Genomic DNA, 57671 nt, shown 5'->3' on the forward strand with positions numbered 1-57671 from the left:
AGATGCCCGGAGGGCAGGACCCGGACCAGGTCGCCGGTGCGGTAGTAGCCGTCGGCGGTGAAGGCGCGGAGGTTGTGCTCGGCGGCGCGGTAGTAGCCGCGCAGTGTGTAGGGGCCGCGGGTGAGCAACTCGCCGCTCTCGCCCGGCCGTACGTCGTGATCGTCCTCGTCGACCACGCGCACCTCGTCGGCGGGGGACAGCGGGCGGCCCTGGGTGCCGACCACCAGCTCGGGCGGGTCGTCGAGCCGGGTGTAGTTGAGCAGTCCCTCGGCCATGCCGAACACCTGCTGGAGGGTGCAGCCCAGGGCCGGTGCGACCCGGGCGGCGGGCTCGGCGCCCAGCTTGGAGCCGCCGACCTGGAGCAGGGCGAGCGAGGAGAGGTCGGCCTCCTCCCACTCCACCGCGTCCAGCCACAGCAGCGCGATCGGCGGGACCACGGCGGTGGCGGTGACCTTCTCCCGCTCGATCAGCGCGAAGGCGTCCTCGGGGCTCGGCGTGGGGGAGAGCACCACGGTGCCGCCCGCCATCAGCGTGCCGAGCAGGCCGGGGCAGGCCAGCGCGAAGTTGTGCGCGGTCGGCAGCACCACCAGATAGACGGTGTCCCCGCCGAAGCCGCAGACCTCGGCGCTCGCGCGGACGTTGTAGGCGTAGTCGTCGTGGGTGCGCGGGATGAGCTTCGGCTTGCCGGTCGTGCCGCCGGACAGCAGCAGGACGGCCACGTCCCGGGGGTCGGGCACGGGCAGCGGGACCGGTTCGGCGTCGAGGCCGGCGAGCGCGGTGAACTCGGCGGCGTCGCCCGCCACCAGGACGTGCTCGACTCCGGGAACGGTCTTGCGCAGGGTGCGGGCCAGCACCCGGTGGTCGAAGCCGTCGTGCACGTCCGGGATCGCGTAAGCCGTCGCGCCGGACACCTCGGCGACATGCACGATCTCGCTCTCGCGATGCGCGGGCAGCGTGAGCACCGGTACCGCGCCCGCCCTCAGCAACGCGAAGAACAGCACCACGAACGCGTCGGTGTTGGGGAGTTGGACGACCACCCGGTCGCCGCCCCCGATGCCGAGCCTCCGCAGCCCCGCCGCCGTCCGGTCGGCGCGCAGATCGAGTTCGGCGTACGTCCACCGGTTGCCGTCGGCGTCGACGAGTGCGGTACGCCCCGGCGCCCGCTCGGCGCTGTCCCTCAGCAGCCGGTCCAGCGGCCGGCCCTGCCAGTAGCCCTCTGCGCGGTACTTCTCGGCCAACGGCTCCGGCCAGGGCACCCACCCGTCGAGCATCCTCAACTCCCGCCTGCTGTTTAGGAAAGGCTTGCCTAATCATTCATCGGGGTCAAGCCTGGCGGGGTGATCTGGACGGCAACGCGCTGTGGAAGCTAGGGTCTTGGTGAATTAGGTTAGGTTAACCTAAGTCCAGGGAGGTAGGTCCTTGCTGCGTTATCGGAGCGCGGAGACGGAACTGCCGGGAGACCCCGTCCAGTTGGCGGCAGAGCTGGCGGAGTCGGGCTTGTTCGACCAGTACGTGATCTACGAACAGAACGGCGACTTCTGGTTCGCCGGCGGGGCGCTCGGCGAGATCCGGGTCGACCGCTCCGAGATCCGCCGCCGATGGCTCGACGAGGAGACCGCCGCCCCGCTCGGGCCGCACCCGCTGCGCCAGGTCCACGAGGAACTGGACCGGACGGCCGCCGAGGGCTGGAACGCCTACGGCTGGATGGCCTTCGAGTTCTCCCATCTCCACACCGCCCGCCCCGACCGGGCCGGCGACGACGAACTGCTCCATCTGATCGTCCCGCACAGCGAGGTGAGGCTCGGCCGGCACGGTGTCCTCGTCCGCAGCGCGGACCAGGAGACGCTGGAGGCGCTGACCGGGTTACTCCAGCGCGCCCCCGCCGAACGCGCGGCCCTGTCCCGCCCCGTCGAGGTCGCGGACGGCGAGGGCCGCTACCCCGAGATGGTGGCCCAGGCCATCGAGGAGATACGGACGACCGAGCTGCAGAAGGTCATCCTCTCGCGGACCGTGGACGTGCCCTTCCCGGTCGACTTCGTCGCCACCTACGTCCACGGCCGCTCGCACAACACCCCCGCCCGGTCCTTCCTGCTGGACCTCGGCGGGCGCCGGGTCGCCGGCTTCAGCCCCGAGACCGTGGCCGAGGTCGGCGCGGACGGCGAGGTCGTCACCCAGCCCCTCGCCGGCACCCGCGCCCATGGCTTCGGCGACCAGGAGGACGAGCGCCTGCGCGCCGAACTCCTCGCCGACCCCAAGGAGATCTCCGAACACGTGCTGTCGGTCAAACTCGCCGAGGAGGAGATGGCCACCGTCTGCCGGCCGGGCACGGTCTCCGTGCGCGACCTGATGACCGTCCGCCGGCGCGGCAGCGTGCAGCACCTCGGCTCCAGCGTGCACGGCCTGCTGGCCGAGTCCGCCACCGCCTGGGACGTGCTGCGCGCCGTGTTCCCCGCCGTGACCGCCTCCGGCATCCCCAAGGCGCCCGCCTACGACTGCATCGCCCGGCTGGAGAAGGAGCCACGCGGCATCTACAGCGGCGCGGTGCTCCGGGCCGGCAGTGACGGCGCCCTCGACGCGGCACTCGTCCTGCGCAGCGTCTTCGAGGAGGGCGGCCGCACCTGGCTGCGGGCCGGCGCCGGCATCCTCGCCGGATCCACCCCGGCCCGCGAACTGGAGGAGACCTGCGAGAAGCTCCGCAGCGTCGCCCCGTACATCATCCCGGCACCAGGGCAGGGGCGCGCGTGAAGCTGGGAGAAGTCGTCGTCGACGTAGCGCCGTTGCGCTCCAGCAGGAACTTCAGACTGGTCTTCGCCACCCAGGCGATCTCCATGGTCGGCACCCATCTCACCTCGGTGGCGGCCAGCCTCCAGATCTACCACCTCACCGGATCATCGGTCCAAGTCGGCCTGATGAGCCTGGTGTTGGGCCTGTCCCTGCTGGTCGGCCTGATCACGGGCGGCCTGCTCGCCGACCGGGTCGACCGGCGCGGGGTCATGCTCGTCACCCGCGCCGCGACCGCGGTGGTGATCGCGGGACTCGCGGTGAACGCCGCGCTGCCCGACCCGCGGGTGTGGTTCGTCTTCGTGGCGGCCGTCCTCGCGGGCTTCACCGCCGGACTGGGTGGTCCGGCCCTGATGGCGGCCACGCCCGCCCTGGTCACCCCCGGGCAACTGGCCGCCGCCGGCGCGCTGACCACCCTCACCGCCCAGCTGGGCGGCATGATCGGACCGTCCCTCGCGGGCGTGATCGCGGCCGGCCCCGGCGTCGCCTGGTGCTTCGCGATCGACGCGGCCATCTACGTCGTGGGACTCGCCCTCCTCGCCCCCCTGCCCAGGCTCGCCCCCGAGGGCACGGCCGAGGCGCAGCACCCGCTGAAGGCGATGGGGGAGGGACTGCGGTTCCTGCGCGGCAACCAGGTCGTGGCCGGACTGCTGCTGATCGACGTCTGCGCGGTGGTCTTCGCGATGCCGTACGCCCTGTTCCCCGAACTCGGCACCGAGCACTTCGGCGGCGGCCCGTCCACCGTCGGACTGCTCTACACCGCCCCCGCCGTCGGCTCCTTCTTCGGCGCGCTGACCAGCGGCTGGACGGGCAGGGTGCACCACACGGGGCGGGCGCTGATCGGCGCGGTCGCGGTGTGGGGCGTGGCGATCACCTGCTTCGGGCTCAGTCCGAACCTGTGGCTCGCGCTGGCCTTCCTCGCCCTGGCCGGACTCGGGGACACCGCCTCGGAGATCCTGCGCCGGGCCCTGCTCCAGCACTACACGCCGGACCGGCTCCAGGGCCGGGTCGGCAGCCTGTGGCTGGCCCAGGCCACCGCCGGCCCCTCGGTCGGCAACGTCGAGGCGGGTCTGGTGGCCAGGGCGCTCGGTTCGTCGAGCGGAGCGGTCGTGGTCGGCGGAGTGGTCTGTCTGGCGGGCGTGGGCGCCCTGGCCCTGGCCATGCCGGCCCTGCGCAGGGCCACGCTCAGCCGGCCTCCGGATGCCGACGCGAACGACCGGGAGGCGCCCGCCGAGTCCTCCCCGGCTGCCGACTGACGCGAGACCTCCCCACGACAGGGCGGAGAACCATGCCGAGCGCGCGCATCAACGGAATCCGGCTCCACTACGAGGACACCGGCGACGGGGAGCCGGTGGTCCTGGTGATGGGCCAGGGCGCCGCGGGCCGGGCCTGGCACCTCCACCAGGTGCCGACCCTGGTCGACGCCGGGTACCGGGTCGTCACCTTCGACAACCGCGGCATTCCTCCGACCGACGAGTGCCCCGAGGGCTTCACCGTCGGGGACCTGGTCGCCGACACGGCGGGCCTGGCCGAGCACCTCGACCTCGCGCCGTGCCGGTTCGTCGGCGTCTCCATGGGCGCGTACGTCGTCCAGGAGCTGATGCTCGCCCGGCCCCGGCTCGTCCGGCAGGGCGTGCTGATGGCCACCCGGGGCCGTACGGACGCGCTGCGGGCCGCGATGACCCGCGCCGAACGGGCCCTGTACGACAGCGAGTCGAAGCTCCCGCCCGCCTACTCCGCCTGGATCCGCGCCCTTCAGAACCTGTCCCCGGCCACCCTGGACGACGACCGGCGGATCCAGGACTGGCTGGCGCTCTTCGAGTTCTCACCGGAGCCCGCCGGGCCCGGCGTCCGGGCCCAGTTGGACCTGGAGGTCCCGGAGGACCGGCTGACGGCGTACCGGGCGATCGACGTGCCCTGCCTGGTCGTGGGCTTCGCGGACGACGTCATGCTGCCGCCGCACCTCGGGCGCGAGGTCGCCGCCGCCATCCCCGGCGCCGTCTACCAGGAGATCAAGGGCTGCGGGCACTACGGCTACCTGGAGCGGCCCGACGAAGTGAACCGGGTGCTCCTGGAGTTCTTCCGTGACGGCTCTTCCGCGACCGTTCTTCCCCACCCGGCCATGTTGAATTAGGTTAGCCTCGCCTAAGTAATCTCCTCAGGGGGTCATGGTGCACCGCACCTTGCTGAACGGCAAGATCCACCGAGCCACCGTCACCCAAGCCGATCTCCACTACGTCGGGTCCCTGACGATCGATCAGGACCTCATGGAGGCCGCCGACATCGTCGAAAGCGAGGCCGTCCAGGTCGTCGACATCGACAACGGCGCCCGACTCACCACCTACGCCATCACCGGCGAACGCGGCAGCGGCGTCATCGGGATCAACGGCGCCGCCGCCCATCTCGTCCACCCCGGCCACCTGGTCATCATCATGTCCTTCGCCGCGCTCGACGACTCCGAGCGCGCCACCCACCGGCCCCGGGTCGTCCACGTCGACAAGGCCAACCGGATCGTCGCGCTCGGCGCCGACCCCGCCGAACCGGTACCGGGCGCCCCCGACCAGTTCACCGGAGCCTTCACCAGCACCGCGCCACGCCCGTCCGGCGAGCAGGAGAGGAACTGAGCCATGGCCAACCCCTTCGACGACGACAGCGGCGTCTTCCGTGTCCTGGTCAACGACGAGGGCCAGCACTCCCTGTGGCCGGACTTCGCGCCGATACCCGCCGGCTGGTCGTCCGTGCACGGCCCCGCCGCCCGGGAAGCCTGCCTCGAGTACGTCGAGCGGCACTGGACGGACATGCGCCCGCGCAGCCTCGCCGAGGCCATGCGCCGGGCCGAGGGCTGATGGCCGGCCGCGCGGCCGTGGAGGACGTTCTCCCCCTGTCGCCGATGCAGGAGGGGATGGTCTTCCACGCGCTGTACGACGCACAGGGCCACGACGTCTACACCGGACAGATGACCCTCCGCCTGGAAGGGCCGGTCGACGAGCTGTTCATGAGCGTGGCGGTCGCCAAACTGCTCGCCCGCCACGCCAACCTGCGGGCCGCGTTCCGCACCCAGCGCTCCGGGCGACCCGTCCAGGTGATCAGGAGGGCGGTGCGGACCCCATGGCAGGTCACCGACCTCTCCGCGCTGACGCCGCCGGAGCGCGACGCGGCCTTCGAGCGACTGCTCGCCGACGACCGCGCCGAACCGTTCGACCTGGCCCGGCCGCCCCTCGTCCGCTTCCGACTGGTCACCTTCGACGAACGCGACCACCGCCTGGTGATCTCCTCCCACCACCTGCTCTGGGACGGCTGGTCCGCACCCGTCCTGGTGCGCGAACTGTTCCAGCTCTACGCCAGGGGCGGCCACGACCTCGACACCCTGCCCCGCGTCCGGCCCTACCGCGACTACCTCGCCTGGCTGGCCCGACAGGACCGCGCCGCCGCCGAACGCGCATGGCAGGCCGCCCTGACCGGACTTGACGAGCCGTCACTCATCGCACCGGAGGCCCGCGACCTGCCCGCCGAGGAGCCCGAGCGGCATGCATGGGAGGTCCCCGAGCAGGACACCGAGGCCCTCACCGCCAACGCACGCGCCCACGGAGTGACCGTCAGCACCGTGCTCCAGGGCCTGTGGGCCGTCCTGCTGAGCCGCCTGACCGGTCGCACGGACGTCGTCCTCGGCGCCACCGTCTCCGGCCGCGACGCCGACGTCCCCGGCATCGAGTCCATGGTCGGCCTCTTCATCAACACCCTGCCGGTCCGCGTCCGGCTCCGCCCCGCCGAACCCCTCACCGACCTGCTCACCCGACTCCAGTCCGAGCAGTCCGCCCTCCTCGACCACCGCCACCTCGGCCTCGCGGACATCCAGCGCGCCACCGGCCACACCGTCCTCTTCGACACGCTCCTGGTCTTCGAGAGCTACCCCGTCGACGACGAGGGCATCGCCCAGGCCCTCGGCTCCGAAGGCCTCCGCATGACCGACGTCTCGGTCCACGACGCCACCCACTACCCCCTGACCCTCACCGCCCTGCCCGGCCCCCGGCTGACCCTGACCCTCAGCCACCGCCCCTCCGTGCTGGACAGCGAGGCGGTGAGCGCCCTCGCCGCCCAACTCAACCGTCTGATAAGGGAGTTCGCCCAGGTCCCGGCGACCCCCGTCGCGCGACTGGCCGGCACTCCGGCCGACGGACTCCCCACCCCGGACGAGGCCCCCCTCGCACACCCCACGGTCCGCGCCCTCTTCGAGGACCAGGCGACCCGCACCCCCGATGCCCCCGCCGTCCTCCACGGCGACATCACCCTGACCTTCGCCGAACTCGACACCCGAGCCGACAGGCTGGCGGCCGCCCTCACCGCACGAGGCGCCGGACCGGAAGCCGTGGTCGCCGTCGCCCTGCCCCGCGGCCCCGACCTTGTCACCGCACTCCTCGCGGTACTGAAGGCGGGCGCCGCGTGCATGCCGGTCGACCCGGGCTACCCGCCGGACCGCATAGCGCTGATGCTCGACGAGGCCCGGCCCCGGCTGGTGATCTCCGATACGTCGACGGCACAACGGCTCCGTATCCAGATGGAGTTGGTGTGCCCGCCGAACGCGGAGGCAGCCGTACCGCAGCGCCGGCGCCCACCCCTGTCGCCCGACCATCCGGCCTACGTCATCTTCACCTCGGGCTCCACCGGCCGCCCCAAGGGCGTCATCGGAACCCAGCGGGCCCTCGCCAACCGTCTGCACTGGGGCCGGGAGCTCGGGTCCCCCGGAGGCGTCCGCGTCTCCAAGAGCCCGCTGAGCTTCATCGACGGTCTGACCGAGCTGCTCGGCGCCCTCGTCGCGGGCGAGGCCGTGGCGCTCGCCGACGACCAGGCGACCGGCGATCCGAAGGCTCTCGCCGCACTGGCCGACCGACACGGCGCCACCCTCCTCACGGCGGTCCCCAGCCTCTACACCACCCTCGTCGAATCCGCCCCGCCGGACGCCTTCGCCACCGTCCGCACCTGGATCTCCAGCGGCGAGACCCTCCCCGGCGAACTCGCCCGCGCCCTCACCCGCCGCTGGCCACAGGCCCGCCTGGTCAACCTCTACGGCTGCTCGGAGGCGGCCGGCGACAGCCTGGTCCACGTCCACGCCCCCGACGGAGACGAGGGCGCGGTGCCGCTCGGACGGCCGATCGCGCACACACGCGTCCACGTACTCGACCCGTTCCTGCGCCCGTCCCCCGTCGGCGCGGTAGGCGAGCTGTACCTGGCCGGAGCCGGACTGGCCCGCGGCTACCTCGGCCAGCCCGGCCGCACCGCCGAACGCTTCGTCGCCGACCCCCTCGGCCCACCGGGCGGCCGCCTCTACCGCACCGGTGACCTGGCCAGGATGCGGCGCGACGGCACGGTGGAGTTCCTCGGCCGGGCCGACGACCAGGTGAAGATCCGCGGCTTCCGGATCGAACCCGGCGAGATCGAGGCGGCCATCCGCGCCCTGCCGGATGTCAGCCGGGCCGCGGTCGTGGCCACGCCGGGCGGCCCCGGACAGGACCGCTCGGCACCACGACGCCTGGTCGCCTACGTCGTGGCCGTCCCCGGCGCCGCCCTCGACGCCCTCGCCCTGCGCCGTGCCCTCGCCGAACGGCTCCCCGCCCACCTCGTCCCCTGGGCGGTGGTGATCCTCAAGGAACTGCCACTCACCCCCAGCGGCAAACTCGACCGACGCGCCCTGCCCGCCCCGGACTTCACGCAGACGTCCACCTACGAACCTCCCCGCACCGAACCGGAGAAGGTGCTGTGCGGACTGTTCGCCGAGGTGCTCGGGCTGGAACGGGTCGGCATCCACGACGACTTCTTCGAACACGGCGGCGACAGCATCGTCTCGGTACGCCTGGCCGACCGAGCCCGCAGAGCCGGCCTCACCGTGTCCCTCCGGGACGTCTTCACCCACCGCACCCCGGCCGGACTCGCCGACGCCCTGCCCGACGAAACCGCCGCAGCGCCCGAGGAGTTCACCCCGACCGGCGCCCCGCTCGTGTCACTCAGCCAGTCGCAGCTGGACAACGTCAAGGCGAGGTGGAGGACTCGATGAGCAAGGCACCCGGGGACGACGGTTCCCTGGTCGAGGACGTTCTGCCGCTCTCCCCGCTCCAGCAGGGGCTGCTGTTCCACGCCCTGTTCGACGAGAGCGCCCAGGACGTCTACACCATGCAGTCCCTGGTGGAGATCGAGGGCCCGCTGCGTCCCGCCCTGCTGCGCACCGCAGCCGAGGAACTCTTCGCCCGCCACGCCAACCTCCGCAGCGCCTTCCTCCACGAAGACCTGGACGAACCGGTTCAGGTGGTGCTCAAGCAGGTCCCGGTCCACTGGTCCGAGGCGGACGCCACGGACGAGAACGAGGCGGCCCGGCTGATCGCCGAGGACGCCACCGCCCGCTTCGACCTCACCGACCCACCCCTGCTCCGCCTGACCCTGCTCCGCCGCGCCACCGACCGCTGGCTGCTGATCCTCACCAACCACCACCTCCTGCTGGACGGCTGGTCCATCCCCCTCCTCGTCCGCGAACTCCTCCAGCTCTACGCCGCCCAGCTCGCCCCCGGCGCCACACCCCCGCTGCCCGCCGTACGCCCCTACCGCGACTTCCTGGCCTGGCTCGCCTCCCGGGACCGCGAGACCTCCGCCGACGCATGGCGCAAGGCCCTGGCCGGGGCGACACCGACGGTGCTGTCCCCGTCGGCCGCCGGCCTGGTCCCGGTACTCCCCGAGCTGCACACCCTGCGGTTCACGGAGGAACTCACGGACCGGACACAGGAGTTCGCGAGGCGCCGTGGCGTCACGGTCAACACGGTCGTGCAGGGCTTGTGGGCCCTGCTGCTGGCCCGCCTGACCGGCCGGAACGACGTGGTCTTCGGCGCCACGGTGGCCGGTAGGCCCGCGGAACTCGCCGGTGTGGAGTCCATGATCGGCCTGTTCATCAACACCGTGCCGGTCCGGGTGACCGTGGCGCCGGGGGAGCGGCCGGGAGCCTTCCTGCGCCGCGTCCAGGACGAACAGTCCCGCCTGATGGACCACCAGCACCTCGGTCTCACCGAGATCCAGCGCCTGGTGGGCACCGGTGACCTCTTCGACACCCTCCTGGTCTTCGAGAACTACCCCGTCGACGAGGCGTCGGTCGCACAGGCGGAGTCATCGGCCGGGCTGCGCATCGCCGACGTCAAGGGCTCGGGCGCCACCCACTACCCCCTGACCCTGGCCGTGCTGGACGAGCAACGGCTCGGCGTCGTCTTCGAGTTCCGCCCCGACTGCTACGAACGTACGGCGGTGGAGGAACTGGCCGCACGCTTCGAGCGCCTGCTGCACTCGGTACTGGCCGCCCCGGACGCCCCCGTGGCCACCCTGGACGTCCTCGCTCCCGGCGAGCGGGCCGCCCTGCTGGCGCGAGGCCTCGGCAAGAGGCTCCCGACCCCGTCGTACCGCACGATGCCGGAGGTGTTCGAGGCCCAGGCGGCCCGAACCCCGGACGCCGTGGCGGTGGTGGGGGAGGGTCGGCATCTGACCTTCGCCCAGCTGAACGCCGCCGCGAACCAACTGGCCCGACTCCTGGTCGAGTTGGGTGCGGGCCCGGAACAGATCGTGGCGTTCGCACTGCCACCCACCCCGGACACCATGACTGCGATCCTGGCCATCCAGAAGGCGGGCGCGGCCTACCTGCCCTTGGACCCGGAATGGCCAAAGGAGCGCATCGCCGGGATGCTGACGGACGCACGCCCGGTAGCCCTCGTGACAACGTCGCCCGCAACGCCGTCAAAGGGGCGCGGGGCTGTGACATGTGCGGTTCCGCCGCGTGAGCGCGACCAGCCACGGACAACCCGCAGCCGCCAACCATCGTTTCCACCCGAGCGCTCCGTCTTCCTGAACGCCCCCGACACTCAGCGGCGCCTCGCGAACACCCCCGTCTCCAACCTCACCGACACCGACCGCCCGGAACCCCTCCTCCCCGAACACCCCGCCTACGTCATCTACACCTCCGGCTCCACCGGCCGCCCCAAGGCCGTAGTCGTCCCCCACCGAGCCATCACCAACCTCTTCACCGCCCACAACAACGCCCTGCACCAACCGGCCTCCACCGCAACCGGCGGAGCCCTCCGCGTAGGCCACGCCTGGCCCACCGCCTTCGACGCCTCCTGGCAACCCATGCTGTGGATGTTCGCCGGTCACGAACTCCACCTGGTCCCGGACGACATCCGCCGTGACCCCACCGCCCTGCGTGACTTCCTCGCCCGGCACCGCATCGAGTTCATCGAACTCTCCCCGTCGCTGCTGGGCGAACTCGTCGCCCAGGGCGGCGACTGGCAGGCCGAGCTGAAGGTGCTCGGCGTCGGTGGCGAGGCCGTGCCCCCGGACCTGTGGCGCACCCTGCGGGACACCCCCGGCCTCGCCGCGCACAACCTCTACGGCCCCACCGAATGCACCGTCGACTCGGCCGACTGCGACCTCGCCCTCACCGAGCGACCGGCGATCGGCCGCCCCGTGGCCGGCGGCACCCTCTACGTCCTGGACGGCCACCTCAACCCCGTGCCCGTCGGCGTCGAGGGTGAGCTTTACGTGGCCGGCGCGGGCCTGGCGCGGGGCTACCTCGGCCGGCCCGGGGCAACCGCGAACCGCTTCGTCGCCGACCCCTTCGCCGACAGCCCAGGCGCCCGCATGTACCGCACGGGCGACATGGCCCGCTGGACCGCCGAGGGCCTGGTGGAGTGCCTGGGCCGGGTCGACGACCAGGTCAAGATCAGGGGCTACCGGATCGAACCCGGTGAGATCGAGGCGGTCCTGCTGGAACATGAGCTGGTCGAGCGCGCGGCGGTCGTCGTCCGCGAGGACACGCCCGGCGTACGGCGTCTGGTGGCTTACGTCATCCTCTGCGAACCCACGCCCTCATCCCCGCCTTCACAGCCGTCCGCACCCCCGGCCGAGGACACGACCGAGGACACGGCCGAACTACTGCGCCGCGCCGTCGCCGCCGTCCTCCCCGACTACATGGTCCCGTCGGCCTTCGTCCCGGTCGACGGCTTCCCGCTCACCCTCAACGGCAAGCTGGACACCGCCGCCCTCCCGGCACCCTCCCGCACCGCAGGGCCGGCCGCGCAGCCGCCCCGGAACCCGGTCGAGGAACGACTCGCCACGCTGTTCGCCGAGGTGCTCGGGCTGGACGCGGTCGGCGTGCACGACAGTTTCTTCACGCTCGGCGGCGACAGCATCGTGTCGATGCGGCTGGTCAGCCAGGCGCGGGCGGCCGGGCTCGCGATCTCACCCCGCGACGTCTTCGAGCGGCCCACGATCGCGGAACTGGCGGAACTCGCCGACCACGCGGCCACCACCGGGCGCCTCGCGGGCAGCGCTCAGCACCGCACGACCGACCCCGACGCGGGAACCGGCGACATCCCCCTCACCCCCGTCCTGACCTGGCTCACCGAACAGAACGGTCCCTTCCGCGCCCTCAGCCAGGCCCGCTTCCTGCGCACCCCGCCCGACATGGACCTCGACGGCCTGCACCGCACCGTCCAGTCCGTCCTGGACCGGCACGATTTGTTGCGCTCCACCTTCGCCCGGGCGGCCGACGGTTCCTGGCACTTCCACGCCGCACCCCGGGGCACGGCCGGCGCCGCCGACTGCCTACGCCGGATCGACGCCGAGCGTCTGGACCACACGGCGGTCGGCACCCTCGTGCCGGAGGCGATGGACGAGCTGGTCGCCGAACTCGACCCGGCCGCCGGGGCGATGGCGCGGTTCCTGTGGTTCGACGCCGGAGGCGGTCGCGAGGGTCGGCTCCTGGTCGTGCTGCACCACCTGGTGACCGACGCCGCGTCCTGGGGTGTGCTCGGCGCCGACCTGGCCGCCGCCTGGGAGCGCCGGGACCTGTCGCCCGTCGGCACCTCCTTCCGTGAGTGGGCGCAGGCGCTCCAGGAGCTGGCGCCGACCCGGTCCAACGAACTCGCCTTCTGGAAGGGCGTGCTGGACCGACCCGAACCACCTCTCGGAGCCGGCCCGCTGGACCCCGCCCACGACACCCGGGCCACCGTCCGCAGGCACTGGACCACCCTGGGACCCGACATCACCGAGCCCCTGACGGCCACCGCCTCCGTCCAGGACGTACTGCTCACCGCGCTGGCACTGGCCGTACCGGCTTGGCGTGACGCATCCGGACCCGCTTCCGTATCCGCACCCGACCCCTCCGTGCTGATCGCCCTGGAGGGCCACGGCCGCGAGGAGCACCTCCTCCCCGGCGCCGATCTCTCCAGCACCCTCGGCTGGTTCACCAGCGTCTTCCCGGTCCGCCTGGATCCCGGGCCGCCGCCCGCCGCGGACCAGGTGCGCCGCGTCCGCGACCAGCTCGCCGCCCTGCCCGACAAGGGTGTCGGCTACGGCCTGCTCCGCCACCTCGACCCGGAGGCGAACCGGCAGCTCGCTCAACTCCCCGAGCCCCAGATCCAGTTCAACTACCTGGGCCGCATGACCATGGGCGAACGGCGCGACAACGCCGTGTTCACCAGCGCACCCGAGACCGGAGCCATGGGCGGCCGCGCCGACCCCGAGATGCCCGCCCCCTACGCCCTCGTCGTCGGCGCGGTGATCACCGGAACCGAACTCTCGGTGTACTGGCACTGGCCGCAACGGCTCTTCCCCGAGCCGGAGATCCAACGGCTCGCCGCGCTGTGGACCACGTCCCTCGAACTGCTCCTGAAAGGCGGCGACCAGTGACGCGGACCCCCACCGCCGACCTCGCGGCACGCAAGCGCGAACTCCTGCGCCGCAGGCTGGAGAGCGCGGGTCTGACCGACACCAAGGACCGCTCCGAGCGGATCCCCCGGCGCCCGGCGGACACGGACCGGCTGCCGTTGTCGTACGCCCAGTCCCGGATGTGGCTCCTCCAGCAACTCGACCCGGCCAGCCCCGCCTACAACGTCTGCCTCGCCATCCGCCTGCGCGGCCCCCTCGACGCGCCCGCACTGCGCACGGCCCTGCAGGGTCTGGTCGATCGCCACGAGGTGCTGCGCACCCGCTACCCGGCCGCCGAGGACGGAACCCCGGAACAGATCGTGGACGCGGGCGCGGAGCTGGAGTACGCCACGGCCGACCTGCGGGGCCTGCCCGAGGAGGAGCAGGACCGGCAGGCGTCGGACCTGGCCCGGACCGCCTCGGCCACCCCCTTCGACCTCGCCGCCCACCACCCCCTGCGCACCCTGCTGATCCAGCGGGCGGAGCAGGACCACACCCTCGTCCTGACCGTGCACCACATCGCCTGGGACGGCGGCACGTTCAACGTCCTCTCCCGCGACCTGACCGCCCTCTACCGCGCCGCCACCGGCGGGTCCGCCACGCTGGAACAACCACCCCTCCAGTACGGCGACTTCGCGCACTGGCAGCACACCACCTGGACCGACGAACGCCTGGCCGGGCACCTCGACCACTGGCGCACCGCCCTGACGCCCGCGCCCCGCCCTCTCGCCCTGCCCACCGACGCCCCGCGCCCCATCCGCCCCACCGCGCACGGCGACCGCCGCTTCCACGCCTTCGCCCCCGACGTCACCGAACGCCTCACCACCTTCGCGCGCAACGCGGGCGTCACCCCCTTCATGGTGCTGTTCGCCGGCCTCGCAGCCCTGCTGCACCGCACCACCGGCGCGACCGACATCCCCATCGGTTCCGCCGTCATGAACCGCGACCTCCCCGGCCTCGAAGAGCTGATCGGCAACTTCGGCAACACCCTCGCCCTGCGCGCCGACCTCGAAGGCGACCCGGGCTTCGCCGAACTGGTCGAGCGAGTTCGGCAGTTGTGCACGGACGGATACGCCCACCAGGACATGCCCTTCGACAGGCTGGTCGAGCGGCTGATGCCGGAGCGGCAGCCGGGACGCGCCGTCTACTTCGACGTCATGCTCCTCTTCCTCACCCAGGGACTCGAAGGGCCGCAGCTCCCGGGAGTGATTGCCGAATGGGAGACCGTCCACAACGACACCACCCAGTTCGACCTGTCCCTGGAGGCGTTCCTCACCGGTGGCCGTCTGCGGATCGAGGCCACCTACCGCAGCGCCCTGTTCACCCCGGACACCGTCGACCGGCAACTCCGGCACCTGGAGACACTCCTCGCGGCAGCCCTGGCCGAGCCCGAACTCCCCGTCTCACGACTGCCGTTGATGACGGTGATCGAACAGCGCCAGGTCCTGGAGGAGTGGAACGCCACCGACCACCCGGTCCCGGCCGCCCCCCACCTCACCGACCTCCTGGCCCAGCAGGCCGCCCGCACCCCCGACGCCCCCGCCGTCATCGCCGACGACGGCCGGCCCGCCCTCGACTACGCCGAACTGCACGCCCGCGCCAACCGGTTCGCCCGGCTGCTGGTCTCCCATGGCGTGGGCCCCGAGGACCGCGTCGCCGTTGCCCTCGACCGCGGAACCGACCTGGTGGTGGCGCTGCTCGCGGTGCTCAAGGCCGGCGCCGCCTACGTGCCGCTCGACACCGGATATCCGGCCGAGCGGCTGGCGTTCATGGTGGAGGAGGCCGAGCCGTCACTCGTCCTCACCGCCCCGGACACGGTACGGATCCTGCCGCCCGGCGTGCCCCTCCTCCTGCTCGACACGGACACCACCGCCTTCGACCCCACCGAACTCACCGACGACGACCGCCTCCAACCCCTGTGCCCCGAGCACCCCGCCTACGTCATCTACACCTCCGGCTCCACCGGCCGACCCAAGGGAGCAGTCGTCCCGCACGCCGGGATCGTCAACCGGCTGGTGTGGATGCAGGACACGTACCGCCTCGGCCCGGACGACAGGGTGTTGCAGAAGACGCCGGCCGGCTTCGACGTCTCCGTGTGGGAGTTCTTCTGGCCGCTGACCTCCGGGGCCGTCCTCGTGCTCGCCCGCCCCGGCGGCCACCGCGACCCCGGCTACCTCGCCGAGCTGATCCACGACCGACGCGTCACGACCGCGCACTTCGTCCCCTCGATGCTGCGCGTCTTCCTCGACGACCCGGCCGCCGCGCGGGCACGCGGAGCGCTCCGCCGACTGGTGTGCAGCGGCGAGGCCCTGCCCACCGAACTCGCCGACCGCTGCGCCGAGTTGCTGCCCGGCACCGAGCTGCACAACCTGTACGGCCCCACCGAGGCAGCCGTGGACGTCACCGCCTGGCCGTGCGCCGCCGGGACGAGGTCCGCCGCCGGATCCGTACCGATCGGCCGCCCGGTGTGGAACACCCGCACCCTCGTCCTGGACGGACACCTGCGCCCGGTACCGCCCGGCGTCTCCGGCGAGCTCTACCTGGGCGGCGCCCAGCTCGCCCGCGGCTACCTCGGCCGACCCGGCCTGACCGCCGACCGCTTCGTCGCCGACCCCTACGGCCCACCCGGCGCCCGCCTCTACCGCACCGGTGACCTGGTGCGCTGGAGCGCGCGGGGGGTGCTGGAGTTCCTCGGCCGGTCCGACGACCAGGTGAAGATCCGTGGCTTCCGCGTCGAGCCCGGCGAGACCGAGGCCGCCCTGGCCGCACTGCCCGGCGTGTCCCAGGCCGCCGTGACGGTACGTCAGGACCGGCCTGGCGAACCGAGGCTGGTCGCCTACGCCGTACACCGACCCGGGGCCCAGCTGGAGCCGTTGCGGGTCAGGCAGGACCTCAAGGCGAAGCTCCCGGAGCACCTGGTGCCCGCCGCCGTCGTCCTCCTCGCCGACCTGCCCCTCACTCCCAACGGCAAACTCGACCGCGCGGCGCTGCCCGCCCCCGACCTCTCCGAGCTCGCCACCGCCACGGCTCCCCGCGACGAAGCGGAGGCGACCCTCTGCGCCCTCTTCGCCGACCTGCTCGGACTGCCCTCGGTCGGCATCCACGACGAGTTCTTCGCCCTCGGCGGCCACTCGGTCCTGGCCACCCGACTGGTCGCCCGCGTCCGGGCCGAGCTGGGGGCCGTCGTCCCCCTGCGGGCGGTCTTCGACACCCCGACCGTCGCCGCGCTCGCCCCGCTCCTGAAGGTCCCGGCCGCCGAACAGCGCCCCGCGCCACGGCCGGCCCGCCGCCCGGACCCGGTGCCGCTGTCCTCCGCGCAGGCGAGGCTGTGGTTCCTGTACCGGCTGGAGGGACCGAGCCCCACGTACAACATCCATACCGCCGTACGTCTGACGGGACCGCTCGACGCGGCCGCCCTGCGCACGGCCCTGAACGACGTCGTCGCCCGCCACGAGGCGCTGCGCACGATCTACCCGGACGACGACGGCACGCCCCACCAGCGGATCCTGCCTGAGGCCACCGTGCCCTTCGAGGTCGTACAGACCCGGGCCGGGGAAGTCGACGCCCTGCTGCGCGAGGCCGCCGCGCACTCCTTCGCCCTGGACGCCGAGATCCCCGTACGGGCCACGCTGTACGCCCTCGCCCCCGACGAGCACATCCTGCTCCTGCTCGTGCACCACATCGCCACCGACGGCTGGTCGACCGAGCCCCTGCTGCGCGACCTGGAGACGGCCTACGCGGCCAGGCGGCGTGGCACCCGCCCCGAATGGCCGCCGCTCGCCGTGCAGTACGCCGACTACACGTTGTGGCAGCGGCAGGTGATCGACGAAAGTGACCTCACCTACGCCGAACTGGACTACTGGACACGGCAGTTGGAGGGCATACCCGAAGAACTCCAGCTCCCGGTCGACCGCCCTCGTCCGGCCGTCGCCGGCCACCGGGCCGCAGCCGTGGACTTCGCCCTCGACGCCGAGGCCCACCGCACACTGCGCGACCTCGCCGCCGAGGCCGGCGGCACCGTCTTCATGGCGCTCCAGGCCACCCTGGCGGTCCTGCTCCGCCGCCTGGGCGCCGGGGACGACATCCCCCTCGGCACCCCGGTCGCCGGACGGGGCGACGCGGTCCTCGACGAGCTGGTCGGCCTGTTCGTCAACACCCTGGTCCTGCGCACCGACGTCTCCGGCGACCCGACGTTCCGGACCCTGCTGGCCCGGGTGCGCGAGACGGACGTGGACGCCTATGCCCACCAGGACCTGCCGTTCGAGCGGCTGGTGGACGCGCTCGCCCCGACCCGTTCCATGGGCCGGCATCCGCTGTTCCAGGTGATGCTCGCCCATCAGCAAGCCCCGCCGGAGACAAGGAACTTCGCGGGGCTGACGCTGAGCGAACGGCGCGTCGACTTCTACACGGCGAAGACCGACCTCGCCTTCCACGTCTTCGAACAGCCGGGCAGCGACGGCGTCACCGGTGCGCTCGTCTACAACCGCGACCTGTACGATCACGAAACCGCCCAGGACATGGTCGAACGGTTCGTGCTGCTGGCCCGCGACCTGGCCCGGCGCCCGGATCTGCCCGTGTCCCTCGCCGACGTCCTCACCCCACGTGAGCGAGCCCTGATGCTGGGGGAGTGGAACGACACCGCGCACCCGGTGCCGGCCACCACCCTCACCGCACTCTTCGAGGAACAGGCGGCGAGGACTCCGCGCGTCACGGCCGTGGAGTACGGCATCGAGGGCGGGACGCGACTGACGTACGCCGAGCTCAACGCTCGCGCCAACGGCCTCGCGCAGCAGCTGACTTCGCTCGGTGTCGGTCCCGAGCGCCGCGTCGGGATCCATCTGGACCGCTCGGTGGAGATGGTCGTAGGACTGCTCGCCGTGCTGAAGGCGGGCGGCGCATTTGTGCCGCTGGAGCCGTCGTGGCCGGCGCGTCGGGTCACCGAGGTGTGCCGGAGCGCGGCGTTGACGGCGGTCCTGGGGAAGCAGGGCGACGGCGCAGTGCTCGGCGAGGACGTCCCGCCGTTCGTGGAGGTGGGCCTGGACGGCGAGGAGCAGCCGGAGAACCCGGACATCCCCGTCGACCCCGAGGGACTCGCCTACGTCATCTACACCTCCGGCTCCACCGGCGTTCCCAAGGGCGCCATGATCCGGCACCGGGCCATCGCGCACCGCCTGTTGTGGCAGCGCGCGCTGCTCGGCTTCGGGACCGACGACGCCGCCCTGTTCAAGGCGCCGCTCGGCTTCGACATCTCCATCAACGAGATCTTCCTGCCGCTGGTGAACGGCGGCCGCGTGGTGATCGCCGAACCGGGCGGCGAACGCGATGTCGACTACCTCCTCGACACCGTCGAACGCCACCGGGTCACCTTCACCTACCTCGTCTCCTCGATGCTCGATCTGCTCCTGGAGCTGGACGGCTTCGCCCGCCGGGCCGGCTCGCTGAGGCATGTGTGGTGCGGCGGCGAGGTGCTCACCCCCGAGCTGTTCGCCCGCTTCCGCGCCGCGAGCCCGGCCGTGATGTACCACGGGTACGGGCCGGCCGAGGCCACCATCGGCGTCAGCCACGTCGTCTACCGCACCGGCGCCATCCGCAGCGCCGTCTCCATCGGCCGGCCCAACGGCAACACGCGGCTGTACGTCCTCGACGACCGTCTGCAGCCGGTGCCGGTCGGGGTGCCCGGCGAGCTGTACGCCGGGGGCGTCTACCTCGGCCGCGGTTATGTGAACGACCCGCGCCGTACCGCCGACCACTGGGTGGCCGACCCGTTCGGCCCGCCCGGGGAGCGGCTCTACCGCACCGGCGACCTGGTGCGGTGGCAGCGCGACGGCACCCTGGAGTTCCTCGGCCGGGCGGACAACCAGGTGAAGATCCGCGGCATGCGGGTCGAGCTGGAGGAGATCGAGGCGATCCTCGAACAGCATCCCGGCGTCCGGCGCGCGGTGGTGGTCATCCGCGAGGACGCTCCCGGCGTCAAGCAGCTCGCCGGGTACCACCTGGCCGCCGACGACCTCGGCGACCTGCATGGCTGGCTTCGCGAACGGCTCCCCGAACACATGGTGCCGCGCACCCTCACCGCCCTGGACGCCTTCCCCCTCCTGCCCTCCGGCAAGGTCGACCGGGCCTCCCTGCCCGCGCCCCGAACCCCGGCCCTGGGCGCACCGACCCGAGCACCCGCCGATGAACGCGAGCGCCTGCTCTGCGAGTTGTTCGCCTCCGTGCTCGGGTTGAGCGGAGTCGACGTCGACGACAACTTCTTCGAGCTCGGCGGCGACAGCATCGTCTCCATCCGGCTGGTCACCCTGGCCCGCAAGGCCGGCCTGGCCCTGAGCCCCCGGCAGGTCTTCCAGACCCCGACCCCGGCCGGCCTGGCGGCGGCAGCCTCAGCGGATCGCACCGACACCACCCTTGCCGACGAGCCGATCGGCGAGGCGGACCTGACCCCGATCATGCACGGGACGGCAGGCCCCGACGGCACGTACACCGGGCTCGCCCAGGCGGTACTGCTGGTGACCCCGCCGGATCTGACGTACGACACCGCCGTCGACGTACTCCAAGCGGTACTGGACCGCCACGACATGCTCAGGGCCCGGCTGACGGACAAGCTGGTCGTGCCGGCCGAAGGGGCGGTCCGTGCGGGCGATCTGCTCAGCCAGGTGCGGGACGCGGCACTCGACGACGAGCCGGCGGCCGCGGTGGCCCGGCTCGACCCGGCGGCCGGGCGCATGCTCCAGGCCGTCTGGTTCACCGACTCGCGACGGCTCCTGCTCGTCGCCCACCACCTGGTCGTCGACGGTGTGTCCTGGCGGATCATCCTGGCCGACCTGGCGGAGGCCTGGCAGTCCGGCCGCCCTCTGCCTCGCGGTGGCACCTCCTTCCGCACCTGGAGCAGGCTCCTCGGCGAGGAGGCCCGCCAGCCCCACCGGGTACGCGAACTCGCCTGGTGGACGCGGGCGTTGGACGGCGTACGTCCGCTGATCGACCGCGACCATGACGCCGGGGCCGCGTCACAGGAGCGCAGCCTGGTGCTGCCGCCCGCCCTCACCAAGCCCCTGCTGACCGTCGTGCCCGCCGCCTATCACGCCGCCGTCCCCGACGTCCTGCTCACCGCCCTCGCCCTCGCCGCGTCGGCCTGGCGGGAGCGGCGTGGTGATCTGACCGGCCGTGCGCTGCTGGTCGGCCTGGAGGGGCACGGGCGCGAGGACGGCATCGCCGAGGGCGTGGATCTGTCGTCCACCGTCGGCTGGTTCACCACCTTCCACCCCGTCGGCATCGACCCCGGCCCGCTGGACGTGGACGAAGCGCTGTCCGGAGGGCCGGCCGCGGGCATCGCGCTCAAGCGGATCAAGGAGCAGTTGCGTGCCGTACCCGACCACGGGATCGGCTACGGCCTCCTGCGCCACCTCAACCCCGACACCGCGCCCGCCCTGGAGAAACTGCCGCAGCCGCAGATCCTCTTCAACTACCTGGGCCGCTTCACCGTCTCCGGCCCGGAGGGGGAGCCGTGGGAACTCGCTCCCGAAGTCCCCGTGCTCCGGGTGCCGACTTCGACCACCGTCTTCGGCCTGGAGATCAACGCCGTCGCCGTCGAGGAGGAGACGGACGGTGCCCGGCTGCACATCTCCGCCTCCTGGCCGGACTCCTTCCTGACCGGGGCCGAGGCACGAGACCTGCTTGACCTGTGGGAACTCGCCCTGCACGGCCTGGCCCGGCACACCCCGGCCGGCGGCCTCACCCCGTCGGACCTCCCCATGGTCGAACTGACCCAGGAGGACATCGACGACTTCGAGCACGATTTCGACGACTTCGAGCAGGACCTCGACGAATTCTGAGCCATCACGGACGACTTCGGAGGAACCGGTGACGCAGCACCACCCGACCGCGGACGAGCTGCTCCGTTCGGTCACCGACACATTCGGCTCGGAGGCGGCGCCGAGCGACGACGACAGCCTCATCGCCTGGGGCCTGGACTCGATCACCCTGATGAAGATCGCGGGCGGCTGGCGCAAGCGCGGCGTCCGGGTCAGCTTCGCCGAACTGGCCAAGGAACCGACCCTGCGCGCCTGGCGGGAGCTGCTCGCGGCCCACGTCCCGGCCGCCGAACGGACCCCGCCCCCGGCGCTCCCCACGCCCGAACCCCGCGAGCCGTTCCCGCTGGCCGTGATGCAGCACGCGTACTGGGTCGGCCGCGGCGACGAGACCACCCTCGGCTCGGTCGCCGCCCACCTTTACGTCGAGTTCGACGGCACCGGCGTCGACCCCGACCGCCTCGACACGGCCGTACGGGCCCTCGCGGCTCGCCACGGCATGCTGCGCGCCCGCTTCACCGACGACGGCCGCCAGCAGATCCTGCCCGACCTCACCGGCCCCGCGACCGTCCTGCACGACCTGCGCACGCTGGACGCCGACGCGGCCGCGGCCGCGCTGGAGGACGTCCGCCACGCCTCCTCGCACGCCCGCCTGGACATCGCGGCCGGTGAGGTCTTCTCCGTGCGGCTGTCGCTGCTGCCGGACGGCACGACCCGACTGCACGTCGACGTCGACATGCTCGCCGCCGACGCGCTCAGCTACCGGGTGCTGCTCTCCGACCTCGCCAAACTCTACGAAGACCCCGGCACACCGCTCCCGACGATCCGCACCAGCTATCCCGAGTACCTCGCCGAGCGCGCGGACGTACGGCGGCTGAGCCGCGACCAGGCACAGCGGTGGTGGCAGCAGCGGATACCCGAACTGCCCAGCGCGCCCGAACTGCCGCTCGTCCCCGAGGCCGAGCGCACCGACCCGACGCGGGTGACCCGCCGGCACCACTGGCTGCCGCCGGACGAGAAGCGGAGGCTGACCGCCCGCGCCCACCAGCACGGGCTGACCCCGGCCATGGCGGTCGCGACCGCCTTCTCGGAGGTGCTGGCGGCCTGGAGCGGTCAGCCGCGCTTCCTGTTGAACGTCCCGATGTTCGACCGCAGGGGCTCCCACCCCGACGTCGACCTGCTCGTCGGCGACTTCACCAGCTCGGTGCTGCTCGACGTCGACCTGACCGAACCGGGTTCGTTCACCGCGCACGCACGGCGCCTCCAGGACCGTATGCACACGGATGCGGCGCACTCCGACTACTCCGGTGTGGAGGTGCTGCGCGATCTGTCCCGGCACAGCGGCGAACAGATCCTGGCGCCCGTGGTGTTCACCAGTGCCCTCAACCTCGGTGAGCTCTTCGACGCGGGCGTACGGAAGTCCTTCGGCAGGCCCGTCTGGATCATCTCCCAGGGGCCGCAGGTGCTCCTCGACGCCCAGGTGACCGAGGTCGACGGCGGACTGCTGGTCAACTGGGACGTCCGCGAGGACGCCTTCCCGGCCGGCCTGGTCGACGCGATGTTCGCCGCCTTCCACGGGCTCGTCACCCGGCTCGGCACCGACGACACCGTCTGGGAGCGGCCGCTCCCCGCCTTGCTGCCCGTCGAGCAGTCCGCCGTCCGCGCCAAGGTGAACTCCACCGAGGGCCCGCGCAGCCACCGGCTGCTCCACCAGGGCTTCTTCGAACGCGCCGCCGAGCAGCCGGATGCCCCAGCGCTGCTGTGGGCCACCGGAGAAGCCCTGCCCTACGGCGAGTTGGCGGACCGCGCCCTGCGTACGGCAGCCGCCCTCGTGGCGCATGGCGTGCGGCCCGGCGACACGGTCGCGGTCAGTCTCCCCAAGGGGCCCGACCAGATCACCGCGGTCCTCGGCGTGCTGGCCGCGGGCGCCGCGTACGTGCCGATCGGCGTGGAGCAGCCGCCCGCCCGCCGCGACCGCATCCGCACCACCGCCGGGTTCCGCGTCGCGCTGACCGACGGACGCCCGTTCGAGGACGTCGGTGTCGACGCGCTGCCGGTCACCGATGCCCTGCGCACCGCCGCACCTCTCGCGCAGCCGGTCGCGGTGGACGAGGAGCAGCCCGCGTACGTGCTGTTCACCTCGGGCTCCACCGGCGAACCCAAAGGCGTCGAAGTCCCGCACCGGGCCGCCATGAACACCGTCGACGACCTCAACGACCGTTACGGCGTGGGCACGTCCGACCGCTGTCTCGCCCTGTCCGCCCTGGACTTCGACCTCTCCGTCTACGACGTCTTCGGGCTGCTGAGCGCGGGCGGCGCCGTCGTGCTGGTCGACGAGGACGACCGGCGCGAGGCGAGCCAGTGGGCCGACCTCGTCCGCACCCACGGAGTGACGGTCGTCAACTGCGTACCCTCGCTTCTCGACATGCTCCTGCTCGCCACCGGCCCCGGTGAACTAGCCGGCCTGCGGACTGTGTTGCTCGGCGGCGACTGGGTGGGAACCGACCTGCCGGGGCGGCTGGCCGAGCGCGCCCCGGGCTGCCGGTTCACGGGGTTGGGCGGGACGACGGAGACCGCGATCCACTCCACGGTCTGCGAGGTGACGATCCGTCAGATCCCTTCGCACTGGCGGGCGGTGCCGTACGGGACCCCGTTGCGCAACGTCCGCTGCCGGGTCGTCGACGGCCATGGGCGGGACTGTCCGGACTGGGTGCCGGGGGAGCTGTGGATCGGTGGGGACGGGGTGGCCCTCGGCTACCGGGCCGACCCGTTCCGTACGGCCGAGAAGTTCACCGAGGCGGACGGGCTGCGCTGGTACCGCACCGGTGACCTCGCGCGGTACTGGCCGGACGGCACCCTGGAGTTCCTCGGGCGCCGGGACCACCAGGTCAAGCTGCGCGGCTTCCGGATCGAGCTGGGCGAGGTGGAGTCGGCGCTCGCGGGTCACCCCGCCGTACGTCGTGCCGTCGCCGGGCTGACCCGGGGGCAGGGCGTCCAGCTGGCGGCCGCCGTGGCCGCCGACGCCGGCACGGCCGAGGACTCGCTGCGGGGCTGGGCGCGTTCCGTGCTGCCGCCGCACATGGTCCCGTCCCGGATCACCGTGGCGGAGGAGCTCCCACTCACCTCCAACGGCAAGCTCGACCGCCGTGCCGTACAGGAGCTGTGGCAGGTGGACGAGGCGGAGCGGCACCGGGCTCCCGGCACCGCCCTGGAGGCGGTCGTGGCCCGGGTCTGGCAGGACGTCCTCGGCGTCGAACGGGTCGGCCTCGACGACGGCTTCTTCGCCCTCGGCGGCGACTCGGTCCTCGCGACCGTGATCGTCGGCCGGCTGCGGGAGGCGCTGGACACCTCGGCGGTGTCCGTACGCTGCCTGTTCGCGACCCTCACGGCCGGGGGCATGGCCAAGCGGCTCTCCGCCGAGGAGGAGACGGCCGGGCGGCTCGAACAGATCGCCGCGATCCACCTGGAGATCGAGGACATGTCGGCGGACGAGGTCGACTCCGCGCTGCGGGACACCTGAGGAGACACAAGGAGGAGGGGCGGAGTGCCCGCAGGCCACCGCCCCTCCTCCTTGTGCCCCCCTCGGGCGGTCAGTCGAGCTTCTCGAAGCCCGGCTCCAGGTTGTTCAGCGCCCACGGGATGCCCAGCGCGGACGGGCTGCGGAGCTGGCTGATGGTCGCCACGTCGGTGACGACGTACCGGTCGTCCTTCACCGCTGCCATGTTCTTCACCAGGTCACTGGACTCGAACGCCTTCTTCAGGTCCGGTGTGGTGAACGCGATGACGACCAGGTCGGCGTCGAGCTTGTCGAGCTGCTCGAAGGACAGCTCCCCGGTCGGGCTGCCGTTGACCGTCTTGATGTTCTTCACCGACGGGGTCAGGCCCATCCCGACCTGGCTCATCAGCTTGGCGGCGAAGTCGTCCTCGGAGGCGATCGTGAAGATCTTCGCCGGGGTGTTGCCGATGGACAGGCTGTAGGTCCTGCCCCGCAGCTTCGGGTGCTTCTCCCGCACGGCGGCGATGCTGTCCTCGGTCTCCTTGACGACCTGCGCGCCCCGCTCCTCCTTGCCGACGGCCTGCGCGACCACCTGGACGTGCTCCTGCCAGGTCTGCTGGCCCCAGGCCGTCTCGTAGCCGATGGTCGGCGCCACCGCGGCGAGCTTCTTGTAGTCCTTGTCCAGGGTGAAGTCGGAGGTGGCGAGGATCAGATCGGGCTGGAGGGACGCGACCTTCTCGTAGTCGACGGCGGTCAGCGTGTCGAGCAGCTCGGTCTTCTCGGTGTCGATCCTTTCCTTCAGCCAAGGGTAGACACCGTCCTTGCTGAAGGCGTCCTTGGAGATCGCGACCGGTGTGACGCCCAGGGCGTACAGCGCGTCGATGTCGTCGGTGCCGCCGTTGCCGATCACCACGATCCGTTCGGGCGCCTTGGCGATCTTCGTGGTGCCGAACTTGTGCTTGATGGACACCGGGAAGGCGGACGAGGAGTCCGCCTTCGCGTCTGCGGAGGTGTCGGAGGAGGTGTTCGAGTCGTCCTTGACGGAGCCGCAGGCCGCCAGGGCGGCGGCCAGGGCGGCGGTGAGAAGGGTGCTGAGGAGCTTTCTCGACATGCGCGCCAGTAAAGCAAGGTAAGCCTTGCCTTAGCAATGAGTTTCGGACAACTTCTTTGCTTTTGGCGGCAGTTGGCGTTCTCTGATCACGGGTGGGTGGTGAGGTAGCCCCCCATCGTGCGGAAGTAGTCCCTCGCCGCGTGCTCCGTGCCGTCGTCGGTGCGCAGCCGCCGGATGACCAGACCCGGGTGGCGTCCGCTGTGCGCGTCCGCGCCGGCCACGATGACCACGCCGTCGCCCTCGGGAATGAAGACGCGGCCCGGAGTGCCGCCGTAGCGGCCCTCGGAGACGGCGGCCGAGACGATCCTGATCCGCTGTCCGCGATGGAACGTGTACGCGTTGGGGTACGGGTCCGACTGGGCCCGTACCAGCCGCTCCAGGCGCTCCGCGGGCCAGTTCCAGTCGATGCGGCTGTCCTCCAGGGACCGCTTGTGGAAGAAGCTCGCGCGGCTGCGGTCCTGGGGCTGCCAGTGCGAGGCCGCCCGGCCGGAGTCGATGAGGTCGAGCGACTCGCGCACGATGGGCGCGATCAGGTCGACCGTGCGGTGGAACAGGTCCGTTGCCGTGTCCGTCGGACCGACCGCCACCGAGCGCTGCACCAGGATGTCCCCGGCGTCCAGTTCGGCGTTCATGCGGTGCGCGGTGACGCCGACCCGCTCCTCGCCGTTGACGAGCGCCCAGATGATGGGGGAGAAGCCGGCGTAGGACGGCAGCAGCGAGTCGTGGATGTTGAGCGTGCCGTGCGGGGGCAGGTCGAAGAGTTCCGGCGGCAGCCAGGTGCGCCAGTTGTTGGCCACGAGGATGTCGGGCCTGGACTCGCGCAGCGTGGCGAGGAGTTCGGGGTCGTCGGGTCGGTTGCGCAGGAGGACGGGGACGTCGTGCTTCTCGGCCAGTTCGGCGACGGAGTCGCCCCAGATCTTCTCGTAGGCGTGGTCGCTCTTGGGGTGGGTGACGACGAGGACGACCTCGTGGTCGGAGTCCAGCAGGGCCTGGAGTGTGCGGTGGCCCCAGGTCTGGTAGCCGAACATGGCGACGCGCATGCGGTTCTCCCCTTCGGCGGGCTCCATTGCAAGGTAAGGCTAACCTTATCTAACATGTGGCTGCCTGAGGGAGGCGATGCCACGGTGAAGTCACCGCTCACGGGATCGGACACCACCTACGACGTCCTCGGAATCGGCTTCGGGCCGTCAAATCTCGCCCTGGCCATAGCGATTGACGAACACAACGCGAACCTTCCGGCGGACCGTCGGATCAACGCCCTGTTCCTGGAACGGCAGTCGGGTTTCGGCTGGCACCGGGGCATGCTCATCGACGACGCCACGATGCAGGTGTCGTTTCTCAAGGACCTGGTCACGCTGCGCGATCCGGCCAGCGACTTCAGCTTCCTGTGCTTCCTGCGCGAGCGCGGCCGGCTGATCGACTTCCTGAACCAGAAGACCCTCTTCCCGCTCCGCGTGGAGTTCCACGCATACTTCGAGTGGGCCGCCGAGCGCGTGCGGCACCTGGTGGCGTACGACCATGTGGTGACCGCCATCGACCCCGTCCGCGACGACACGGGCACGGTGACGCACTTCGACGTGGTCTGCCGTGACCCGGAGCGCCCCGGCCGGACCGTCACCCGCCGGGCCCGCGACATCAGCGTCGCGGTCGGACTGGAACCCCATGTGCCGCCCGGCGTCGAACTCTCCGAACGCGTCTGGCACAACAGCCAGTTACTGCCCCGGGTGACCGAACTCGCCGCCACCGGTGCGCCGGTGCGCCGCGCGGTCGTCCTCGGCGCCGGGCAGAGCGCCGCCGAGACCGTCGACTACCTGCACCGCTCCTTCCCCGAGGCCGAGGTCTGCGCGGTGTTCGCCAAGTACGGCTACACCCCGGCCGACGACAGCCCGTTCGCCAACCGCATCTTCGACCCGGAGGCGGTGGACGTGTACTTCGGCGCGCCCTCCGAGGTCAAACAGTCCCTGTTCGACTACCACCGCTCCACCAACTACTCCGTCGTCGACATGGAGTTGATCGAGGCCCTGTACGCCCAGGCGTACCAGGAGAAGGTCACCGGCCGGGAGCGGCTGCGCTTCCTCAACGTCTCCCGCATCCGCGACGTCCACGAACGCGGCGACGGCGCGCTCGACGTGGCGGTGGAGTTCCTGCCGACCGGGGAGCAGCAGGTGCTCCGGGCCGACCTGCTCGTGCACGCCACCGGCTACCGGCCCCGTGACCTCACCGCCCTGCTCGGCGAGGCGGCGAAGGTCTGTCTGCGGGACGACGGCGACGCGATCCGCGTCTCCCGTGACCACCGCGTGGAGACCGCGAACGACGTCACCGCGGGGATCTACCTCCAGGGCGGCACCGAGCACACCCACGGACTCACCTCGACCCTGCTGTCCACCACCGCGATCCGCGCGGGGGAGATCCACCGCTCCCTGCTGGCCCGTCGCACGGCGTCCGTCTGAGCGCGGTCAGACCGCTTGCGCCGCGGGCACGGCGGGGTCGAACACCGCCACCACGCCGTCGGTGGACGTCACCGCCCCGCACGTGTCCGCGACCCACTCCGGCGTGAGCTCTGTGAACGGACTCATCCCAGGGCGCGGTCCAGATTGAAGGCCGCGCTGATCAGGGCGAGATGGGTGAACGCCTGGGGGAAGTTGCCCTGTTGCTCACCCGTGTGACTGATCTCCTCGGCGTACAGGCCCAGATGGTTGGCGTACGTCAGCATCTTCTCGAAGGCCAGCCGTGCCTCGTCGACCCGGCCGGCCCGGACCATGGCCTCGACGTACCAGAACGAACAGATGGAGAACGTGCCCTCGTCGCCGCGCAGCCCGTCGGGGCTCGCCTGCGGGTCGTAGCGGTAGACCAGGGAGTCGGACACCAGGTCCTCGGTGAGGGCGTCCAGCGTGGACAGCCACTTGGGGTCGGTCGGCGCGATGAACTTCGCCAGCGGCATCATCAGCACCGCCGCGTCCAGCACGTCGTCGTCCTCGTGCTGGACGAAGGCCCGCCGGGCCTCGGACCAGCCCCGCTTCATGATCCGCCGGTAGATCGTGTCCCGGCACTCGCCCCAGCGCAGCAGATCCGCCGGCAGCCCACGCCGGGTCGCCATCCGGATGGCCCGCTCGATCGCGACCCAGCACATCAGCCGCGAGTAAAGGAAGTTCTTACGGCCGCCGCGGGTCTCCCAGACGCCCTCGTCCGGCTGGTCCCAGTTGGCGCAGACCCAGTCCACCAGCGCGCACACGTCGTCCCACTGGTCGCTGGAGATCGGCTTGGCCCACTTGTCGTAGAGGTAGATCGAGTCGATCAGCGCGCCGTAGATGTCGAGCTGGAGCTGGCCGGCGGCGGCGTTGCCGACGCGCACCGGCGCCGAGCCCATGTGCCCCTCCAGATGGCCGAGTTCGCGCTCGGGCAGCTCGGCGCGGCCGTCGATGCCGTACATGATCTGCAGCGGGCCGGTCCGACAGCCGTCGCCCCGGCTGACGTGCTCGGTCAGGAAGTTCATGAACGCCTCGGCCTCCTCGGTGAAGCCGAGGCGCAGCATCGCGTACACACAGAAGGCGGCGTCGCGCATCCACACGTACCGGTAGTCCCAGTTGCGTTCCCCGCCGAGCTGCTCGGGCAGGCTCGTCGTCGGAGCGGCCACGATCGCGCCGGTCGGCGCGTAGGTGAGCAGCTTCAGGGTGAGCGCGGAGCGGTGCACCATCTCCCGCCAGCGGCCCCGGTACTGGGAGGCGGACAGCCACTTCCGCCAGTACGCCACCGTGCTGTTGAACTGCTCCTCGGCCTCGGTCCGCGCACACCGGCGCAGCGTCAGCTCGGCACCGAGCCGGTCCAGCGCGAACACCGCCGACTCGCCCTGCGCGAGCTTGAACTCGGCGCGCACGTCCGGTCCTTCGACCGCCAGCGGCACGGTCGAGGTCAGCCCCAGCGACAGCTTCTCGGACTCGAACACCGCGACCTCGCCCACCATCCGGACGGTGTGCGGCTCGGTGCCGTACTCGAAGCGCGGCGCGACCCGCGTACGGAACGGGATCGACCCGCGTACGCACACCACCCGCCGGATCAGCCGGTGTCGTTCGGACTCGACCGAGCTGCCGTCCACCGGCATGAAGTCCTGCACCTCGCCGACGCCGTCCTCGGTGAAGAACCTGGTGATCAGGACGTTGGTGTCGGGGAAGTAGAACTGCTTGGTCCTGGCCGGCACCGTCGCCGCCAGCTCGAAGCAGCCGCCCCGCTCCGCGTCCAGGATCGCCGCGAAGACGCTCGGGGCGTCGAAGGAAGGGCAGCAGTACCAGTCGATCGTGCCGTCCGTCCCCACCAGGGCCACGCTGCGCAGATCGCCGATCAGCCCGTGCTCGGCGATCGGCAGATAGCGCGATGCCGTGGGTGCGTCCGTACCGATCGGGGTTGTGCTCATCGCAGCCTCCCTGGCCCGCCGACTCCCTGACCGCAGTGCGCCTCGCTCCCAGCGTAGGTGGAATCTGACGGGAGGGAGCCGGGGTCCGGGGCCGGGACCGCCAGGCCGTGTCCGCACGGTCCCGCCTGCCTCGCGACGCCTGGTGCGCCCTCTTGCGTCAGCACCGGGGGCCTGCCCTCCGCGCGGACGACGGGACCGTGCGGACACCGCCCAGGGCTTCAGACCGCGATGACCCGCAGACCCGCCTCCTCGAAGAGCCGTACGGTCTCGGGCGTGGCCGCCGTGTCCGTGACCAGCGTGTCCACCGCGTCGGCCGCGCAGATCCGGGCGAACGCCCGCCGGCCCAGCTTGCTGGAGTCGGCGGCCACGACCACTCGCTCGGCACGCTCGCACAGCAGCCGGTTGATCGCCGCCTCCGCCTCGTCGTGCGCGGCGGCGCCGTGTGTGGCGTCGAAGCCGACGACCCCGAGGACCGCCACGTCGAGGGTGATCTGGGACAGCACCCCGTCCGCGAGTGGCCCGATGAGCTCGTACGACTGCGGGCGCGCGACCCCGCCGGTGAGCACGATCTTGAACTGGGGGCGGACGGCCAGCTCGTTGCCGATGTTGAGCGCGTTGGTGACGACGGTCAGCGCGGGCGTGCCGGACACCAGGTCACTGCGCACGGCCAGGGCGCGCGCCACCTCGGTGGTCGTCGTGCCGCCGGTCAGCCCGACCGCCTCGCCGGGCGCGATGAGGTCGGCCACCGCCTTGGCGATGCGCTGCTTCTCGGAGGCGTGCCGGGCGGTCTTGTAGCGCAGCGGCAGTTCGTACGACACTCCGTGCACGACCGCGCCGCCCCGCGTGCGGACGAGCATCTGCTGCTCGGCGAGCTGATCGAAGTCGCGGCGGATCGTCGCGGCCGAGACCGCCAGCTCGGCCGCCGCCTCCTCGACGTCCAGCCGGCCCCGCTCCACGAGCAGCTCCAGCAGCGCCTTCCAGCGGGCGTCGCGCGACATCCGCCCTCCATTCCTCGATCTTTCCCCGATCTCCGGCGACCTTAGCGCACCCCTCTCCAGCGCAATGCTTGATTCTGCTCGAAAACTAGCGATATCTTGCAAGAACAATCACCATCATGGCGATGCTCATCGAGAGCGTGAAGGACGGCGGCATGACGCATGTCGAGGACGAGCTCAACAGCCAGCCCGAGTGCTGGACCCGCGCGGCGACCGAGGCGACCGGCCTCGGCGGGGCCCTGCCCGAACCGGGGGAGCGGGTCGCGGTCGTCGGCTGCGGGACGTCGTACTTCATGGCACAGGCCTTCGCCGCACTGCGCGAGGGATGCGGCCGGGGAGAGACGGACGCCTTCGCCGCCTCGGAGTTCCCGCAGGGACGCGCCTACGACCGGGTCCTCGCCCTGAGCCGCTCCGGCACGACGACCGAAGTGCTCGACCTGCTGGGTGAGTTGAAGGGACGTACGCCCACCACGGCACTGACCGCCGACCCGGACACGCCCGTCATGACGGCCGCCGACGACGTCGTCGTCCTCGACTACGCCGAGGAACGCTCCGTCGTGCAGACCCGCTTCGCCACCACCGCCCTCACCCTGCTCCGCGCCCACCTCGGCCTGCACACCGACGCCGTCGTGGCCGACGCCCGCACCGCGCTCGCCGACGACCTGCCCGACGGGCTCGTGGAATGCGGGCAGTTCACCTTCCTCGGCCGGGGCTGGACCGTGGGACTCGCCAACGAGGCCGGGCTGAAGATGCGCGAGGCGTCCCTCGCCTGGACCGAGGCCTACCCGGCCATGGAGTACCGGCACGGCCCGATCAGCATCACCACGAGCGGCACCGCCACCTGGATGTTCGGTGAGGCACCCGAGGGACTGGCCGAACAGGTGCGATCCACCGGCGGACGGTGGATCGAGGGCCGCCTCGACCCGCTCGCCGAACTGGTCCGTGCCCAGCGCCTCGCGGTCGCCGTGGCCGCGGCCCGAGGCCTCGACCCGGACCGGCCACGCCACCTCACCCGCTCGGTGATCCTCACCCCCTGACACGCGCCTCACCCCGCACACGCCGAGAAAGGACAGGCCGTGCCCCTCGTGACCACCGGCGAGCTCATCACCCGCGCCGCCGCAGCCCGCTCCGCCGTCGCCGCCTTCAACGTCATCACCCTGGAGCACATCGAGGCCGTCATCGCCGGTGCGGAGTCGGTGGGTTCACCCGTCGTCCTCCAAGTCAGCGAGAACGCCGTCAAGTTCCGCTACGGACGCCTCCTCCCGCTCGCCCGCGCCGCCGTCGCCGCCGCCGAACACGCCGCCGTGCCCGTCGCGTTGCACCTCGACCACATCCAGAGCGACGACCTGCTGCGTCAGGCGCCGGACGCCGGGTTCAGCTCCGTGATGTACGACGCGGCCAGACTGCCGTACGCCGACAACCTCGCCGCGACGAAGACCGCCGTGGACTGGGCGCACGCCCAAGGGCTGTGGATCGAAGCCGAGTTGGGGCGGCTGGGCGGCAAGAACGGTGAGCCGCCCCTCGATGCCCACGCCCCGGGCGCCCGCACCGACCCGGCCGAGGCCCACGCCTTCGTCGCCGGCTCCGGCGTCGACGCCCTCGCCGTCGCCGTCGGCAGCTCGCACGCCATGACCACCCGCACCGCCACCCTCGACCACGACCTCCTCAAGCGCCTGGCCGACGCCCTGGACGTCCCCCTCGTCCTGCACGGCTCCTCCGGCGTCCCCGACGGCGAACTGACCGCGGCCGTCGCGGGCGGCATCGCCAAGGTCAACGTCGGCACGGCCCTCAACATCGCCATGACGGGAGCGATCCGGGACTTCCTCGCCGCCCACCCCGAGGCGGTCGACTCACGCAAGTACCTGAGCGTCGGCCGGGAGGCGATGGTGCGGGCGGTGGCCGACATCATCCGGGTCCTGGCGCCGGAGACCGTGACGGCTACCGCTTGACGGCCCTGAGCACCACGAACTTCGGGTCCCCGGCGACCAGTTGACTGTTGCCGAACAGCCGCCGCAGCTTCACGTGGTAGCCGAGATGCCGGTTGCCGACCACCCACAGCTCGCCGCCCGGCCGCAGCGCGCGCCGCGCCCCCGCGAACATCCGCCACGCCGTCGAGTCGGTCGTCGCCTGGTGGGAGTGGAACGGCGGATTGTTCAGCACGAGGTCCACACTCCCGGCCGGCACCCCCGCCAGCCCGTCCCCCACCCGGAACTCGGCGTGCCCCGGCACCCCGTTCGCCCGGTACGTCGCCTCCGCCGAGGCCACGGCCTGGAACGACTCGTCCACGAACAGCACCTCGGCGTCCGGATTCGCCAGGGCCATCGCCGTACCGACGACACCGTTGCCGCACCCCAGGTCCACCACGCGCCGGCCGCCCCGGCCGCCGGGCAGATGTCCCAGGAAGAACCGCGTACCGATGTCGAGCCGGTCGGCACAGAAGACACCCGCGTGATTGACGACCGTGCGCCCGGAGACCGGGCCGATGCCGTCGGGGAGGCCGTAGACGTACGGCCACGGGTTCGCGGGCCGCTCCACGGACGGCTCGGGCGTGCAGAAGATCAGCCGGGCCTTCCGCTCGGCGAGCGAGGTGCGGGTGGGGCCGAGGATCCGCTCGAACAGCTGGAGCGTCGAGGTGTGGATCTCCTTCACCATCCCGGTGCCGACCACCACCGTGCCCTCGTGCACCGCGGGCGCCAGCCGCAGCAGCTGGTCCTCCAGCAGCGCCAGGCTCTTCGGTACGCGCACGAGCAGCACATCGACCCGCTCCGGCGGTGGGTCCTGCGTGGTGCGGAGGCGCACGGTGCCGGGCTCGACACCGTGCCGGTCGAGGTTGGCCCGGGTCGCCTCCTGGGTCAGGTAGGAGTCGGTGATCTGCACCGGGCCGTGCGCCGCGAGCGCCGTGACCAGGGCGCCCCAACGGTCACCGACGACCACGACCGTCCCGGACAGCGGCACCTCCCGCTCGGCGAGATGCCTCAGGAGGTACTCGTCGGAGGCGTCCCAGGCGCGCAGCCTCTCACGGGGGTCCTCGGGGAAACGGGTCAGCGCGAGCTCGCCCCAGGGCGTCGTCATACGGTCGTTCATCGTGCGTCAAGGCTAAGCGACCCCGGCGAAGGCCAGGCACGCCCCGGGCCGCGGCTCGACGCCGGTGAGGGAGGATGGGAGGCATGGAGGCCGAGCTGTTCCCCCGGGAGCGCACGCAGGTCGCGCCGGGCGCGGTCCATGTGCCCGACTGGCTGGATCCGGGCCTGCAGCGCGAGCTGCTGGAGGCCTGCCGCACCTGGGCCCGGCCACCGGCCGGACTGCGCACGGTGCGCACCCCCGGCGGCGGCACCATGACCGCCCGCCAGGTCTGCCTCGGCTGGCACTGGTACCCGTACGGCTACGCCCGTACGGTCGTCGACGGCGACGGAGCCCCGGTGAAACCCTTCCCCGACTGGCTGGGCGAGCTGGGCCGCCGCGCGGTCCGCGACGCACTGGGCGAGCCGCGGGCCGCGTACACGGCGGCCGCGTACGACATCGCCCTGATCAACTTCTACGACGCCGACGCCGCATGGGCATGCACCGCGACAGCGACGAGCACTCCGACGCCCCGGTGGTGTCCCTGAGCCTCGGCGACACCTGCGTCTTCCGCTTCGGCAACCCCGAGACCCGGACCCGGCCGTACACGGACGTCGAGCTGCGCAGCGGCGACCTGTTCGTGTTCGGCGGCCCGGCGCGGCTGGCCCACCACGGTGTGCCGAAGGTGCAGCCGGGCACCGCACCGCCGGAGTTGGGGCTGACCGGGCGGCTGAACATCACGCTCAGAGTGAGCGGCCGGTAGGCCCCGGCACCTGCGGATCATGGGAGACTCGCCCTCATGAGCGGCAAGGCGGACCCCCGGACGGCGGGGGAAGGGACCACCTCGAGGACGCGGCTGGACCGAGGGCGCGGTGCGCTCGGACCCGCGTTGGAGCTCGTGCACACCGGACGCGCCCCCACGCGCGCCGTCCTCACCGCCGAACTCGGCGTGACCCGGGCCACCGCCGGCGCGGTCGCCGCCGAACTGGAGGCCCTCGGGCTGATCCGGGTCGACGCCCGGCCCGGCGCGGCCGCCGGCTCGCAGGGGCGGCCCTCCCACCGGCTGGCGGTCGCCGAGGACGGCCCGGTCGTCCTCGCCGCACAGGTGCACGCCGACGGGTTCCGGGCCGCACTGGTCGGCCTCGGCGGTCGTATCGTCGCCACCGCGCCCGGCCGCGAGACGATCGACGCCGATCCGGCGAAGGTCCTCGGCTCGGTGGTCGAGGCCGGCGCCGACCTGCTGCGCGCGACCGGCCGGCGCTGCGTCGGCGCCGGACTCGCCGTCCCCTCCGCGGTCGCGGAACCCGACGGCCTGGCGCTGAACCCCCTCCACCTCGCCTGGCCCGCGGGCGCGCCGGTACGCCGGATCTTCACGGAGTGCGTCCGCGCGGCCGGCATCACCGAACCGGCCTTCGCTGCCAACGACGTCAACCTCGCCGCCCTCGCCGAGCACCGGCACGGCGCCGGGCGCGGCTCCCGCGACCTGCTGTGCGTGGCCACCGGGCACCGGGGTGTCGGTGGCGCGCTGGTGCTGGACGGCCGTCTGCACACCGGCAGTTCGGGCCTGGCACTGGAGGTCGGCCACCTCACCGTGCACCCCGAGGGGAGACCCTGTCACTGCGGCAGCCGCGGCTGCCTGGACGTCGAGACCGACCCGCTGGCACTGCTCACCGCGGCCGGCCGTGAGCCCGGCCCCGAGGGCTCCCTGCTCCAGCAGGCCAAGGACCTGATCCGCACCCAGTACGACGACCCCGCGGTCCGCACGGCCACCGAGGCCCTCATCGACCGCCTCGGCCTGGGCCTGGCCGGCCTGGTCAACATCCTCAACCCGGACCGCATCATCCTGGGCGGCCTGCACCGCACCCTCCTCGACACCGACCCCGACCGCCTGCGCGCCGTCGTCGCCGACCGCAGCCTGTGGGGCCAGAGCGGCGGCGTCCCGATCCTCGCCTGCACCCTCGACCACAACAGCCTGGTCGGCGCGGCCGAGTTGGCGTGGCAGCCGGTGCTGGACGATCCGCTCGGGGCGCTGGTGCCCTAGGGGGATCAGGTCCTGGGTCACCGCTCGTCGGCGGTCTCCAGGATCCGCGTCCGGGGCGACCCGGCCAGCGCCGGCGCGTTCTCGGACGACGACCACACCCTCGACCTCAGGAACCCCAGGAACCGCTCGGCCTCCGCCACGTCGTCGAAGTCGAGGTCCACGACGACGTACGCGGGGTCGTCGACCGGCTGCTGGACACGGTAGTGGCGTACACCCGCGTCCGCGCGTGCCGGGGCGAACCGGTCGAAGGCCGTCTTCCACTTGGCGAAGTCCGTGATCGGATGCTCGATGTGCAGGGTCGGCATGGTTCCTCCTCGGCCGTTCCCACCGCTCCTCTCCATGCTCGGCCGCAGGCCGGGCGGGCGCATGCCCAGCGGTAGGCTCGGCACATGCGGATCTCGGTCTCCTCGGACATGGACGAACCCGTCGCCCGCCTCCTCGTCACCGAGCTGCGCGGCCGCGGCCACGACGTCGTGACCCACGGCGCCCTCAGCCCCGGCGCCGACCCCCAGTGGGCCGCCTGCTCCGCGGCCGCCGCCCGCGAGGTCGCCGACGGAAGCGCGGACCAGGCGGTCGTGTGCTGCTGGACCGGCACGGGCGCGTCGATCGCCGCGAACAAGGTGCCGGGCGTACGGGCGGCCCTGTGCACGGACGCCTACACGGCGGACGGCGCCCGCCGCTGGAACGACGCCAACGTGCTCGCCCTCAGCCTGCGCCTGACGTCCGAGCCCCTGCTCAAGGAGATCCTCGACGCCTGGTTCGCCGGCGAGGCCAGCGGTGACGCGGAGGACCGGGAGAACGTGGCCCGGATCGGACGCCTGGACCTCAGGGAGACGTGAGGTCGGCGGGGGCGGGGGAGTCGACGGGAGCGGGCGAGTCGGCGTACTGCGCCACCCCGTCGCCGAACGACCAGTTGATCGGCTCGTTCTCGATCAGGTTGACGAACACGTTCCGTGGCTCGGTCCCCGCGTAGTCGTGGGCGAGTTCGGCGATCCTCCGGTACAGGGCCTGCTTCTGCGCGGGGGTCCGCCCGGAGCGCAGGGTGATCGTGACGTAGACGAGGCCGTCGTCCCGGTGGATGCCCAGATAGTCGGGGTCGTAGCGGAGCGTGCTGTGGGTGCCGTCATGGCCGACCAGTACCTGGAACCGGTCGTCGGACGGGATCCCGACGGCCTCCACCAGGGCGTCGTGCACGGCACGGCCGAGCGCGTCCAGCCGCTCGGGATCGGCTCCCAGGGCGTCGATGCGAACGAAGGGCATGTCCGGGTCTCCTCGCTGTGAACTTCCTTGTCAGCCCCGCGGCCGTTCCCGCCCGGGCGCGGAGACGTGCAGCACCTCGTACCTGTCGCCGTCGGCCTTGGGCGTGTCGTTCTCCCAGAGGGAGAAGTGGATCAGCTCCCAACGGCTCGCGTCCACGGCAGCCGCCGACAGCACCGAGCCGCCCTCGCGGGCGATCCGCTCGGTCTCCCGCGCCGCCTCCGCCATGACGTCGCTCAACTGTCCGCCGTCCGGCACCTGTTGGCGCCGCAGCACCGCGACCCGTCCGGGGGAGCCGGCGGCGCCGCCCTCCTCGTACGCCAGCCCGGACCACTGCCGTACCGACGGCCGCCCGAAGTCGTCGACGATGCCCTGGAAAGGGCCTCCCCAGAGGAAGGCGTTCATCCCCGCGACGGTGTTCCACAGATAGAACGGCGCGTACTGGTTGACCGGCGATCCGTGCACACCGCGCTCGCGCGTCAGGTACGCCTTGAGGCCCAAGCCCGGCCAGTCGTCGAGCAGATGCCCGCGGCTCGCGACGCGACGGCGGATGATCCGCATGTCGTAGTCGGCAGGCAGTGTGAGCTCGTACTGCATCGCGTGCATCGGGCGCCTTCCTAGCGGTCACGGTGCTGGTACGGGTCCTGGTCCTGGCCTTGGTCCTGGTGCGGCGCGAGAAGGGACAGCAGCCCCCGGACGCCCACGTCGAACGCGGCGGGCGAACCGGACGCCCGGGCGAGGACATAGCCTCCCTGGACGGTCGCGACGATCGTCGCCGCGATCGCCTCACCGTCGAGCCCGGACGCGAACTGTCCCCGCTCCTTGCCCTCCTCGACGATCCCGGCGAGCCGTTCGCGCAGCCAGTCGAGCGTCTCGTCGACCGGGGCCCGCAGTTCGTCGCTGGCGATCACGTCCGGGTCCATCGTCAGCCTGCCGACCGGACAGCCGCGCAGCACATCGCGCTCGCGACGCAGGTACGCCTCGATGCGCTCGTACGGCGTGCCCGGCCCGTGGAGTACTCCCGCGGCGGTAGCCCGCATCTCCTCGGCGGTACGGCGGATCGCGGCCAGTGCGAGATCCGGCTTCCCCTTGAAGTGGTGGTACATGCTGCCCTGCCCGGCGCCCGAACGCTCCAGGATCGCCTTGGGGCTGGTGCCCACATAGCCGCGCTCCCACAGCAGTTCGCGGGTGGACTCGATCAGCCGGTCCGGGGTGTCCGAGGTGCTCATGCCCTCACTGTACATACTAGTAGTTACAGAAGTCGAGCCCCAGGGGAGCAGAGCAGTCCGCCCCGCCTACTCCCCACGAGGTACGCACACTGCCGCTGGCCGTACGACGACTCGGACCCCCTTCCGGCGCGAGCCTCGAAGCATCACCGAACGAACCATCCGAACTCGGGAGATGACTCGAGATGCAGACCCTGGCTCACTTCGCCGACGGCGGCCCCGGCCCGTGGATCCTCCTCTTCCCGCTGATCTGGGCGGCCGTCGTGATCGGCGGCATCACCCTGCTGCGACGCACCGTGTGGCGCGGACGCCGCGGCCCCTGGCGGCCCGCCGCCGACGACAACTCACCCATCACCGTGCTCGGCCACCGCTTCGCCTCCGGCGAGATCGACGAGGACGAGTACTGGCGCCGGCTGTCCGTCCTGGACGAGCAGTTCGGCCGCAGCGGCAAGGGCGGTGCGGCATGACGACCGCGACCGTCACGACCACCGTGCCGACGGCCGCCCGCGTAGTCGACGCCGTGAAGGTGTACGGCACCGGCGACACCAGCGTGAGGGCCCTGGACGGGGTGAGCGTCGACTTCCCGGTCGGCCGCTTCACCGCGATCATGGGGCCCTCGGGCTCCGGCAAGTCCACCCTGATGCACTGCGCCGCCGGCCTCGACACGCTCACCTCGGGCACCGCCCACATCGGCGACACCGACCTCGGCGGCCTCGACGACCGCCGCCTCACCCTTCTGCGCCGCGACCGCGTCGGCTTCGTCTTCCAGGCCTTCAACCTGGTGCCGACGCTGACCGTCGCGGAGAACATCACCCTTCCGCTGGACCTCGCGGGCGGCAAGGGCGACCGGGAGTGGATCGACGCGCTGATCGACGTGGTCGGCCTGCGCGACCGGCTCCACCACCGCCCCTCCGAACTCTCCGGCGGCCAGCAGCAGCGCGTCGCCGTGGCCCGGGCCTTCGCCGGGCAGCCGGACGTCGTGTTCGCCGACGAGCCCACCGGCAACCTCGACTCCCGCTCCGGCGAGGAGGTGCTCGGCCTGCTCGGCCGCACGGTGCGCCAGACCTCCCGCACGGTCGTCATGGTCACCCACGACCCGGTGGCCGCCGCCCACGCCGACGAGGTCGTCTTCCTCGCTGACGGACGCCTGGTCGACCGTATGGAAGCCCCGACCGCCGACAGGGTCCTGGACCGCATGAAAGCCTTCGAGGTGCCCTCATGAACGCCGCGAACGCCATGAACGGCATGAACGCCTCCGTCCGCCTGAGCGTCTCCTCCCTGCGCGCCCACAAGCGCCGCTTCGCCGGTACGTTCCTCGCGGTCTTCCTCGGCGTGGCCTTCCTCGCCGGAACCCTCGTCATGGGCGACACCCTGCGCGCCGGCTTCGACACCATGTTCGGCAACGCCACCAGCGGCACGGACGCCGTCGTCCGCAGCGCCGACGCCGTCACCACGCCCGGCGAGAGCGAGGGCGTACGCGAACCGGTCGGCACCGATCTCGTCACCACGATCGAGCGGGCCCCCGGCGTCGCCGCCGCCGCGCCCGACATCCAGGGCGCCGGTCAACTCGTCGGCCGGAACGGCGACCCCATCGGCGGCCAGGGCCCGCCCACCCTCGCGGGAAACTGGATCACCGACCCGCAGCTCAACCCGTACCGCCTGGCCGAGGGCCGCGCCCCGCAGAAGTCCGGCGAGGTCGTCGTGAACCGGGGGACCGCCGAGCGCGGCGACCTGAGGATCGGCGACACCACGACCCTGCGCACACCCGACCCGGTCAAGGTGACCATCGTCGGCCTCGCGACCTTCGGCGGCGAGGACGGCATGGCACAGGTGACGTTCACCGGTATGACCCGGGCCGACGCCGAGAAGTACCTCACGGCTCGCCCCGGGGAGGCCGCGAGCATCCAGGTGCGGGCCGCTCCCGGCACCAGCCAGCAGGAGCTCGTCGACGAACTGACGACGGTGCTGCCCGACGGTGTCGAGGCCATCACCGGCCAGGAGTCGGCGGCCGAGAACACCGACATGATCTCCAGTCAGTTCCTGAACCTGTTCACCACCTTCCTCCTGGTCTTCTCCGGTGTGGCCCTCCTGGTGGCGACCTTCTCGATCCACAACACCTTCGCGATCGTCGTGGCCCAACGCACCCGCGAGAACGCCCTGTTGCGTGCCCTCGGTGCCTCCCGCCGCCAGCTCACCGCGTCGACCCTCGTCGAGGCGACCGCCGTCGCCGTCGCCGCGTCGGTGGCAGGTCTCGCGGGCGGCATCGGCATCGCGGCCGGCCTCCAGGCCCTGTTCCCGGCGATCGGATTCCCCTTCCCCGAGGCCGACCTGGTGCTGAAGCCTCTCTCCATGACCCTGCCGCTCGCGGTCGGCGTCGTGGTCTGCCTCGGCTCCGCCCTGCTCCCCGCCCGCCGGGCCGGCCGCACCGCACCCCTGGCCGCCCTGCGCGAGACGGCCGTCGACACCTCCGGCGCCTCCAGGACCCGAGCCGTCACGGGCATGGGCCTGATCGCCCTGGCGCTCGGCGTGACGCTCGGCGGAGTCCTGCTGACCCCGTCCCTCTGGCTGGCGGGCACCGGCGCCGTCCTCGCCCTGGCCGCCTTCGTGGTCCTCGGCCCGGTCGCCTCCACGACGGCCGTACGCATCCTCGGCGGCCCTCTCGACCGACTGCGCGGCGTCACCGGCGGCCTCGCCCGGCGCAACGCCCTGCGCAGCCCGAAGCGCACGGCCGCCACCGCCGGCGCCCTGATGATCGGCGTGGCCGTCGTGTCCCTCTTCACGGTCTTCGGAGCCTCGCTGAAGGCGACGATGGACCAGACGGTCTCCCGGTCCTTCGCGGGCGACGTGGCCGTCAGCACCCCGTCGTTCGGCGCGGGCGGCAGCGGCCTGAGCCCGCGCCTCGCCGCCGCGGTCCAGCGGCTGCCCGAGGTGGACACGGCCGTCGGCCTCGGCCGCGGAGTCGCCGAAGTGGACGGCAAGGGAAGGGCGTTGACCGTCACCGATCCGGTCGCCCTGGAACGCACCTTCGACCTCGGCACCGTCCACGGCTCCCTCACCGACCTCGGCACCCATGGCATGGCCATCACCCGGAAGGAGGCCGACAAGCAACACCTGACGACCGGCGACCAGGCCCGCCTCACCTTCACCGACGGCCGTACCGAGACCTTCACGGTCCGAGCGGTCTACGGCCGCTCCGAACTCGCCGGCGACTACGTCATCACCCGCGAGGCCTGGGCCCCGCACCGCACCCAGGACGCCGACACCCTCCTCGCCGTCTCCTTCAAGGACGGCGTGAACACGGACACGGGCAAGGCGGCGGTGGAGAAGGTCGCGGCCCGGTACGGCAACCCCGAGGTCCAGACCCGGGACGAGTACGCGCGGTCCTCGGCCGGCGGAATAGACATGATGCTCACCCTCGTCTACGCGCTGCTGGCCCTCGCGGTGCTCATCGCCCTCCTCGGCATCGCCAACACCCTCACCCTCGCCGTCCACGAACGCACCCGCGAACTCGGCCTCCTGCGGGCCGTCGGCCAGACCCGCCCCCAACTGCGCGCGATGGTCCGCTGGGAGTCGGTCCTCGTGGCGGCCTTCGGCACGGTCGGCGGCCTCGCCCTCGGCGCCTTCCTCGGCTGGGTCCTGGTCAAGGCCTCCGACGGCGCGAGCGACAGCGCCTTCGCCTTCGCGATACCACCCCTGCAACTCCTGGTCGTAGCCCTGGTGGGCGTGACCGCAGGAGCCCTGGCAGGCCTACGCCCGGCGCGCCGAGCCGCACGACTGGACGTCCTGCGCGCCATAGCCGCCGAGTAGCCCGTCCGCGCGACAGCGGCCCAGCCCGCTCACCGCCCGGCCGTCAGGCCACACCAGGTCAACCGACAACCCCCCTCACCGCCCGGTCAACCGACAACGGCCGACCGGGCGGGAGCATGCTCGGGCCGGCGCAGGTCGACCCGCGCTCCGACCTCCGCGAACCGCCGCGTGGGCTCCTCCACCGCGACGGCCACGGTCGCCGTGCGCTGCGGGGCCCGCGCCCGCGTGCCCCGTGCCGCCACCGGCGTGGGCAGGGCGAACCACACGACCTTGCCGGACTCGCCGTCCGGCCGCACGCCCCAGCTCTCGCTGACGGCGGCCACCATCGCCAGCCCGCGTCCGCAGGTGGCGAGCGTGTCGGCGTCCTTGGCCTCGGCGGCCTTGACGTCCGCCACGACCGGCAACCGCGGGTCGTGGTCGCGCACCGAGACCATGAGCCGGTCGAGCAGCAGCTCGATCTCGACCGTGCACGTCTTGTCCGGCTGGGCGTGCTGGTGGACGTTGGTCAGCAACTCGGTCACACCTAGCGCGGCGCGGTCGATCAAGGCGTCCAGATGCCAGTAGCGCAACTGCGCAGAGACGATTCTGCGGACCTGGCCGATCCGCGACGGCAGGGCTTGGAGCTCCACCGTGCAGTGCCTGCTTGGGTAACTGATCACGGCTGCGACTCCCCGACTGAAGAGGTCCGGAAGAACACGGAGTACGGATCCAGCAGAGCGCTTGAGGAAAACGGCCGCCTGCTGTCGTGGCCGGCGGGCTGGTTCGCAGCGTTATCGCCGGTAAACCCAGAGTGACGTGAGACCAGCGTGACGCAGGGCGTGCGGTACCGCAACTCGCGGTGACTCAGGCCTTACGCCCCGCGGCCTTGCGCACGGCCTCTATGAACCGGCGCGCCGCCGGTGGCCCCGGCTCGCCCGGGGCGGGGTCGTGATCGCCGAGGGTGAGCGAGTAGCGCTTGCCGTTGAGGTCCGCCAGCGCCCGGTCGTCCGAGAACCAGGGCTTGGACGCCCGGACGGCCTGCACCGGCGCGCTGTCGATCTCACTGCCGTAGCTGGTGAGCAGCTGCACCCTGCCGTCGCTGATGCGCACCTGTCCGGCCCGGGTCAGCGAACGCAGCCGCTTCCCGATCCGCACGCCAGTGGCCCTGAACTCCGGCTCCGCCATGCCCCGCCCCCTTGTGCGCGTCGGTGTGCCGGCTCGTCCTGCGCGGGTGCCGGCTCTGGTCGTGATCCAGTGTGCACCCCGTTCGGGATCGCGTCCCGTCCGCTGCAGTCTGCCCGCGTCCCGCGTGGAGCACCAGTGCGCATGTCGCCGCTGAGCGGGCCGTTCGGAGCACTCGCGCGAATGCGCCCCCAAGCACCGGGTGACACGGCCGCCCCAGTGGTGCCTTTGAGGCTCTCAAAGGTGTGTTTATGCAGGTGAGAAGCGTGCGAAAGGTGTTTATGCTCGAAGCGACGGCCGTGTGAGTCGCCGTCGCCGCACAGCATGAGGAGCAGCGCCGTGAGCACCGTCCAGCAGACCCCGTCCGGCGTGACCCTCGACGTCGACCACAGCGACGCCACCTATCGCACCTGGCTGAAAGAGGCCGTACGCAAGGTCCAGGCGGACGCCAACCGTTCGGCCGACACCCATCTGTTGCGCTTCCCGCTGCCGGAGCAGTGGGGCATCGACCTGTATCTGAAGGACGAGTCGACCCATCCGACCGGCAGCCTCAAGCACCGGCTCGCCCGCTCCCTCTTCCTCTACGGCCTGTGCAATGGCTGGATCCGGCCGGGCCGCCCGGTGATCGAGGCGTCCAGTGGTTCCACGGCCGTCTCCGAGGCGTACTTCGCGAAGCTGATCGGCGTGCCCTTCATCGCGGTCATGCCGCGCACGACGAGCGCCGAGAAGATCCGTCTGATCGAGTTCCACGGCGGACAGTGCCACTTCGTGGACGACTCACGGAAGATGTACGAGGAGTCGGCCCGTCTGGCGGTGGAGACGGGCGGCCACTACATGGACCAGTTCACCTACGCCGAACGGGCCACGGACTGGCGCGGCAACAACAACATCGCCGAATCCGTCTTCCGTCAGCTTGAGTTGGAGCGGTTCCCGGAGCCCGCGTGGATCGTCGCGACGGCCGGCACGGGCGGCACCTCGGCGACCATCGCCCGGTACGTCCACTACATGCAGTACGACACCCGCATCTGTGTCGCCGACCCGGAGAACTCGTGCTTCTTCGAGGGCTGGACCACCGGCGATCCGGACGTCACCTGTGACTGCGGCTCGCGCATCGAGGGCATCGGCCGGCCGCGCATGGAGCCGAGCTTCGTGCCGGGCGCCATCGACCGCATGATGAAGGTGCCGGACGCGGCGAGCGTCGCCGCCGTGCGCGCCCTGGAACAGGCCATCGGCCGCAAGGCGGGCGGCTCCACCGGCACCGGTCTGTGGAGCGCGCTGAAGATCGTCGCCGAGATGGTCGCCGAGGGACGTCAGGGCAGCGTGGTGACGCTGCTGTGCGACCCGGGGGACCGGTATCTCGACAAGTACTACTCGGACACCTGGCTGACCGAGCAGGGCCTGGACATCGCGCCGTACTCGACGGCCATCGAGCACCTCCTGGCCACCGGGGTCTGGCCCGAGTGACCGGCGACGTCCGGGCGGGTGGTGGCGGATCGGGTCGTGCGGATCGGCCCGCCGCCCGCCTGAACGGCGTTTGTGCGGGAGGCCTTTGGAAGTGCGTGGACAGCCCACGTCCGTCATGCAAATATATGCGACATGCCACATGATCATTCATCGACTCGAGACTCAGACCCCCTGGCATGGCCGACCGGCTTCCGGGCCTACACCGGGCACGGCGGACTGCGTGAGCACGGCGACGACATCTCCGTAGTCGTGTCGGACCGCCCGGCCACCAGTGCCGCGATGTTCACCCGGAGCCTCTTCGCGGGCCCGGCCGTGGTCCTCAGCCGGGTGCACGCCGCAGGGCAGAAGCTGCGTGCCGTGACGACGCTGGCGAACAACGCGAATGTCGCCACCGGCCGTCAGGGCGAGGAGAACGCCGCCGAGGTGGTCCGCCGTGTCGCCGGGATCGTGGGCGTCCCTCAGGACGAGGTGCTGGTCGGCTCCACGGGCGTCATCGGCCGCCCCCTGCCGATGGACACCATCCGCGCCCACTTCGACGAGACCGCCCAGCAGGGCCTCGCGGCGTTCCGGGCGACACCGCTGGACGTGGCCCGCGCGATGATGACCACCGACACCCGGCCGAAGACCGCCGTACGGACCGTCGGACAGGCCTGCATCGTGGGCGTGGCCAAGGGCGTCGGCATGCTGGAGCCCAACATGGCCACGATGCTGGCCTATGTGTTCACCGACGCCGAACTGGCCCCGTCCGACCTGGATGGCGCCCTGCGCACAGCGGTGGACCACACCTTCAACTGCCTGAGTGTCGACACCGACACCTCCACCTCCGACACCGTGGCGGTCATCGCCAACGGCGCCGCGGGGCCGGTCGATCCCACTCGGTTCGCCGAAGCGCTCGCCGACCTCTGCCTGGACCTCACCCGGCAACTGGCCAGTGACGGCGAAGGCGCCACGAAGCTCCTGCGGGTCACGGTCGGCGGGGCCGGCGACCCCGCGCAGGCCAAACGCATCGCCAAGAGCGTGGTGAACTCCCCGCTGGTCAAGACCGCCGTCCACGGCGCCGATCCCAACTGGGGCCGCGTCCTGATGGCCATCGGCAAGAACACCGACGACACCACCATCGTGCCCGGCAAGGTCACCGTGAGCTTCGGCGACATCGAGGTGTATCCCGAGGAACCCGAGGCCGACACCCTCGACCGACTCGTCGCCCTCATGCGCCGGGACGAGGTCGACATCGTCATCACGCTCGGCCTCGGGTCGGCCGAAGCCACGGTCTACGGCTGCGACCTGTCCGCCGACTACGTCCGCGTCAACGCGGACTACACCACATGACCGGGCACGACCGCGGCAACGGATCCCCCACGGTGCTCGTGATCCCTCAGTGGCAGGGATCGGCCGCCCGCCACCCCCGCCGGCTGGCCGAGGGCGCGCACCGCCTGAGCGCGCTGCTCCCCGCGGCGGCACGCACCGTCGTCGACGTCGATCCCAGCCCTGGACAGGACCACGACGGCGTACGCTACCTCGACGCGCTGAGCCGCTCACTGGAGGCGACCAGGACCGCGCTGCGCCGGACCGGCGACGACGAGACACTCCTCGCCGTGGGAGGCGACTGCGGCATCGAGCTCGCGCCCGTCGCCCGCGCCGTCGCCCGCCACGGCGACAGCCTGGCCGTCGTCTGGTTCGACGCCCACGCCGACCTCAACACCCCCGACACGTCCCCCTCCGGGGGCTTCCACGGCATGGTCCTGCGCACCCTGCTCGGCCAAGGGCCGTCACCACTGGTGCCCGAGCCGGGGGAGCGGCTTTCCGCCCGGCAGATCGTGCTCGCGGGCGTCCGCGCCCTCGATCCCGCGGAGCGGGACTTCATCGACTCCGAAGGAATCGGGGCGCTGTCCGTGCGGGCCCTCCGAGAGCCGGACCCACTGCTCGCCGCGGTGGCGGCCACAGGGGCCACGCACCTCTACATCCACGTGGACCTGGACGTACTGGACCCCGCGCACTTCACCGGCCTGTCCTGCCCCGAACCCGGGGGCCTGCACCCCGACCAGTTGCGCACCGCACTGCACGCGCTCACCCGGCGCTTCCACATCGCCGGCATGGGGATCACAGAACACGCCCCAGCCGCCGATGCGGACGACAGTGACCGCGTCCTGAGCAGGATCCTCGACGGCATCGGATTCCGGACGTCAAACGCCAGCGGGCCGTCCTAGGCCCTGTCGTCAGATTCCCGCCCGCCGCGCGGCTAGCGCGCCGCGGCCGAGAGCCGCCGGTCCAGGGCGGTCACCGCGTCCCGGAACGCCCGGCCCAGACCGGGCCGGGCGATACCGAAGGCGAACCGGAAGGGCGCCGTGCCGTCCACCGCGAACGTCCATTGCACCCGGGTGCCCGCCCCCGCCGGGGCGAGCCGCCACTCCTCGACCATGGCCCGCGCTCCCGGCGCATTGGTGACGTCGACGCGGTAGGCGTACACCTCGGGGCTCTTCGCCGCGAGGATCGTCTCCTCGAAGCGCGTGCCGCCCTTGAGTCGGATCTCGCGCCGGGCTCCGTCGTCCAGCGGACGGGCCAGCGTCACCGCCGGGAACCACTGCGTCCAGCCCGGCACGTCCTCGGCCAGCGCGCGGTACACCGTCTCCGGGGGAGCGGAGACCTCGCGCGCGAAGACATGCCGTACGGGCGCGGTCCCGACGAAGTCGAGCCGTACCTCACGCAGCAGGTGAGCCATGGGCGAAACCCCCTATGCCGACGCCGCTCCGAGCAGCGTCACCATAGCTGGCGCCCCGTCAGATGTCTGCACCCTCATCGGGCTCGCCCGCCACCACCAGCCGACGCAGCTGCTCGGAGATCTCCGAGCGCGCCTCGCTGTCGAGGCCGGCGTCCGTCACCAGCGTGTCGACCTGCTCCAGCGCCGCGAACGAACTCAGCCCCACCACACCCCACTTGGTGTGGTCGGCGACCACCACGACCCGCCGCGCCGACTGCACCAGGCGCCGGTTCGTCTCGGCCTCCGCGAGGTTCGGCGTGGACAGGCCGGCCTCCACCGATATGCCGTGCACACCGAGGAACAGCACGTCGAAGTGGAGCGCGGCGATCGCCTGGTCGGCCACCGGACCCACCAGCGAGTCGGACGGCGTGCGCACCCCGCCGGTCAGCACGACCGTGGCCGCGCCCTGCCGGGGGCCCGTGGTGCGCTGCGCCGCGTGGAAGACGTCGGCCACCCGCACCGAGTTCGTGACCACCGTGAGGTCGGGCACCTCGACCAGCTGGTGGGCCAGCGCGTACGTCGTCGTGCCGCCCGAGAGCGCGATCGCGCTGCCCGGCGCCACCAGCTCGGCCGCCGCCCGCGCGATGTCCTCCTTGGCCGTCAGCTCCAGACCCGACTTGGCCTCGAAGCCCGGTTCGTGGGTGCTGGCCTCGACCACCGGGACCGCGCCGCCGTGCACCTTCTCCAGTACGCCCTGCCGGGCGAGCGCGTCGAGATCGCGCCGCACGGTCATGTCCGACACGCCGAGCTTGCGGGTCAGCTCGTTGACGCGTACCCCGCCCCGGCGCCGAACCTCGTCAAGGATCAGGGCGCGCCGCTGCTCCGCGAGGAGGTTCTGATTCTCACTCACGTACGCTCCGGTCCTTTCGCCTCAAGCAGTCCGCCACGCCCGCGCACCTGCTCTGATGAGGACATTCTCACCCCTCCCGGCGCACGGGAGGTCCCATACTCGCACGGGCAGGTACCCCTCGCGCCACTGGCTGTCGCGACGCGCGCATGCCACGACCACAACTGCCCTTCCCCTGTTCTTCACACGGATCGGGGAGATTGCGTGACGAGAGGTGTAGGGGACCCTCTTTGCGGAGATCCTTGTGCCCGCACGGACAGAGGCCAACGGCTCGTCACGGGGGAAGTGCGAACAGTGGAACGTGCGCAGAGACACGAGAATGCCGGAATTGCCCTGGAACTCCTGGTTCACGGCGTCGGCGGGACCACACCACAGGAGATGCTCGACGATCCACGGACCGTGCGGATCACCGGCGACGACACCGCCGCCGTGTTCCGACGGGCCGACGACGTCGACGCCGAGGAGCGACCGGACGACTACCGGGGCAGACCGGTGCCCGAGGCCTACGTCTGGTGCAACCTCACCTCGGGAAACAGCGCCCGCGCCCTGTGGCTGCTGTTACTGCCGTTCATGGTGGTCAACCTCGCCCACTGGATGCGCCCCACCACGCACGACCGCGCACGGACCGTACGTCTCTACGGCCTGCTCGTACGGCTCGCGGGTCTCACCCTGACCGTGCTGCTCGTCGCCGCCGCCTGCGAGGTCGCCCTGGACCTCGCGGCCTGGCAGTGCGCGGGCACCCCCGCGTGCGCCGAGCGCAACAGCTGGCTGGGCTTCCTCTCGCCCACGGTCCCGGACGCGGGCTGGTGGAGCCACCCCGGCCGCAGGCTCGCCCTCGCGGCCGTGGTCCCCGCCGCGCTCACCGGCCTGCTCTGGTACCTGTCCCGCCGCACCTGGAGCGCCTACGAGTCCCAGCAGCCGATGTCCCGTGACACCGAGCCCGACGAGGAGTCCGGCGGCACCTCGCTTGGCCGCCCCGGCTTCTGGTACGGCCGTCGCCTGGTCGCCCGGCTGCGCGCCGCGCACACCGCCGCCGGCCTGCTGACGGTGGCCGCGGCGGTCGGCTCGGCGGCGGCCCGCTTCGACCGAGGGCCCGGTGGCCCCGCGCTCCTCGACACGCTGGGGTGGCTGCTGGACGCGGCACTCGTCGCCTGCGCCGTCGTCGTCGTGTGGGTGGTCTGCCGCCGGGGCCGCAGCGAGAACCGCCTCGACCAGGAACTCGACGAGCACCTCGTACGACGCCTGCCGCTCGCCGCCCTCGTCCTGCTGGCGCTCGCCCTGGTCTACGCCGGGTGGGACCGCCCCGGCTGGCATTCGACCGGCCGCCTCCCCGGTGACCCCACCTTCGGGGCCATCGCCTTCTTCCAGGGCCTGCTCGTCATCGTCCTCGCCGTCGTCGCCCACGCCCTGCACCGCACCCGGCCCGACCCGCGCGCCGCCATGCGGGGCCTGGGCGGACCGGCCGTGGTGATGCTGGCCTGCGCCCTCGGCGGGGTGATGTCCGGCGGCGTCGCCCAGCGGGTCGCCGACTGGCTGAACGGCACGGGCGTGGCCATCGCCGGCCCGCCGGTCCTGCTGACCTGGCAGGCCTCCGTGATCCCCCCGCTGCTGGTGCTGCTGCTCGCGCTGTGCGGCTGGCTGGCGTGGCGGGCCTGGCTGCTGCGCCGCACCGAGCTGGGCACGGTGGAGCTCGACTACGCCGGCGAGCCCCGCGACCCGGCCCGCACCCGCCGTATCGCCAGTACCCGCGCGATGGCGACACTCACCGACCGCGCCCCCCTCTTCGTCGCCGTCACCTCCACCGCGACCCTGCTCCTGGGCGCCGGAGCGCTCGTCGGTGCCCTGACCGACGAGACCCCGAGCGAGGCCGCCGAGGGGGCGTACGCCTTCGTGCACGGCGCCGCCGAGACCGCGCAGGCGCTGGGCTCCTGGCTGATCGGCTTCGGCTTCATCCTCTTCGTCACCTGGGGCAGACGCGCCTACAAGGACGCCTCCGCACGGCGCACCATCGGCATCCTCTGGGACGTCGGCACCTTCTGGCCACGCGCCGCCCACCCCTTCGCCCCGCCCTGCTACGCCGAGCGCGCGGTGCCCGACCTGACCTGGCGCATGGCGACCTGGACCCGCGCCGAGGACGGCCGCCGCCTCGTCATCTCCGGGCACTCCCAGGGAAGCGTGCTCGCCGCCGCCGCGGCCTGGCAGCTGACCCCCGCCGACCGCAAGCGGGTCGCGCTCCTCACCTACGGCTCACCCCTGGAGCGTCTCTACGGCCGCTGGTTCCCGGCCCACTTCGGCCCGGCCGCCCTTGCCTCCCTGCACGCCGAGGTCGACTGCTGGCGCAATCTGTACCGCGTCACCGACCCCATCGGCGGCCCGGTCCGGCTGCCCGGCAGCTGCACCCCCACGGTGGACCGCGAGCCCCTCAAGGACCCGCTGGCCTACGGCCGCACCCCCGCGCACCCCCTGCCCGCCCCCATCCTGGGCCACGGCGACTACCAGGCGGATCCGGCGTTCGCGCAGGAACGGCAGCGGCTGCTGAAACGGCTGCGGCCCGAGGTGCCGGCACAGCGACCGGAGTCCGACATGCAGAGCTGATCCCGGGCCTGCCGAGTCTGCCGGGTCTGCCGGGTCTGCCGGCCGCCTCAGGGCAGCTCCGGCAGGTCCTCCTCGTACAGCAGCGTCAGGTCGTCCGTGCTCGGCTCGTCGAGCTGGGCGACCCGGCCCGCGTGGCGCTCCACCATCGCCTCGAAGGTCTGACGTGCCGTACGGCCGTTGCCGAACGCCGGGCCCTTGGGAATCTCCGCGAAGTACTTCTGCAGAGCCTCGGCCAGGCCCGGACCGAGCCGGTACTCGTGCTCCTCGGCCTGCTGCTCCACGATCCGCAGGAGTTCGTCGGGGCCGTAGTCGCTGAAGGTGATGGTCCGCGAGAAACGGGACGCCACACCGGGGTTGACCGAGAGGAACCGCTCCATCTCGGCCGTGTAGCCCGCCACGATCACCACGACCGCGTCCCGGTGGTCCTCCATCAGCTTCACCAGCGTGTCGATGGCCTCCTTGCCGAAGTCCCGGCCCGAGTCCTCCGGCGACAGCGCGTACGCCTCGTCGATGAACAGCACACCGCCGCGCGCCTTGTCGAAGGCCTCCTGCGTGCGGATCGCGGTGGAGCCGATGTGCTCACCGACCAGGTCGACGCGGGACACCTCGACCAGATGACCCTTCTCCAGCACACCGAGGGAGGCGAGGATCTCGCCGTAGAGCCGGGCGACCGTCGTCTTGCCGGTACCGGGGGAGCCGGTGAAGACCAGGTGGCGCTTGACCGACGCCGCCTTCAGCCCCGCCTGCTGGCGGCGCCGCCCCACCTCGATCATGTCGGTGAGGGCGCGCACCTCGCGCTTGACGCTCTCCAGGCCCACCAGCGCGTCCAGTTCACCGAGGACGGCCTTGGAGGTCCGCGCCGGCTGCTCGGGCTCCGCCGGGGCGATCAGCGGCTCCTGCTCGGTGCTGCGCTGGCCGGGGATCGCGCCGAGGAGACCGGGGGACTGGTGCGCGGTCTGTACGGCGGGCTCGGTAGCCGGGGACGGCGGCCTGAGACCCGCGCTCTCGTCGCTGGTGCAGTCCTCCACGTCGGGGCCCGCCCCGGAGGCCGCGTCCGGGCCGCCGTCCGCGAACTCGTACCCACCGCGCGCGCACCGCTCCGTGCGGCACTTCCTCAGCGTCGTACGGCAGCCGTCGATCACATGGAAGCCGTACCCGGCACTGCCCCGCACCCGGCAGTTCAGGAAGGTGCCGCGACCGCCCGCCGAGACGTAGAACCCGGCCTCCGCGGGCGAGTCGACCGTGCAGCGCTCGATCGTGGGGTCGGCGCCCTTGGTGACGATCACGCCGGTCTGGTTGCCGTCCAGGGTGCAGTTGTTGAGGGTGCCGCCGCTGCCGTGGTCCCGGAACCACGCGCCCGTCGCGGCGTCCCGGATCCGGCAGTCGTCGAGCTGGGCCGTGGCGCCGTCGCTCACCGACACCGCCGTGTTGCGCACCTGGAACAGGTCGCTGTCGACGACGTCCGCGCGTGAACCGCGGTCCAGGACGAACAGGGCGTCCGGCACGTCGTGCACCCGGCAGGAGTCCAGCACCGCCGTGGCGCCGTCGCTGACCCACACCGCCGGGTAGTCGCCCGTGCTGTCGAAGATCTCGCACTGGTTGGCGTCCACGCGCGTGCCCGGATCCCACACCGAAAGGCCGTTGCGTCCGAACTGACGCACCGTCGTGCGGGTCAGCGTCAGCACCGAGCGGGACCGCAGGTCGACCGCGTTCTCCGGGATGTCGTGGATACGGCAGTCGGCCAGGGTGAGCACGGCGTCCGTGTCGAGGGTGACCCCGTCGGCGGTGGTGCGGTGCACATCGCAGTCCGTGAGATGGGCGGTGGCCCGGCCGGTGATCTGGACGCCGGAACCCCGGACCTCGTAGACCTCGCAACCCACGGCCTCCAGCGCGGAGTTCTCCCCGGTCGCCGTCAGCCCCGAACCCGACGCGTGGTGGACCCGGCAGCGCTCCAGACGCGGGTGCGCGCCCCCGCGTACGGCGATGCCCGCCTGGCCGGCCGCGACGACCTCGCACTCCTCGAACACCCCGCCCCCGCCGTCGAGTACGGCGATGCCGATGCCCGCGGGATTGTCCACGGTGCAGCGCCGCACCGTCGGCCGCGCGCCGCCCCGCACCTCGATCCCGGCCGCCGAGCGCGTGACGATCCGCACGTCCGACAGCTCCGGGGTGCCCTCCTCCACGAGCAGTGCGGGCGCCGCCGCGTCCTGGCCCTCCACATGCAGGTCCTGAACCACGGCCGAGGCGCGCACCGTCAGCGGCACACCGTCGAGCGGTGCGATCCGCACCGAGCCCGGAGAGCCCTCCGGGCCGCGCAGGGTGACCGCTCGCTGGACGACGAGGTTCTCCCGGTAGGTGCCGGGGGCGACGGTGAGGACGTCACCGTCGGCCGCGGCCTCCAGGGCGGCGGCGAGCGACGCGTACTCACCCGTGCGGCGCCGCCACCGCGATGTGCCGGTGTGCGTCACCTGGACCGTGCCCTGTGCCATGGCGTTGATGTGCCCCCACCTCGTAGTACGCGGGTTCTGCTGCCGAAGAGTTCGGCCGGTCCACCGTAGCGTGCGCGCGGGCGGTGGGTTGACCAGAGCCGGAAGGCCGTCAGCTGCCGGTGCCGGTCCGGCCCCAGTCCGGACCCGCCTTGTCCCAGGCCTGGTCCCAACGGGCGTACCGGCGACGGACCATGCGCCACACGATCAGCCGTCTGCCGCCCTCGATCAGGCCGGCGGCCAGCAGCGCCGCGCCGAAGCCGGCGAGCACGGCATGTGTCGCCGCGGTCGCGGAGTCCAGCGGGCGGGCCACGGTGTGGCCCTGCTCGTCCGTCCACATCCGGAACCGGTCGCCGGGCTGGGGGGTGTCGAGGCTCGTCATGACCGGACCCTGGTGCACGGTGCCGTCCGGTGCGGTCCAGTCGGCCACGACCCGGGTGCGCATGGTCCGGCCGGTGGCGGCCTCGGGGTCGACGTCCAGCGGGGTGCCGTCCAGTTTGCGGACCACACTCGCCGTCACCATGTGCCGCGACGCGCGCTGTTCACGCACGGACTCCTGCAAAGCGCCCTGCGCGAGGCCACCGATGAGCGAGCCGGTCACGGGCACGACGACGAGAATCAGCAACAGGGCCGCGAGGGCGAGCCAGGCCTCGGCCAGATCGGTCGCACGGCGCAGCGGATTGTCCCGCCAGCGCCAGAGTCCGCTGATCGCCCGCATGGTCCGGCCACCCCCTTCCCGCTCCGTGATAACCCCGTACGGAGCAGCGCACTCGCGAGTCCGGCGGAGAGAGAGCGAAATCACCGCCGCCGGGCCTCTCATGAACTTCTCACGAAACGCCCAACGCGCGGGCCCCCACGCCCGGTTCCCGCGCTCCGCCGCCCGCAGGGGTGAATTCTCAGCCGAGGATCGTGACCGGGTCGCCGACCCGGATCGTGCCGGGGGAGAGGGGCACCATGTTCTGGCCGAAGATCAGCTTGCCGTTCAGCCGGCGGTGCCGGCCCAGGGTGTGCAGGGGCTCCCGGCCGCGCTCGGCGGTGGCCTGGTCGGTCGTGGTCACCACGCAGCGCCCGCACTTCTTGGGGACACGGAAGGTGACCTCGCCGATGGCGATGCGCGACCAGTCGTCCTCGGCCCAGGCGGCGGTGCCCGACACGACCACGTTCGGGCGGAAGCGGTTCATGGGCAGCGGGCCCTCGTCCGCGTGATCACCCCGCGCGATGAGGGAGTTGAGGGCGTCGAGGGAGGCCGTGGTCGTGACCAGCAGCGGGAAGCCGTCGGCGAAGCTGACCGTCTCGCCGGGCAGCGCGTACTCCGGGTCGACGGGGCGGCGGGTGCCGGGGGCGTCCATGTGCACGAGGCGCGTGTCGACGCCGAGGAAGGCGGAGCACCAGGCGTGCGCGGAGCCGTCCTCGGCGAGGACCGCTTCGACCTTGTCGCGGAAGAGCTGCATCGGCACGGTGCCGGACGCGGTCGGCACGGGCACGGTCAGCGGGTCCATGCCGGGTGCGGACAGCCGGACGCCGCCGCCGGGCAACAGCTCGGCGGCGGCCAGCGCGAGGCGCGGTTGCTGGCGCTGTGTAACGACCTTTCCCCCGTCGTCGATCAGCGCCCAGCGGCGGTCTCCGGCCAGCCCCCAGGGCTCCACGACGGCCTCCCGGGGCGCGGTGCCCCGGAACGCCTTGACCGGATGAACATGTATCGACTGCAACTGTGCGTTCCCCATAGGGTCATCGTGCCAGGTGGCACCGACAGTCCGGGGGTAATGGCTCAGTAGCCGCGATATTGCTGGTTGTTGTACGGGTCCTGGTAAGGAGCGGCAGCGGGGCGGGGAGCCGCGGGACGCATCGCCTCGTAGCCCATGCCGCCGGGCGCCACCGGGCGAGGCTGCTGCGCCTGCGGACCCGGATAGCCGCGCGGCGCGGCCGCCTGCTGCGGGATGTACGCCGCGGGCGCCTGTTGCAGCGGAGCGGGCTGCTGCGCCTGCGGATAACCGTAGGAGGGCTGGGACGGGGCCGCCGGGAGGGCGGGCAGTGCCGACGGCAGCGCGGGCAGATTGTTGCTCGGCATGTCGTACGCGGCGGGGACCCGGATCGGGGCGATCTGCGGGGTGCCCCGCTCGGCCACGAGCGAGTCGTAGATCGGAGTGTCCGGGAAGGAGGCGGAGTAGTAGCCGCCGCCATAGGTGGAGCGGGGGGAGGTCATGGCGCATACGTTAAGCCCACGATGTGCTGGTTGGGGAGACCGATAAGAGGGTTGTTTTATGTGTCCGCAGTGACGCCGGATCCCCAATGCGAGCGAACTTGGCAAAAAGGGACGCCAATCCGCGCTCGGATCGTGTAAATGCCGAGTTCCGGGCGGGTTACCGGGGGTTGACCCTCGGTGTCGCCATGCCCCTCAGGGGAGTTCTCCGGCGCGGGGAATAGGTTGACCCTGTAGAAACCCGATGAGCTGCCGGGACATCCCTGGCGCGGTGACCCGTGATGGGGGCGGACATGTCAATGCCGAAAGGATCCAACGTTCCGGTGCCGACCACGGCGCTGAGGGTCGAACTGGGCTGGCGTTCCGGGCCGGGCGTGCCCGACGCGGACGCCTCGGCGCTGCTGCTGGTCGGCGGAAAGGTCCGTTCCGACGGGGACTTCGTCTTCTACAACCAGCCCGCACACTCATCGGGCGCAGTCCGCCACGAGGGCAAGCGGGATGCCGGCGGCCGGGTGACCGACAGTCTGCTCGTCGACCTCGCGCGCGTGGAGCCCGCGATCGAGACCGTCATCATCGCCGCCTCGTCCGACGGTGGCTCGTTCGGTCGGATTCCCGAGCTTTATGTCGAGGTGAAGGACAGCGCGCAGGGCGCCGTAGTCGCTCGTTTCGACAGCACGGGTGCCACCGTAGAAACCGCTTTCGTGCTCGGTGAGTTCTATCGCCGGCAGGGCGCCTGGAAGTTCCGCGCCGTCGGTCAGGGTTACGACAGCGGCCTGGAAGGCCTCGCCACCGACTACGGCATCACGGTCGACGAACCCCAGCAGGCGACGCCCGCCCCGCCGGTCGCCGGCCCGATGACCCCGCCCCCGCCCGCGGCTCCTCCGGCCCCCGTGCGGCCGCCCGCCATGCCACCGGTCCCGCCGTCCGCACCCCAGGCATCGCCGGTCAGCCTCAGCAAGGTGACGCTCACCAAGGCGGCCCCCTCGGTCTCGCTGACCAAGCAGGGCGGCACCTCCGGCGCCCTGCGCGTGAACCTCAACTGGCAGGTCCGCAAGCAGTTCTCGGGCTGGGCCGGCAAGCTGGGCCGCCCGGTCGCCATGCACAACGACCTCGACCTCGACCTGTGCGCCCTGTACGAGCTCACCGACGGCCGCAAGGGCGTCATCCAGTCCCTCGGCAACGCCTACGGCGCCCTGCACCAACCTCCGTACATCCACCTCGACGGCGACGACCGCACCGGCGCCGTGGCGAGCGGCGAGAACCTCACCGTCAATCTCGACCACCAGCGGGACTTCCGGCGCATCCTGATCTTCGTGACCATCTACGAAGGAGCCCGCTCCTTCGCCGACCTGCACGCCACGGTCACGCTCACACCGCAGCACGGCGCACCCGTCGACTTCTCACTCGACGAGTGCACGGTTCCTTCGACGGTCTGCGCCCTC

The 57671-nt window shown here is 72.1% G+C and carries 40 protein-coding genes and 1 pseudogene (2 of these 41 cut by a window edge); 23 read left to right on the forward strand and 18 right to left on the reverse strand.

Annotated features, from left to right (window positions below; all coding sequences use genetic code 11):
- Nucleotides 1-1271: the 5' portion of an AMP-binding protein gene (locus ACFZBP_RS20430; RefSeq protein ID WP_391414852.1), read on the reverse strand. Its footprint begins 358 nt before the window's first position; 1271 of the gene's 1629 nt are visible here — the first part of the coding sequence; it begins with the start codon at nt 1269-1271; the stop codon falls past the left edge of the window.
- Nucleotides 1272-1419: 148 nt separating this feature from the next.
- Here ACFZBP_RS20430 and ACFZBP_RS20435 point away from each other — a divergent pair, with 148 nt between their 5' ends.
- Genes ACFZBP_RS20435 through ACFZBP_RS20475 form a run of 9 tightly spaced genes read left to right on the forward strand, consistent with a single transcriptional unit; the run spans nt 1420 to nt 24837 of the window.
- The gene (locus ACFZBP_RS20435) at nt 1420-2745 is read left to right on the forward strand and encodes a salicylate synthase (protein WP_391414854.1); all 1326 of its coding nucleotides are present in this window, start codon (nt 1420-1422) and stop codon (nt 2743-2745) included.
- Nucleotides 2742-4037 (forward strand): enterobactin transporter EntS, encoded by a 1296-nt coding sequence (gene entS, locus ACFZBP_RS20440; protein WP_391414856.1) that lies wholly within the window; start codon nt 2742-2744, stop codon nt 4035-4037. The genes ACFZBP_RS20435 and entS overlap by 4 nt, the downstream gene beginning before the upstream one ends.
- Before the next feature lie 32 nt (nt 4038-4069).
- The gene (locus ACFZBP_RS20445; RefSeq protein WP_391414858.1) at nt 4070-4915 is read left to right on the forward strand and encodes an alpha/beta fold hydrolase; all 846 of its coding nucleotides are present in this window, start codon (nt 4070-4072) and stop codon (nt 4913-4915) included.
- Nucleotides 4916-4952: 37 nt separating this feature from the next.
- A complete protein-coding gene (gene panD / locus ACFZBP_RS20450; protein WP_391415118.1) occupies nt 4953-5405 on the forward strand; it encodes an aspartate 1-decarboxylase in 453 nt (150 codons plus the stop codon).
- 3 nt (nt 5406-5408) lie between these two features.
- Nucleotides 5409-5627, forward strand: coding sequence for an MbtH family protein (locus ACFZBP_RS20455; RefSeq protein WP_062717316.1), 219 nt, complete (start codon nt 5409-5411; stop codon nt 5625-5627).
- Nucleotides 5627-8830 (forward strand): amino acid adenylation domain-containing protein, encoded by a 3204-nt coding sequence (locus ACFZBP_RS20460; protein ID WP_391414861.1) that lies wholly within the window; start codon nt 5627-5629, stop codon nt 8828-8830. The genes ACFZBP_RS20455 and ACFZBP_RS20460 overlap by 1 nt, the downstream gene beginning before the upstream one ends.
- Nucleotides 8827-13494 carry an amino acid adenylation domain-containing protein gene (locus ACFZBP_RS20465; protein WP_391414863.1) on the forward strand — a complete coding sequence of 1556 codons (4668 nt, stop codon included), beginning with the start codon at nt 8827-8829 and terminating at the stop codon, nt 13492-13494. The genes ACFZBP_RS20460 and ACFZBP_RS20465 overlap by 4 nt, the downstream gene beginning before the upstream one ends.
- On the forward strand, nt 13491-21341 hold the full coding sequence (locus ACFZBP_RS20470; RefSeq protein WP_391414865.1) for an amino acid adenylation domain-containing protein: 7851 nt from the start codon (nt 13491-13493) through the stop codon (nt 21339-21341). The genes ACFZBP_RS20465 and ACFZBP_RS20470 overlap by 4 nt, the downstream gene beginning before the upstream one ends.
- 28 nt (nt 21342-21369) lie before the next feature.
- The gene (locus ACFZBP_RS20475; protein WP_391414868.1) at nt 21370-24837 is read left to right on the forward strand and encodes an amino acid adenylation domain-containing protein; all 3468 of its coding nucleotides are present in this window, start codon (nt 21370-21372) and stop codon (nt 24835-24837) included.
- 70 nt (nt 24838-24907) lie between these two features.
- Here the strand turns inward: ACFZBP_RS20475 and ACFZBP_RS20480 are convergent, their stop codons facing one another.
- Together ACFZBP_RS20480 and ACFZBP_RS20485 are read right to left on the reverse strand one after the other, a co-directional pair.
- The gene (locus ACFZBP_RS20480) at nt 24908-25924 is read right to left on the reverse strand and encodes an ABC transporter substrate-binding protein (protein WP_391414870.1); all 1017 of its coding nucleotides are present in this window, start codon (nt 25922-25924) and stop codon (nt 24908-24910) included.
- Nucleotides 25925-26010: 86 nt separating this feature from the next.
- On the reverse strand, nt 26011-26964 hold the full coding sequence (locus tag ACFZBP_RS20485) for a formyltransferase family protein (protein WP_391414872.1): 954 nt from the start codon (nt 26962-26964) through the stop codon (nt 26011-26013).
- 84 nt (nt 26965-27048) lie between these two features.
- Here ACFZBP_RS20485 and ACFZBP_RS20490 point away from each other — a divergent pair, with 84 nt between their 5' ends.
- Nucleotides 27049-28374 (forward strand): SidA/IucD/PvdA family monooxygenase, encoded by a 1326-nt coding sequence (locus ACFZBP_RS20490; RefSeq protein ID WP_391414874.1) that lies wholly within the window; start codon nt 27049-27051, stop codon nt 28372-28374.
- A gap of 122 nt (nt 28375-28496) precedes the next feature.
- On the opposite strand, the gene ACFZBP_RS20495 is transcribed toward ACFZBP_RS20490, so the two are convergent.
- Together ACFZBP_RS20495 and ACFZBP_RS20500 are read right to left on the reverse strand one after the other, a co-directional pair.
- Nucleotides 28497-30332, reverse strand: a complete 1836-nt coding sequence (locus tag ACFZBP_RS20495; protein ID WP_391414876.1) for a glycoside hydrolase family 15 protein — start codon at nt 30330-30332, stop codon at nt 28497-28499.
- A 218-nt stretch (nt 30333-30550) separates the two neighbouring features.
- Nucleotides 30551-31330, reverse strand: coding sequence for a DeoR family transcriptional regulator (locus tag ACFZBP_RS20500; RefSeq protein ID WP_391414878.1), 780 nt, complete (start codon nt 31328-31330; stop codon nt 30551-30553).
- Nucleotides 31331-31482: 152 nt separating this feature from the next.
- Here ACFZBP_RS20500 and ACFZBP_RS20505 point away from each other — a divergent pair, with 152 nt between their 5' ends.
- Both ACFZBP_RS20505 and ACFZBP_RS20510 read left to right on the forward strand, forming a co-directional pair.
- The gene (locus tag ACFZBP_RS20505) at nt 31483-32364 is read left to right on the forward strand and encodes an SIS domain-containing protein (protein WP_391415120.1); all 882 of its coding nucleotides are present in this window, start codon (nt 31483-31485) and stop codon (nt 32362-32364) included.
- A gap of 39 nt (nt 32365-32403) precedes the next feature.
- Nucleotides 32404-33276, forward strand: a complete 873-nt coding sequence (locus ACFZBP_RS20510) for a ketose-bisphosphate aldolase (RefSeq protein WP_391414880.1) — start codon at nt 32404-32406, stop codon at nt 33274-33276.
- Here ACFZBP_RS20510 and ACFZBP_RS20515 read toward each other — a convergent pair.
- Entirely contained in the window at nt 33266-34399 is a 1134-nt protein-coding gene (locus ACFZBP_RS20515) for a methyltransferase (protein WP_391415122.1), read from the reverse strand. The two genes, ACFZBP_RS20510 and ACFZBP_RS20515, sit on opposite strands and share 11 nt — an antisense overlap.
- A gap of 95 nt (nt 34400-34494) precedes the next feature.
- Here ACFZBP_RS20515 and ACFZBP_RS20520 point away from each other — a divergent pair.
- Nucleotides 34495-35150 (forward strand): annotated as a pseudogene (locus ACFZBP_RS20520) (alpha-ketoglutarate-dependent dioxygenase AlkB family protein).
- A 36-nt stretch (nt 35151-35186) separates the two neighbouring features.
- Complete coding sequence (locus ACFZBP_RS20525; protein ID WP_383449072.1) at nt 35187-36428, forward strand: ROK family protein; 1242 nt, start codon at nt 35187-35189, stop codon at nt 36426-36428.
- A 17-nt stretch (nt 36429-36445) separates the two neighbouring features.
- Here the strand turns inward: ACFZBP_RS20525 and ACFZBP_RS20530 are convergent, their stop codons facing one another.
- On the reverse strand, nt 36446-36733 hold the full coding sequence (locus ACFZBP_RS20530) for a hypothetical protein (RefSeq protein WP_383449075.1): 288 nt from the start codon (nt 36731-36733) through the stop codon (nt 36446-36448).
- Between the two features lie 84 nt (nt 36734-36817).
- On the opposite strand from ACFZBP_RS20530, the gene ACFZBP_RS20535 reads away from it, so the two are divergent.
- Entirely contained in the window at nt 36818-37267 is a 450-nt protein-coding gene (locus ACFZBP_RS20535) for an RpiB/LacA/LacB family sugar-phosphate isomerase (RefSeq protein WP_383449077.1), read from the forward strand.
- On the opposite strand, the gene ACFZBP_RS20540 is transcribed toward ACFZBP_RS20535, so the two are convergent.
- Genes ACFZBP_RS20540 through ACFZBP_RS20550 form a run of 3 tightly spaced genes read right to left on the reverse strand, consistent with a single transcriptional unit; the run spans nt 37254 to nt 38929 of the window.
- Nucleotides 37254-37688 (reverse strand): tautomerase family protein, encoded by a 435-nt coding sequence (locus ACFZBP_RS20540; protein ID WP_383449079.1) that lies wholly within the window; start codon nt 37686-37688, stop codon nt 37254-37256. The genes ACFZBP_RS20535 and ACFZBP_RS20540 overlap by 14 nt on opposite strands.
- 30 nt (nt 37689-37718) lie before the next feature.
- Nucleotides 37719-38291, reverse strand: coding sequence for a DUF4865 family protein (locus ACFZBP_RS20545; RefSeq protein WP_391414884.1), 573 nt, complete (start codon nt 38289-38291; stop codon nt 37719-37721).
- A gap of 11 nt (nt 38292-38302) precedes the next feature.
- The gene (locus tag ACFZBP_RS20550) at nt 38303-38929 is read right to left on the reverse strand and encodes a TetR/AcrR family transcriptional regulator (protein ID WP_383449083.1); all 627 of its coding nucleotides are present in this window, start codon (nt 38927-38929) and stop codon (nt 38303-38305) included.
- Nucleotides 38930-39096: 167 nt separating this feature from the next.
- Between ACFZBP_RS20550 and ACFZBP_RS20555 the strand changes: the two genes are divergently transcribed.
- From ACFZBP_RS20555 to ACFZBP_RS20565, 3 genes are read left to right on the forward strand one after another with little or no spacing between them, the layout of a single operon-like run.
- On the forward strand, nt 39097-39378 hold the full coding sequence (locus tag ACFZBP_RS20555) for an SHOCT domain-containing protein (RefSeq protein WP_062717299.1): 282 nt from the start codon (nt 39097-39099) through the stop codon (nt 39376-39378).
- Nucleotides 39375-40133 carry an ABC transporter ATP-binding protein gene (locus tag ACFZBP_RS20560; protein ID WP_383449086.1) on the forward strand — a complete coding sequence of 253 codons (759 nt, stop codon included), beginning with the start codon at nt 39375-39377 and terminating at the stop codon, nt 40131-40133. The genes ACFZBP_RS20555 and ACFZBP_RS20560 overlap by 4 nt, the downstream gene beginning before the upstream one ends.
- A gap of 23 nt (nt 40134-40156) precedes the next feature.
- Nucleotides 40157-42718 carry an FtsX-like permease family protein gene (locus ACFZBP_RS20565; protein WP_391415124.1) on the forward strand — a complete coding sequence of 854 codons (2562 nt, stop codon included), beginning with the start codon at nt 40157-40159 and terminating at the stop codon, nt 42716-42718.
- Nucleotides 42719-42804: 86 nt separating this feature from the next.
- On the opposite strand, the gene ACFZBP_RS20570 is transcribed toward ACFZBP_RS20565, so the two are convergent.
- Both ACFZBP_RS20570 and ACFZBP_RS20575 read right to left on the reverse strand, forming a co-directional pair.
- Complete coding sequence (locus tag ACFZBP_RS20570; protein WP_391414887.1) at nt 42805-43377, reverse strand: ATP-binding protein; 573 nt, start codon at nt 43375-43377, stop codon at nt 42805-42807.
- Nucleotides 43378-43561: 184 nt separating this feature from the next.
- Nucleotides 43562-43882, reverse strand: a complete 321-nt coding sequence (locus ACFZBP_RS20575; RefSeq protein WP_391414889.1) for a hypothetical protein — start codon at nt 43880-43882, stop codon at nt 43562-43564.
- A 336-nt stretch (nt 43883-44218) separates the two neighbouring features.
- Between ACFZBP_RS20575 and ACFZBP_RS20580 the strand changes: the two genes are divergently transcribed.
- The 3 genes from ACFZBP_RS20580 (at nt 44219) to ACFZBP_RS20590 (ending at nt 47550) form a co-directional block, all read left to right on the forward strand.
- Nucleotides 44219-45343 carry a PLP-dependent cysteine synthase family protein gene (locus tag ACFZBP_RS20580; RefSeq protein WP_383449090.1) on the forward strand — a complete coding sequence of 375 codons (1125 nt, stop codon included), beginning with the start codon at nt 44219-44221 and terminating at the stop codon, nt 45341-45343.
- A 132-nt stretch (nt 45344-45475) separates the two neighbouring features.
- Entirely contained in the window at nt 45476-46672 is a 1197-nt protein-coding gene (gene argJ, locus ACFZBP_RS20585; RefSeq protein ID WP_391414892.1) for a bifunctional glutamate N-acetyltransferase/amino-acid acetyltransferase ArgJ, read from the forward strand.
- The gene (locus ACFZBP_RS20590) at nt 46669-47550 is read left to right on the forward strand and encodes an arginase family protein (protein ID WP_391414894.1); all 882 of its coding nucleotides are present in this window, start codon (nt 46669-46671) and stop codon (nt 47548-47550) included. Before argJ ends, ACFZBP_RS20590 begins: the two co-directional genes overlap by 4 nt.
- A gap of 32 nt (nt 47551-47582) precedes the next feature.
- Here the strand turns inward: ACFZBP_RS20590 and ACFZBP_RS20595 are convergent, their stop codons facing one another.
- Both ACFZBP_RS20595 and ACFZBP_RS20600 read right to left on the reverse strand, forming a co-directional pair.
- Nucleotides 47583-48062 (reverse strand): SRPBCC family protein, encoded by a 480-nt coding sequence (locus ACFZBP_RS20595; RefSeq protein ID WP_391414896.1) that lies wholly within the window; start codon nt 48060-48062, stop codon nt 47583-47585.
- A gap of 58 nt (nt 48063-48120) precedes the next feature.
- Nucleotides 48121-48951 carry a DeoR family transcriptional regulator gene (locus tag ACFZBP_RS20600; RefSeq protein ID WP_391414898.1) on the reverse strand — a complete coding sequence of 277 codons (831 nt, stop codon included), beginning with the start codon at nt 48949-48951 and terminating at the stop codon, nt 48121-48123.
- Between the two features lie 375 nt (nt 48952-49326).
- Between ACFZBP_RS20600 and ACFZBP_RS20605 the strand changes: the two genes are divergently transcribed.
- A complete protein-coding gene (locus tag ACFZBP_RS20605) occupies nt 49327-51543 on the forward strand; it encodes a hypothetical protein (RefSeq protein WP_391414900.1) in 2217 nt (738 codons plus the stop codon).
- Nucleotides 51544-51590: 47 nt separating this feature from the next.
- On the opposite strand, the gene ACFZBP_RS20610 is transcribed toward ACFZBP_RS20605, so the two are convergent.
- The 4 genes from ACFZBP_RS20610 to ACFZBP_RS20625 all read right to left on the reverse strand — a co-directional run bounded on the left by ACFZBP_RS20610 (nt 51591) and on the right by ACFZBP_RS20625 (nt 56232).
- Complete coding sequence (locus ACFZBP_RS20610) at nt 51591-54032, reverse strand: right-handed parallel beta-helix repeat-containing protein (RefSeq protein ID WP_391414902.1); 2442 nt, start codon at nt 54030-54032, stop codon at nt 51591-51593.
- Between the two features lie 109 nt (nt 54033-54141).
- Complete coding sequence (locus ACFZBP_RS20615; RefSeq protein WP_391414904.1) at nt 54142-54747, reverse strand: hypothetical protein; 606 nt, start codon at nt 54745-54747, stop codon at nt 54142-54144.
- Nucleotides 54748-54925: 178 nt separating this feature from the next.
- Complete coding sequence (locus ACFZBP_RS20620) at nt 54926-55753, reverse strand: MOSC N-terminal beta barrel domain-containing protein (RefSeq protein ID WP_391414906.1); 828 nt, start codon at nt 55751-55753, stop codon at nt 54926-54928.
- Between the two features lie 44 nt (nt 55754-55797).
- Complete coding sequence (locus ACFZBP_RS20625) at nt 55798-56232, reverse strand: DUF6643 family protein (RefSeq protein ID WP_383449101.1); 435 nt, start codon at nt 56230-56232, stop codon at nt 55798-55800.
- A 296-nt stretch (nt 56233-56528) separates the two neighbouring features.
- Here ACFZBP_RS20625 and ACFZBP_RS20630 point away from each other — a divergent pair, with 296 nt between their 5' ends.
- Nucleotides 56529-57671 carry the 5' portion of a TerD family protein gene (locus tag ACFZBP_RS20630; RefSeq protein ID WP_391414908.1) on the forward strand. The gene runs 141 nt beyond the window's last position, so the window shows 1143 of its 1284 coding nt (coding positions 1-1143); the start codon lies at nt 56529-56531; the stop codon falls past the right edge of the window.

This window comes from Streptomyces sp. NPDC008086 (assembly GCF_042957325.1).
In the GTDB taxonomy this organism is placed as follows: domain Bacteria; phylum Actinomycetota; class Actinomycetes; order Streptomycetales; family Streptomycetaceae; genus Streptomyces.

Bases quoted from the DNA above. Each gene is read 5' to 3' on its own strand.
- ACFZBP_RS20565 (WP_391415124.1), top strand. From the start codon at position 40,157: ATGAACGCCTCCGTCCGCCTGAGCGTCTCCTCCCTGCGCGCCCACAAG.
- ACFZBP_RS20555 (WP_062717299.1), top strand. From the start codon at position 39,097: ATGCAGACCCTGGCTCACTTCGCCGACGGCGGCCCCGGCCCGTGGATC.
- ACFZBP_RS20625 (WP_383449101.1), bottom strand. From the start codon at position 56,232: ATGACCTCCCCCCGCTCCACCTATGGCGGCGGCTACTACTCCGCCTCC.
- ACFZBP_RS20545 (WP_391414884.1), bottom strand. From the start codon at position 38,291: ATGCACGCGATGCAGTACGAGCTCACACTGCCTGCCGACTACGACATG.
- ACFZBP_RS20540 (WP_383449079.1), bottom strand. From the start codon at position 37,688: ATGCCCTTCGTTCGCATCGACGCCCTGGGAGCCGATCCCGAGCGGCTG.
- ACFZBP_RS20615 (WP_391414904.1), bottom strand. From the start codon at position 54,747: ATGCGGGCGATCAGCGGACTCTGGCGCTGGCGGGACAATCCGCTGCGC.
- ACFZBP_RS20465 (WP_391414863.1), top strand. From the start codon at position 8,827: ATGAGCAAGGCACCCGGGGACGACGGTTCCCTGGTCGAGGACGTTCTG.
- ACFZBP_RS20605 (WP_391414900.1), top strand. From the start codon at position 49,327: ATGCTCGACGATCCACGGACCGTGCGGATCACCGGCGACGACACCGCC.
- ACFZBP_RS20590 (WP_391414894.1), top strand. From the start codon at position 46,669: ATGACCGGGCACGACCGCGGCAACGGATCCCCCACGGTGCTCGTGATC.
- argJ (WP_391414892.1), top strand. From the start codon at position 45,476: ATGCCACATGATCATTCATCGACTCGAGACTCAGACCCCCTGGCATGG.
- ACFZBP_RS20530 (WP_383449075.1), bottom strand. From the start codon at position 36,733: ATGCCGACCCTGCACATCGAGCATCCGATCACGGACTTCGCCAAGTGG.
- ACFZBP_RS20560 (WP_383449086.1), top strand. From the start codon at position 39,375: ATGACGACCGCGACCGTCACGACCACCGTGCCGACGGCCGCCCGCGTA.
- ACFZBP_RS20505 (WP_391415120.1), top strand. From the start codon at position 31,483: ATGACGCATGTCGAGGACGAGCTCAACAGCCAGCCCGAGTGCTGGACC.
- ACFZBP_RS20620 (WP_391414906.1), bottom strand. From the start codon at position 55,753: ATGGGGAACGCACAGTTGCAGTCGATACATGTTCATCCGGTCAAGGCG.
- ACFZBP_RS20550 (WP_383449083.1), bottom strand. From the start codon at position 38,929: ATGTACAGTGAGGGCATGAGCACCTCGGACACCCCGGACCGGCTGATC.
- ACFZBP_RS20455 (WP_062717316.1), top strand. From the start codon at position 5,409: ATGGCCAACCCCTTCGACGACGACAGCGGCGTCTTCCGTGTCCTGGTC.
- ACFZBP_RS20595 (WP_391414896.1), bottom strand. From the start codon at position 48,062: ATGGCTCACCTGCTGCGTGAGGTACGGCTCGACTTCGTCGGGACCGCG.
- ACFZBP_RS20610 (WP_391414902.1), bottom strand. From the start codon at position 54,032: ATGGCACAGGGCACGGTCCAGGTGACGCACACCGGCACATCGCGGTGG.
- ACFZBP_RS20460 (WP_391414861.1), top strand. From the start codon at position 5,627: ATGGCCGGCCGCGCGGCCGTGGAGGACGTTCTCCCCCTGTCGCCGATG.
- ACFZBP_RS20445 (WP_391414858.1), top strand. From the start codon at position 4,070: ATGCCGAGCGCGCGCATCAACGGAATCCGGCTCCACTACGAGGACACC.
- ACFZBP_RS20495 (WP_391414876.1), bottom strand. From the start codon at position 30,332: ATGAGCACAACCCCGATCGGTACGGACGCACCCACGGCATCGCGCTAT.
- ACFZBP_RS20525 (WP_383449072.1), top strand. From the start codon at position 35,187: ATGAGCGGCAAGGCGGACCCCCGGACGGCGGGGGAAGGGACCACCTCG.
- ACFZBP_RS20485 (WP_391414872.1), bottom strand. From the start codon at position 26,964: ATGCGCGTCGCCATGTTCGGCTACCAGACCTGGGGCCACCGCACACTC.
- ACFZBP_RS20515 (WP_391415122.1), bottom strand. From the start codon at position 34,399: ATGACGACGCCCTGGGGCGAGCTCGCGCTGACCCGTTTCCCCGAGGAC.
- ACFZBP_RS20500 (WP_391414878.1), bottom strand. From the start codon at position 31,330: ATGTCGCGCGACGCCCGCTGGAAGGCGCTGCTGGAGCTGCTCGTGGAG.
- ACFZBP_RS20575 (WP_391414889.1), bottom strand. From the start codon at position 43,882: ATGGCGGAGCCGGAGTTCAGGGCCACTGGCGTGCGGATCGGGAAGCGG.
- ACFZBP_RS20480 (WP_391414870.1), bottom strand. From the start codon at position 25,924: ATGTCGAGAAAGCTCCTCAGCACCCTTCTCACCGCCGCCCTGGCCGCC.
- ACFZBP_RS20535 (WP_383449077.1), top strand. From the start codon at position 36,818: ATGCGGATCTCGGTCTCCTCGGACATGGACGAACCCGTCGCCCGCCTC.